General features: G+C 71.5%; 44 protein-coding genes (1 of these 44 running past the window's edge). 24 read left to right on the top strand and 20 right to left on the bottom strand.

Going from position 1 to position 57671, the window contains the following annotated elements:
- The 3 genes in view from ABZ860_RS37800 to ABZ860_RS37790 are tightly spaced (at most 1 nt apart) and all read left to right on the top strand, a layout consistent with a single transcriptional unit that may run on beyond the window.
- Nucleotides 1–310 carry the 3' portion of a sulfite oxidase-like oxidoreductase gene (locus tag ABZ860_RS37800; RefSeq protein WP_357229989.1) on the top strand. Its footprint begins 290 nt before the window's first position, so the window shows 310 of its 600 coding nt (coding positions 291–600); its start codon lies beyond the left edge, outside the window; it ends in the stop codon at nucleotides 308–310.
- Nucleotides 303–998 (top strand): ferredoxin reductase, encoded by a 696-nt coding sequence (locus ABZ860_RS37795; protein ID WP_357229987.1) that lies wholly within the window; start codon nucleotides 303–305, stop codon nucleotides 996–998. The genes ABZ860_RS37800 and ABZ860_RS37795 overlap by 8 nt, the downstream gene beginning before the upstream one ends.
- Nucleotide 999: 1 nt before the next feature.
- Nucleotides 1000–1320 carry a DUF6510 family protein gene (locus tag ABZ860_RS37790; protein WP_357229985.1) on the top strand — a complete coding sequence of 107 codons (321 nt, stop codon included), beginning with the start codon at nucleotides 1000–1002 and terminating at the stop codon, nucleotides 1318–1320.
- A gap of 48 nt (nucleotides 1321–1368) precedes the next feature.
- Here the strand turns inward: ABZ860_RS37790 and ABZ860_RS37785 are convergent, their stop codons facing one another.
- Genes ABZ860_RS37785 through ABZ860_RS37770 form a run of 4 tightly spaced genes read right to left on the bottom strand, consistent with a single transcriptional unit; the run spans nucleotide 1369 to nucleotide 6599 of the window.
- On the bottom strand, nucleotides 1369–3435 hold the full coding sequence (locus tag ABZ860_RS37785) for a sugar-binding domain-containing protein (RefSeq protein WP_357229983.1): 2067 nt from the start codon (nucleotides 3433–3435) through the stop codon (nucleotides 1369–1371).
- A gap of 28 nt (nucleotides 3436–3463) precedes the next feature.
- The gene (locus ABZ860_RS37780; RefSeq protein ID WP_357229981.1) at nucleotides 3464–4306 is read right to left on the bottom strand and encodes a carbohydrate ABC transporter permease; all 843 of its coding nucleotides are present in this window, start codon (nucleotides 4304–4306) and stop codon (nucleotides 3464–3466) included.
- Entirely contained in the window at nucleotides 4303–5229 is a 927-nt protein-coding gene (locus ABZ860_RS37775; protein ID WP_285786069.1) for a sugar ABC transporter permease, read from the bottom strand. The genes ABZ860_RS37780 and ABZ860_RS37775 overlap by 4 nt, the downstream gene beginning before the upstream one ends.
- Nucleotides 5229–6599, bottom strand: a complete 1371-nt coding sequence (locus ABZ860_RS37770) for an extracellular solute-binding protein (RefSeq protein WP_357229979.1) — start codon at nucleotides 6597–6599, stop codon at nucleotides 5229–5231. The genes ABZ860_RS37775 and ABZ860_RS37770 overlap by 1 nt, the downstream gene beginning before the upstream one ends.
- A 137-nt stretch (nucleotides 6600–6736) precedes the next feature.
- Here ABZ860_RS37770 and ABZ860_RS37765 point away from each other — a divergent pair, with 137 nt between their 5' ends.
- On the top strand, nucleotides 6737–7768 hold the full coding sequence (locus ABZ860_RS37765) for a LacI family DNA-binding transcriptional regulator (protein ID WP_357229977.1): 1032 nt from the start codon (nucleotides 6737–6739) through the stop codon (nucleotides 7766–7768).
- A 22-nt stretch (nucleotides 7769–7790) separates the two neighbouring features.
- Here ABZ860_RS37765 and ABZ860_RS37760 read toward each other — a convergent pair whose 3' ends face one another.
- Nucleotides 7791–9383 (bottom strand): protein kinase, encoded by a 1593-nt coding sequence (locus ABZ860_RS37760; RefSeq protein WP_357229974.1) that lies wholly within the window; start codon nucleotides 9381–9383, stop codon nucleotides 7791–7793.
- Between the two features lie 218 nt (nucleotides 9384–9601).
- Between ABZ860_RS37760 and ABZ860_RS37755 the strand changes: the two genes are divergently transcribed.
- On the top strand, nucleotides 9602–10816 hold the full coding sequence (locus ABZ860_RS37755; RefSeq protein WP_357229972.1) for an SRPBCC family protein: 1215 nt from the start codon (nucleotides 9602–9604) through the stop codon (nucleotides 10814–10816).
- Nucleotides 10817–10907: 91 nt separating this feature from the next.
- Here the strand turns inward: ABZ860_RS37755 and ABZ860_RS37750 are convergent, their stop codons facing one another.
- Together ABZ860_RS37750 and ABZ860_RS37745 are read right to left on the bottom strand one after the other, a co-directional pair.
- Nucleotides 10908–11330, bottom strand: coding sequence for a CBS domain-containing protein (locus ABZ860_RS37750; protein WP_357229970.1), 423 nt, complete (start codon nucleotides 11328–11330; stop codon nucleotides 10908–10910).
- Nucleotides 11331–11397: 67 nt separating this feature from the next.
- Nucleotides 11398–11709 (bottom strand): hypothetical protein, encoded by a 312-nt coding sequence (locus ABZ860_RS37745; RefSeq protein ID WP_357229968.1) that lies wholly within the window; start codon nucleotides 11707–11709, stop codon nucleotides 11398–11400.
- Between the two features lie 383 nt (nucleotides 11710–12092).
- On the opposite strand from ABZ860_RS37745, the gene ABZ860_RS37740 reads away from it, so the two are divergent.
- Nucleotides 12093–13625, top strand: a complete 1533-nt coding sequence (locus ABZ860_RS37740) for a ricin-type beta-trefoil lectin domain protein (protein WP_357229966.1) — start codon at nucleotides 12093–12095, stop codon at nucleotides 13623–13625.
- Nucleotides 13626–13630: 5 nt separating this feature from the next.
- A complete protein-coding gene (locus ABZ860_RS37735) occupies nucleotides 13631–16405 on the top strand; it encodes an AbfB domain-containing protein (protein ID WP_357229963.1) in 2775 nt (924 codons plus the stop codon).
- On the opposite strand, the gene ABZ860_RS37730 is transcribed toward ABZ860_RS37735, so the two are convergent.
- Nucleotides 16383–17216 (bottom strand): helix-turn-helix transcriptional regulator, encoded by an 834-nt coding sequence (locus tag ABZ860_RS37730; protein WP_357229961.1) that lies wholly within the window; start codon nucleotides 17214–17216, stop codon nucleotides 16383–16385. The two genes, ABZ860_RS37735 and ABZ860_RS37730, sit on opposite strands and share 23 nt — an antisense overlap.
- A gap of 84 nt (nucleotides 17217–17300) precedes the next feature.
- On the opposite strand from ABZ860_RS37730, the gene ilvD reads away from it, so the two are divergent.
- Entirely contained in the window at nucleotides 17301–19142 is a 1842-nt protein-coding gene (ilvD, locus tag ABZ860_RS37725) for a dihydroxy-acid dehydratase (RefSeq protein WP_357229960.1), read from the top strand.
- Nucleotides 19143–19239: 97 nt separating this feature from the next.
- Here the strand turns inward: ilvD and ABZ860_RS37720 are convergent, their stop codons facing one another.
- Both ABZ860_RS37720 and ABZ860_RS37715 read right to left on the bottom strand, forming a co-directional pair.
- Complete coding sequence (locus ABZ860_RS37720; protein ID WP_357229958.1) at nucleotides 19240–22269, bottom strand: NEW3 domain-containing protein; 3030 nt, start codon at nucleotides 22267–22269, stop codon at nucleotides 19240–19242.
- 163 nt (nucleotides 22270–22432) lie between these two features.
- On the bottom strand, nucleotides 22433–23161 hold the full coding sequence (locus ABZ860_RS37715; protein WP_357230003.1) for an ABC transporter permease: 729 nt from the start codon (nucleotides 23159–23161) through the stop codon (nucleotides 22433–22435).
- A 90-nt stretch (nucleotides 23162–23251) separates the two neighbouring features.
- Here ABZ860_RS37715 and ABZ860_RS37710 point away from each other — a divergent pair, with 90 nt between their 5' ends.
- Nucleotides 23252–23782, top strand: coding sequence for an XdhC family protein (locus tag ABZ860_RS37710; RefSeq protein WP_357229956.1), 531 nt, complete (start codon nucleotides 23252–23254; stop codon nucleotides 23780–23782).
- A 114-nt stretch (nucleotides 23783–23896) separates the two neighbouring features.
- On the opposite strand, the gene ABZ860_RS37705 is transcribed toward ABZ860_RS37710, so the two are convergent.
- A complete protein-coding gene (locus ABZ860_RS37705) occupies nucleotides 23897–26263 on the bottom strand; it encodes a PHB depolymerase family esterase (protein WP_357229954.1) in 2367 nt (788 codons plus the stop codon).
- A 376-nt stretch (nucleotides 26264–26639) separates the two neighbouring features.
- On the opposite strand from ABZ860_RS37705, the gene ABZ860_RS37700 reads away from it, so the two are divergent.
- The 3 genes from ABZ860_RS37700 to ABZ860_RS37690 all read left to right on the top strand — a co-directional run bounded on the left by ABZ860_RS37700 (nucleotide 26640) and on the right by ABZ860_RS37690 (nucleotide 31299).
- Nucleotides 26640–27347, top strand: coding sequence for a sulfotransferase family protein (locus ABZ860_RS37700; protein WP_357229952.1), 708 nt, complete (start codon nucleotides 26640–26642; stop codon nucleotides 27345–27347).
- Nucleotides 27348–28004: 657 nt separating this feature from the next.
- Nucleotides 28005–30134, top strand: coding sequence for a PQQ-dependent sugar dehydrogenase (locus tag ABZ860_RS37695; protein WP_357229950.1), 2130 nt, complete (start codon nucleotides 28005–28007; stop codon nucleotides 30132–30134).
- Nucleotides 30135–30267: 133 nt separating this feature from the next.
- Nucleotides 30268–31299, top strand: a complete 1032-nt coding sequence (locus ABZ860_RS37690) for a DUF1080 domain-containing protein (RefSeq protein ID WP_357229948.1) — start codon at nucleotides 30268–30270, stop codon at nucleotides 31297–31299.
- Between the two features lie 57 nt (nucleotides 31300–31356).
- On the opposite strand, the gene ABZ860_RS37685 is transcribed toward ABZ860_RS37690, so the two are convergent.
- Genes ABZ860_RS37685 through ABZ860_RS37675 form a run of 3 tightly spaced genes read right to left on the bottom strand, consistent with a single transcriptional unit; the run spans nucleotide 31357 to nucleotide 32874 of the window.
- The gene (locus tag ABZ860_RS37685) at nucleotides 31357–31728 is read right to left on the bottom strand and encodes a cupin domain-containing protein (RefSeq protein ID WP_357229946.1); all 372 of its coding nucleotides are present in this window, start codon (nucleotides 31726–31728) and stop codon (nucleotides 31357–31359) included.
- Nucleotides 31729–31783: 55 nt separating this feature from the next.
- The gene (locus ABZ860_RS37680; protein ID WP_357229944.1) at nucleotides 31784–32626 is read right to left on the bottom strand and encodes an alpha/beta hydrolase; all 843 of its coding nucleotides are present in this window, start codon (nucleotides 32624–32626) and stop codon (nucleotides 31784–31786) included.
- A 32-nt stretch (nucleotides 32627–32658) separates the two neighbouring features.
- Complete coding sequence (locus tag ABZ860_RS37675; RefSeq protein WP_357229942.1) at nucleotides 32659–32874, bottom strand: hypothetical protein; 216 nt, start codon at nucleotides 32872–32874, stop codon at nucleotides 32659–32661.
- Nucleotides 32875–32987: 113 nt separating this feature from the next.
- Between ABZ860_RS37675 and ABZ860_RS37670 the strand changes: the two genes are divergently transcribed.
- The 4 genes from ABZ860_RS37670 to ABZ860_RS37655 all read left to right on the top strand — a co-directional run bounded on the left by ABZ860_RS37670 (nucleotide 32988) and on the right by ABZ860_RS37655 (nucleotide 35663).
- On the top strand, nucleotides 32988–33635 hold the full coding sequence (locus tag ABZ860_RS37670) for a helix-turn-helix domain-containing protein (protein WP_357229940.1): 648 nt from the start codon (nucleotides 32988–32990) through the stop codon (nucleotides 33633–33635).
- A gap of 664 nt (nucleotides 33636–34299) precedes the next feature.
- Nucleotides 34300–34689, top strand: a complete 390-nt coding sequence (locus ABZ860_RS37665) for a metalloregulator ArsR/SmtB family transcription factor (RefSeq protein ID WP_357229938.1) — start codon at nucleotides 34300–34302, stop codon at nucleotides 34687–34689.
- Complete coding sequence (locus ABZ860_RS37660) at nucleotides 34622–35104, top strand: SRPBCC family protein (protein ID WP_357229937.1); 483 nt, start codon at nucleotides 34622–34624, stop codon at nucleotides 35102–35104. The genes ABZ860_RS37665 and ABZ860_RS37660 overlap by 68 nt, the downstream gene beginning before the upstream one ends.
- Nucleotides 35091–35663, top strand: a complete 573-nt coding sequence (locus ABZ860_RS37655) for a TIGR03086 family metal-binding protein (protein ID WP_357229935.1) — start codon at nucleotides 35091–35093, stop codon at nucleotides 35661–35663. The genes ABZ860_RS37660 and ABZ860_RS37655 overlap by 14 nt, the downstream gene beginning before the upstream one ends.
- A gap of 26 nt (nucleotides 35664–35689) precedes the next feature.
- Here ABZ860_RS37655 and ABZ860_RS37650 read toward each other — a convergent pair whose 3' ends face one another.
- Together ABZ860_RS37650 and ABZ860_RS37645 are read right to left on the bottom strand one after the other, a co-directional pair.
- On the bottom strand, nucleotides 35690–36874 hold the full coding sequence (locus ABZ860_RS37650) for an MFS transporter (RefSeq protein ID WP_357229933.1): 1185 nt from the start codon (nucleotides 36872–36874) through the stop codon (nucleotides 35690–35692).
- A 91-nt stretch (nucleotides 36875–36965) separates the two neighbouring features.
- Complete coding sequence (locus tag ABZ860_RS37645; RefSeq protein ID WP_357229931.1) at nucleotides 36966–37895, bottom strand: LysR family transcriptional regulator; 930 nt, start codon at nucleotides 37893–37895, stop codon at nucleotides 36966–36968.
- Nucleotides 37896–38001: 106 nt separating this feature from the next.
- On the opposite strand from ABZ860_RS37645, the gene ABZ860_RS37640 reads away from it, so the two are divergent.
- Genes ABZ860_RS37640 through ABZ860_RS37615 form a run of 6 tightly spaced genes read left to right on the top strand, consistent with a single transcriptional unit; the run spans nucleotide 38002 to nucleotide 43960 of the window.
- Nucleotides 38002–39003 carry a fumarylacetoacetate hydrolase family protein gene (locus ABZ860_RS37640; RefSeq protein ID WP_357229929.1) on the top strand — a complete coding sequence of 334 codons (1002 nt, stop codon included), beginning with the start codon at nucleotides 38002–38004 and terminating at the stop codon, nucleotides 39001–39003.
- Entirely contained in the window at nucleotides 39000–39944 is a 945-nt protein-coding gene (locus tag ABZ860_RS37635) for a cyclase family protein (protein ID WP_357229927.1), read from the top strand. Before ABZ860_RS37640 ends, ABZ860_RS37635 begins: the two co-directional genes overlap by 4 nt.
- Nucleotides 39945–39951: 7 nt before the next feature.
- Nucleotides 39952–41073: an FAD-dependent monooxygenase gene (locus ABZ860_RS37630; RefSeq protein WP_357229925.1), complete on the top strand. Its 1122-nt coding sequence runs from the start codon at nucleotides 39952–39954 to the stop codon at nucleotides 41071–41073.
- Complete coding sequence (locus ABZ860_RS37625; protein WP_357229923.1) at nucleotides 41070–42062, top strand: amidohydrolase family protein; 993 nt, start codon at nucleotides 41070–41072, stop codon at nucleotides 42060–42062. Before ABZ860_RS37630 ends, ABZ860_RS37625 begins: the two co-directional genes overlap by 4 nt.
- 1 nt (nucleotide 42063) lies before the next feature.
- Entirely contained in the window at nucleotides 42064–42999 is a 936-nt protein-coding gene (locus ABZ860_RS37620; protein ID WP_357229921.1) for a VOC family protein, read from the top strand.
- 13 nt (nucleotides 43000–43012) lie between these two features.
- Complete coding sequence (locus tag ABZ860_RS37615) at nucleotides 43013–43960, top strand: fumarylacetoacetate hydrolase family protein (protein WP_357229919.1); 948 nt, start codon at nucleotides 43013–43015, stop codon at nucleotides 43958–43960.
- 31 nt (nucleotides 43961–43991) lie between these two features.
- Here ABZ860_RS37615 and ABZ860_RS37610 read toward each other — a convergent pair whose 3' ends face one another.
- The 4 genes from ABZ860_RS37610 to ABZ860_RS37595 all read right to left on the bottom strand — a co-directional run bounded on the left by ABZ860_RS37610 (nucleotide 43992) and on the right by ABZ860_RS37595 (nucleotide 51513).
- Entirely contained in the window at nucleotides 43992–47558 is a 3567-nt protein-coding gene (locus ABZ860_RS37610; RefSeq protein WP_357229917.1) for a WD40 repeat domain-containing serine/threonine protein kinase, read from the bottom strand.
- 309 nt (nucleotides 47559–47867) lie between these two features.
- Nucleotides 47868–49952 carry a S8 family serine peptidase gene (locus ABZ860_RS37605; protein WP_357229915.1) on the bottom strand — a complete coding sequence of 695 codons (2085 nt, stop codon included), beginning with the start codon at nucleotides 49950–49952 and terminating at the stop codon, nucleotides 47868–47870.
- 386 nt (nucleotides 49953–50338) lie between these two features.
- On the bottom strand, nucleotides 50339–50584 hold the full coding sequence (locus ABZ860_RS37600; RefSeq protein ID WP_357229913.1) for a hypothetical protein: 246 nt from the start codon (nucleotides 50582–50584) through the stop codon (nucleotides 50339–50341).
- Nucleotides 50585–50706: 122 nt separating this feature from the next.
- The gene (locus tag ABZ860_RS37595; protein ID WP_357229911.1) at nucleotides 50707–51513 is read right to left on the bottom strand and encodes an SAM-dependent methyltransferase; all 807 of its coding nucleotides are present in this window, start codon (nucleotides 51511–51513) and stop codon (nucleotides 50707–50709) included.
- Nucleotides 51514–52175: 662 nt separating this feature from the next.
- Here ABZ860_RS37595 and ABZ860_RS37590 point away from each other — a divergent pair.
- Both ABZ860_RS37590 and ABZ860_RS37585 read left to right on the top strand, forming a co-directional pair.
- Nucleotides 52176–55109, top strand: coding sequence for a family 43 glycosylhydrolase (locus ABZ860_RS37590; protein WP_357229909.1), 2934 nt, complete (start codon nucleotides 52176–52178; stop codon nucleotides 55107–55109).
- 256 nt (nucleotides 55110–55365) lie between these two features.
- Nucleotides 55366–57671 (top strand): family 43 glycosylhydrolase (locus tag ABZ860_RS37585; protein ID WP_357229907.1); only part of this gene is annotated, 2306 nt, incomplete at its 3' end.

Below are 57671 nucleotides of genomic sequence, written 5' to 3'. Positions count from 1 at the left end.
CTTCGAGGACGTCGAGACGACGGCGGACTACGCGCTCGTCCACTCCTACGGCGGCTACACGACGAACCTGCCGCTCGACGACCTGCTGGACGGCAAGGCGTGGATCGCCTACCGCTACGAGGGCGAGGAGCTGGCGCCGAGCCACGGCGGGCCGGCCAGGCTGCTGGTGCCGCACCTGTACTTCTGGAAGTCGGCCAAGTGGGTGCGCGGCATCCGGCTGCTGACCGAGGACTGGCCGGGGTTCTGGGAGACCGCGGGCTACCACAACTACGGCGACCCGTGGCGCGAGCAGCGCTACGCCGATGACTAGGTGGCGCGCCGCGCGCCTGGTCAAGGTGCGCGACGAGAACCCGACCGCCCGCACGCTGGTCTTCGACGTGCCCGGCTGGCCGGGCCACCTGGCCGGCCAGCACGTCGACGTCAAGCTCACCGCCGATGACGGCTACTCCGCCCGCCGCAGCTACTCCCTCGCCGGGCCGGAGGGCGTGGAGCTGACCGTGCAGCGGGTGCCCGACGGCGAGGTCTCGCCGTACCTCACCCTGGACATGGAGCCCGGCGACGAGCTGGAGCTGCGCGGCCCGGTGGGCGGCTGGTTCGTCTGGCGCCCGGACGGCCCCGCGCCGGTGCTGCTGGTCGCGGGCGGCGCGGGCATCGTGCCGCTGATGGCCATGATCAGGGCCCGCCGCGCCGCCGGCGCGGACACGCCGTTCCGGCTGGTCTACGCCATGCGGTCGCCCGAGCGGCTCTGCTACGCCGACGAGCTGCTGCGCCCGGATCCGGGCGTGTCGGTCACGCTCGCCTACACGCGCCGGGCCCCCGAGGGGCACCCGCGGCCGCCCGGCCGCCTCACCGCCGCCGATCTCGGCCCGTACGGCGAGGCCGACTGCTACGTGTGCGGCCCGACCGGCTTCGTGGAGGCCGCGGCGGCGCTCCTGGTGGGGCTCGGCCACGACCCCGCCCGCATCAAGACCGAACGCTTCGGCCCCACGGGAGACTGACATGCAGGCCGACCACCTCGACGGGAACGCCCTGGCCGGTCCGCTGGCCGAGATCTTCACGGCCGACGTCTCGGCCGCCGTCGGCCGCTGCGCCGCGTGCGGCCTGACCGGGCCTGTGGCCGCACTACGCGTGTACGACCGGGCTCCCGGCCTCGTGGCCCGCTGCCCGGGATGCGAGGAGGTCGTGCTGCGCCTGGTCCGGAGCCCGGACGCGGCCTGGCTCGACCTGCGGGGCGCCGTCTCCCTGCGCATCCCCCTGGGCGGCACGAGCCCGGGCGCGGTCGCCGCGGACGAGGGCGGCGAGCCCGGCGCGGACCGATGACGATCGGGCCGGCAGCCGGAGTGGCCCGGCTGCCGGCGCACTCGCATGTCAGGGGCGGGCCTGCGCGTCGTCTCCGATGACGAGGTCGGTGTGGGTGTCCACGTCCAGGGCGGAGCGGGCGACGACGCCCCCGTCGCCGACCAGAGCGATGTGCAGCCGCCCGCTGGTCCAGCCGTCCGGAAGCACGGCGCGGACCTCGGTGGGCGCGCCGAGCAGGAAGGGCTTCGCCTCCGCGGCGGGGCCCGGCTCCCAGGAACCCATGAGCGCGGCGTCCTCGGGGGCGGGACCGAAGACCGGGGTCCAGGCGGTGTGCAGGCGGCCGGTCACGGGCTCGACGCCGTGGTGGGAGACCCGCACGCCGACGGCGACCTCGCGCGACGTGCTGAGCAGGTCGCGGCCGGGCGCGACCGGCACGACGTCGAGCACGAGCGTCGTGGTGGCGTTGACATGGGCCGGGTTCACGCCGGCCAGATCCTTGGGGCGGCGTTCGAAGTCGAGCAGTCCGGCCGACTCGTGCTCGATGTCGTACAGCTCCGTGTAGACATACCCGGCCAGCCGGTCGTGGCGGCGCAGCTCCTGGGTCTGCCAGCGCAGATGCCAGGCGCGTTCCACCGAGGTGAAGCCGCCGCCGTACTCGCTGTTCAGGTTGGGCAGGCCGCGTAGGGGCTGGGCCGGCGTGCCGGCGAGCTTCTTGCGCACCACGAAGTCGGGGCCGAGCCGCACGGGGAAGTCGTCCTGCTCGCCGTTGAGCAGCGCGGCCACGGTCCTGCCCCACGACGCAGCGGACTCGTCGTAGTAGTGCCAGTCGAGCAGGTCGGTCCTGACGTGGGTCCAGCCGGAGTTGTCCACGGCGGGCCGGGTCGCGTCGAGGCTCTTGAGCAGGTCGTATGCCCGGGCAGCCGCCTGCTGCTTGGCGGGGTCGCCTGGGATGTCCCAGTCCAGGCCCCACTCCTCGTTGTAGAGGCCCCAGATGACGATCGCCGGGGAGTTGCCGTCACGCTCGACCATGGGAGCGATCTGCTCCTCGAAGGCGGCCACGGACTCGGGTGAGAAGCGTCCGGTGGCGGCGGGTTCGGCCCAGACCAGCATGCCGAGGGTGTCGGCGTGGTGGACGAAGCGGGGATCCTCCAGCTTCAGATGCTTGCGCACCAGGTTGTACCCCGCGGCGGCGGCCAGTTCGATGTCGCGGCGCAGCGCGGCGTCGTCCGGGGCCGTGATGCCGGTGCGCGGCCAGTAGCCCTGGTCGAGCACGCCGCGTACGAACAGCCGGCGGCCGTTGAGGTACAGATCCTCCCCCACCACGTCGATCGTGCGCAGCCCGGTGTATCCGGCGACCCGGTCGACACCGGCGGGCGAGACGAGCTCGGCGTCCACGTGGTAGAGGTGCGGGTCGTCCGGCGACCACAGCCGCGGCTCCTCGATCGGCAGCTCCACCCGCACCGGCCCGTGGCCGACCGGTACCTCGATCGACGGGCCGCACCCGCGCACGGACAGGCGCAACCGGGTCTCCGCCACCGGGCCCTCGAGGTAGCCCTCGATGCGGGCCTCGGCCACGATGCCGGTCAGGCCCTCCGCGGGGCGCAGCTTCAGCGCGGCCAGGTACGTGGCCGGCCGCGCCTCCATCCAGACGCTCTGCCAGATGCCCGACGAGGCGGTGAAGCACACGCCGTCGAAGTCGTCGCGGGGAACGCTGCGCTGCTTGCCGTGCGCGATGTCCCGCTTGTCGAGCGGCGCGGCGACCCGCACCACGATCTCCTGTTCGCCCTCGCGCAGCGCCTCGGTGACGTCGGCCTCGAACGGCGTGTAACCGCCGCGGTGCGCGGCCACCTCGACGCCGTTGACCCACACGGTGGCCTCGTGGTGCACGGCGCCGAAGTGGAGCACGACCCGCTGCCCCGCCCAGGACGCGGGCACGGTGACGCGGCGGCGATACCAGGCCACGGGCAGCCAGTGGGCCTCGACGCCGGAGGCGGGTGTCTCCCAGGCGAAGGGCACGGTGATGGTCCGATTCCAGCCCTGCTCGGTGTCGGCCCGGAAGTCCCACTCGCCGTTGAGGCTTGACCAGGAGTGCGATCGGTCGAAGTGGGGCCGGGGGTATTCCGCGCGCGGGGTCATGGTGCTCCGTTTCATGAGAGATGCCTGGTCAGCCTTTGACGCTGCCGGCGAGGATGCCGTTGATGAAGTGGCGCTGGAGGAGGACGAAGATCACCAGGAGCGGCAGCATGGCGATGCTGCCCGCGGCGAGCAACTCGCCCCAGACGGTGGCGAAGTCCGCGCCGATCCGGTTGCCGGTGACGTTCTGCGCCAGCGTGGACAGCACCACCTGGAGCGTCTGGTGCGAGGTGTCGTTGACGGCGACGACCGGCCAGACGAAGTCGTTGTAGATGTTCATCGTGGTCAGCACGGCCAGCGCGGCCAGCCCGGGGCGGATCACCGGAAGCACGACCCTGGCGAAGACGCCGAACTCGCTCGCGCCGTCCACGCGCCCGGCGTCGATCAGCTCGTCGGGGATGGCGGCGATGGTCTGGCGCATCCAGAAGATGCTGAACGCGTCGATGCTGCCCGGCAGGATCAGCGCCTGGTAGGTGTTGACCCAGCCGAGGGCGCTCATCTCCAGCAGCAGCGGGATGATCAGCACCAGGGTCGGCAGCATGAGGGTGAGCAGCACGATCCCGAACAGCAGGTTCTTGCCGGGGAAGGCGTACTTGGCGAAGGCGTATCCGGCCAGCGGGCAGAAGAACATCGTCATCGCGCCCTTGACGGCCAGCACCAGCGCGGTATTCGCGAAGCCGGTGCCGATCGGCACGTCGGCGAACATCGCCCTGTAGTTGTCCAGCGTGACGGGCCCCGGCGAGAGGGGATCGGTGATGATCTCGGCGGCCGGCTTGAGCGAGGAGCTGACCGCCCACCAGATCGGGTAGAGGAACGCCGCGGCGAGCAGCGCCAGCAGGGCGTACTGCACCGGGCCCGGCCTGGTCTGGTTCATGACACCTCGTCTTTCGGGCGCAGCAGCCTGACCGCGCCGAGGGACAGCCCGAAGACCAGCAGCACCAGGAGGAACGAGTTCGCGGCGCCGGTGCCCAGGTCGGAGGCGGTGATGTGGTCGTAGAGGTAGAGCCCGGCGGTGGTGGTCGAGCCGTACGGGCCGCCTTCGGTGACCACGAAGGGCTCGGCGAACATCTGGAACACGGCGAGGGTCTGCACGACCACGAGGAAGGCCATGCTCCGGCGCACCAGCGGGACGGTCAGCGACCAGAACTGCCGCCGGCGAGAGGCCCCGTCGATGGCGGCGGCCTCGTACACGGCGGCCGGCACGGCCTGCAGCCCGGCCAGCAGGATGATGATCGCAAAGCCGGTCGTCTTCCACAGGAACAGCAGCGCCAGCGTCGGCTTGGACCACGCCGTCGAGGTCAGCCACCCCACGTCGGGCAGTCCCACGAGGTTGAGCAGGTGGTTGACCAGGCCGTAGTCCTGGTCGAACACGACGATCCAGACCTGTGCCATGGCCACCAGCGGGGTCACGAACGGCGCGAGGAAGGCCACTCTGAACAGCCCGCGCAACCGCAGCTTCGCGTTCGCCAGCAGCACCGCGCCGGCGAGCCCGGCCACGATCTGGATCGGCACGATGAGCAGCCACATCACCGCGCTGTTGCCGAGTGAGGCCCAGAACTCCGGGCTGGTCAGCAGGTAGGCGTAGTTGCCCAGGCCGACCCAGGTGGCCGCGCCGGCGCCGTGCCAGCGGGTGAAGCTGAGCTGCAGCGCGAAGACAAGCGGGTAGATCCCGAAGGCGGCGAAGACCAGGAAGAACGGGGCGACGAACAGGTACGGCGACAGCCGGGTGCCGCGACGCGACCTCGGCCGCGCGCCGGCGGCCCGCCCGGACCTCGCCATCGTGGTGAGAGCCGACATCAGGAGCGGTCGATCAGGTTGCGCTGGATCTTGTCTGCCGACTCGCCGATCACGTCGTCGGGCGACATGGCGCCGTCCATGAGGCGCTGCATGTTGTCGCCCAGGTAGTCCACCGACTTGGCCCACCACGCCGGGATCGGCGCCGCGGCCGGGATAGTGGCGGCGGCCTCGACGGCGACCTTCCACAGGTCCTGCCCGCCAAGGGCGTCGATCGGCTGGAACAGCGGCTTGGCGGGGTCGAGCGCGGGCGTGAAACCGGGGATCGAGGTCGACAGGCCTCCGGGGTACACGCTGCTCGGGCCGTACAGCGCGGTGTATCCGGGCTCCTTGAAGCACAGGAACTCGTACAGCAGCCAGGCCAGCTCCGGGTTCTTGGCCTTGGCCGGGATGACGAAGCTGCTGCCGCCCATGGCGCCGCTGCGCGGGCCGCCCGGCGTCCAGGCCGGGAGCGGAGCCGCCCGCCACTTACCCCTGGTGGCCTTGAGAAGCTGCTGCGGCGCGAAGGACCACCAGATCGCCCACGGCACGAACACCTGCTGGCCGCCGTCGAGTGTGTTGACGTCGGCGGGCTCCAGGTAGGGCGCCCGGGTGGCGAGCCCGTCCTTGACCGCGGTCTGGATCCAGCTGAAGATCCGCCGGTACTCCGCCGAGTCCAGCCGCAGCTTGCCCTGCGTGTCGGTGAGGCTCGTGCCCTGCTGGTTTGCCAGCATCTCGAGCCACAGCTGGCCGAGGAACGGGTTCTTGTCCAGGTGGATGGGCCTGGTCTTCGGGAACTTGTCCTGGACCGTCCTGGCCGCGGTCAGCAGGTCGTCGTAGGTCGCCAGCCCGGCGGGATCGACCCCGGCCTCCTGGAGGATGTCCTCCCGATACCACAGCAGCCCGGGGTCGAGATCCCAGGGCACTCCGTAGATCTTGCCCGCCACGTTGTTCACCGACAGCTTGTACGGCGCGATCCGGTCCCGGTAGGGCGCGATCAGGTCGGAGAGGTCATAGAGGTGCTCGGCCTGCCCGCCGATCTTGGCGTCGTCCCAGAAGCTGCCGTCGGGCACGTCCGTGCCGCTGATCAGCGTGTTGGCCAGCTTGGCGTCGATGTCCACGGCCATGTGGTTGACCTTGACGCCCGGGTACGCCTCGCGGAACCTGCCGATCGCCGCGTCGAACACCTTGAACAGGTCGCCGGAGCGGTTCCAGACGGTGATCTCGCCCTTGGCCGCCGCCGCGGAGGCGGAGGGCTTGGCCAGCCTGCTCGGCGCCGCCGCTCCGCCCGTGCCGGGAGCGCAGGCGGTCAGCGCGCCGCCCGCGGCGGCGAGGGCTCCGAGGCCGAGGGCTCCCTTGAGAAACCCGCGGCGATCCATGGGGGATGGGGTCATCTAAGTACTCCTCGCCGTCTGGGAAAAGACGCTGTGAGGGCTCTGCAACGATGCAGACATAGTGCATGCTTGTCTGCAACGATGCAAGCGCCGGTTAGGATCTTCTCAACCCCAGCAGCCGGAGGTATAGGAGACGCATGGCCGGTCCAACCCTGCGTGACGTCGCCAAGCGGGCGAACGTGTCCATCCGCACGGTGTCCAACGTGGTCAACGGGTACGCACCAGTGTCGGACGAGTTGCGCGCTCGCGTGCAGGCCGCGCTGGACGAGCTCGACTACCGTCCCAACCTCATCGCCCGCAACCTCAAGCAGGGCCGCAGCGGGATGATCGCCCTGGTCGTGCCCGAGCTGGACGTCCCCTACTTCGCGGAGCTCGCCCGCGAGGTGATCACCGCCGCGCGTGCCCGCGGCTACGTGGTGATGGTCGACCAGACCGACGGCGACGGCGAGCGCGAGCGCGAACTGCTGGGCCGGGACTCGCGCGCCACGATGTTCGACGGACTACTGCTGAGCCCGCTGAGCGTCTCGGCCGAGGAGTTGCGGGCCCGGGGCAACCGGGTCCCGATCGTGCTGCTGGGCGAGCACATCTTCAACGGCAGCTTCCATCACGTGGCCATCGACAACGTGGCCGCCGCCCGGGAGGCCACCGCGCATCTGCTGGGCCTCGGCCGGCGTCGCGTCGCCGCCATCGGCGACCAGCCGTATGCCACCGGCGAGACCGCGCAGCTTCGCACCAGCGGCTACCGGCAGGCGCACGTGCGGGAGGGACTGGAGGTGGACGAACGGCTCATCGTGCCGACTCCGCGTTTCCACCGCCGCCAGGGCGCCGCGGCCATGGAGCAGCTCCTCGCCCTGCCCGAGCCGCCCGACGCCGTGTTCTGCTACAACGACCTGCTCGCCCTCGGCGCGATGCGGGTGCTGACCCGTGCGGGGCTGCGCGTCCCCGACGACGTCGCCGTGGTCGGCATGGACGACATCGAGGAAGGTCAGTACAGCACGCCCAGCCTCACCACCATCGCCCCGGACAAGAAGGAGATCGCGCGCATGGCGGTGGACGTCCTCATGGAGTCGATCAGCGGGGCGGCCCGCCCGCCCGCCGAAATCGTGGTGCCGCATCGCCTGATCGTCCGGGAGAGCACGACCGGCCAGGTGCCCGCGATCCCGTCCTGACCGGGCCGGCGCCGGCGAAGGATCAGCGGTAGGCGTAGCAGTAGTTCGACTTGTCCTTGAACCGGTGGAAGGCCTTCGGGTCGTGGAAGCGCCAGCGGCAGCCGGCGTCGCGCCGGTTCTGGGTGAGATACATGGTGTCGCCCTTCCGCTTGACGCAGTACGCGCCGGGCGTGGGCGTCTCCCGGTATTCGACCCACTCCCAGCCGAGGCTCACGCAGTACTCGGTGAAGTGCCCGGGTCCCAGCTCCACGACCCGCTTGGCCGGGGTGGGCGAGGGCCGTGCCGGTTTCGCCGCCGGAGAATCGGCGGGGACCGGCCCGGTCGTCTTCGAGGGCCGGACGGTCGGCCGTGCGGTGACCGTCCTCGCCGGGGCCGGCCGAGTGGGGCCCGGCCTGGCCGTGGCCCGGCTCGCCCGCGGCCGGTGCGAGGAGGCGGGCGACGCGGACGGCGAGGCGGCGGGCGACGGGGTCCCGGACGGCGACGAGCCGCCGCCGGTGTCGGCCGAGGCAGCCGGGGCCGTGCCGGCCGCCGCCGCGCGCTGCGTCTCGGAGGCGCCGGTTGCGGTGGACGGCCGATGCAGTAGCGGCAGGTGCAGTGACGGCAGCAGCGCGACGGCGGCGGCCACCGTGGCCGCCACGGCCACGACGACGGCGGCGACGACGGCCCGGACCCGCCTGCGCCGGTCGCCTCCCGGCACGGTGACCGGCCCGGACGTCCCGGACGGCACACCGGGCACAGCGGGCGGGCCGGGCGGGCCGGGTGCGGCCGGCGCGGACGGCGAACCGGGCGCGGCCGGTGCGGCGTGCGGGTCGTGGCGCGGGCGCACGAGGCGGTCGAGGATCTCCCGCGCGGCCGGCCGCTGCCCCGGGTCCTTGGCGAGGCAGGCCGCGATCAGGTCGCGCAGCGGCGCCTCGACGCCGTCCAGGTCGGGCTCCTGGTTGAGGATCCTGTTGATGATGGCGGGGATGGCGTCGGCGCCGAACGGCGGACGGCCCGTGGCGGCGAACGCGATCGTGGACGCCCAGGCGAACACGTCGAGGGCGAAGCCGAGCTCGCCGGCCGCGAGCTGCTCGGGCGCCATGTAGGCGGGAGTTCCGACGACCCGGCTGGTCATCGTGCTGGAGGCGGCGAGGGCGCGGGCGATCCCGAAGTCGATGACGCGCGGCCCGTCCGGTCCGATCAGCACGTTCTGCGGCTTGAAGTCCCGGTGGACGACCCCGGCGTCGTGCAGGGCGACCAGAGCGGTGGCGGTGCCGATGGCGAGCCGTTCGAGCGCGCCGCCCGACAACGGCCCCCGCGCGGCCACCACCTGGTTCAGCGAAGGTCCCTCGACGTACTCGCTCACGATGTACGGCCGGCTGCCGTCCATGCCGGACTCCAGCACCTGGGCCGTGCAGAACCGGGCGACCCTCCGGGCGAGCTCCGCCTCGCGGGCGAAGTCGGCGCGGGCCGCGGCGTCCTGGTTGAGCCGGGCGTGGAAGAGCTTGACCGCGACGAGGTCGCCGGACTCGGCCTCGCCGAGGTAGACGACACCCTGGCCTCCCTCCCCGATCCTGCCGGTGATGCGGTAGGAGCCCAGGCGTGCGGGATCGCTCGGCTCCAGCGGCTGCGGCATGACTCTCCGGTGGGTCGGGGGCACGAACGGTGCTTCCAGTATCCCGCCGAAGATCGCCCACAGCTCCCGGTTCGACGAAGACCAGGCGAGCGGGCCGCCGGGGGCCTATACCGGAACGAGCCCGGTTTCCGCCTTCCGTCCAGACCGGGTGAGCTTCGCTGTCGACTGGGTAGGGCGATGGCGAACGACGGCGAACGGGCGAACAAGGGGGAGTCGCCATGGTCGTCAGCACTCGTCCAAGGCAGGACCGGTCCCAGAACGTCATCGTGGTCCTGCAGGCGCCATCGATATCCCGGACGATCTCCGTGGCAGGGCTCGGCGCCGTCGGAGGGATGGTCACCGAGTACCTGTTCGATCCCGAGCTCGGCCGGAGCCGCCGTGCTCGGGTCCGCGACAAGGGGGTCCACCTGACGCACGAATTCAGAAACGCCAGCAGAGCCGTCGTCTGCGACGTCGCCAACCGGAGCCGGGGGGTCGTCAAGAGCATCCGCTACCGCACCGGCGGACGGGACGTCGACGACGAGGTTCTCCACGAGCGTGTACGCGCCGAACTGGGCCGTTACGTCCGCCACCCGCACGCGGTGGAAGTCCGCGTCGAGAGCGGCCGGGTGACCCTCACCGGTGACCTGCTCGAGAAGGAGAGCCGGCGGGCGTGCCGGGCGGTGGCGTCCATACCCGGCGTCAAGACGGTGAACGCGAACTGGACCACCCACCGCGATGCCACGGGAGTGCCCCGGTTGCAGGGAGAAGGCGGGCCACGGGGACCGGTGCCCGAACTCCTCCAGCAGCGGTGGTCGCCGGCCTCCAGGTTCCTCACCGGCCTGGCCGCCGCACTCGTCTGGTCGCTGTCCGGACGGCTGCCCCGGCCGCTCGGCTACCTGCTGCGCGCCGGCAGTGCCGTACTGGCGCTCCGCGCCGCGACGAACCTGCCGTTCAGGCGTCTCACCGGGATCGGAGCAGGGCGTCGCGCGATCGACATCCAGGACGCGATTACGGTGAACGCGCCGCCCCAGGATGTCTGGCCGCTGCTGAGCGACTACAGCCTCTTCACCCGTTTGATGCCCGACGTGCTGGAGGTACGACGCTCCGCCGATGGCCTGCGATCCCACTGGTCGGTCGCGGGGCCCGCCGGGGTGCGCATCCGTTTCGAGGCCGTGGAGACGATGCGGGAAGAGGGCCGGAGGATCGCCTGGAAGACCGTCGAAGGGCAACTGATCGCCCATACCGGCACGCTCGACCTGACCCCGGAGAACACCGGCCGGAGCCGTATCCAGGTCCAGCTCACCTACAACCCGGTGTTCGGCGCGGTCGGTCACGCGATGGCGGTGCTCTTCGGCGCCGATCCCGCACACAAGCTGCAGGAGGACTTGCTGCGACTGAAGTCGGTCATCGAGGCGGGCAAATCACCGGTCGGCGCCGGCCCGCGCGCCTGAGCCCCGTGCCGACGGCCGCCGGTATCCCGTCACGTGGTCGATCATCTCGACAACCGCCGCACCGTTCGAGGACCTCATGGTCATGATGGGCTCAGATGTTGGGCGGTGCGGCGCTGATATCCGAGAGCGCCGAGGATGGATCTCCCTCCAGTGCCAGGTCACCGAGCGAGACGACGCCCACGGGTCGCCCCTCCTCGACCACTGGGATCCGGCGAATCGCCTTGTGGCGCATGAGGTTCAAAGCCTGGGTGGCGTCCTGGTCGGGGGTTAAGGTGGCCAGGTCGGAACTGCTGCAGCACGCGCCCACGGGCGTTTCGGTCAGGTCGCGGGACTCCGCGACCGCGCGGACCACGATGTCCCGGTCGGTCACCACACCGTAAAGCCGGTCATCTTCTGTGACCAGTACATCCCCGATGTTGTGCTCGCGCATGAGCATGGCCGCTTGCACGACGCTGGCGTCTCTGGGGACGGTGACCGGGGCAGGGGTCATCACTTCGCGTACCAGTTGTGACATCTTCCGCCCTCCTGCTCATCGCCTGCCTGCCACGTATCGGCCGGGCCTGACCGCCCGACCGGCCCCTTCAGCCCCCTGCACCGCCCGGCAACTCGGCCGTCCGGCGGTGCCCTGCCAGTGCCAGCACCTCGGCCCGCTGCCCGTACGACGAGGCCGCGAGCTTCTGCGCGGTGGCCCAGCCACAGTCGCGCAACTGCTGAGCGGCTGCGACCGCTGTGTGGTAGTCGGTGCTGCGGCGGAGCAGAACCGACAGACAGAGCAGCCGAAACAGGCTTCCGGGGTTGTTGGTCACCCCGAACCCGTGCGGTTCGGCGAAGCCGCGCCCCACCTCGCGCAGCAGTCCCCGGACCAGACGACGCTTCTCTTCGATGTCCATCATGGTGCCCACCGCCTCGCCGAGGCGTTGTTCGCCCTAACCGGCTCACAGATCGATCACGTCGTTCCAGTTCTGGGCCGGCAACGGGCCCAACGCTCTGTGCTACGCCTACCCCACACCCCCGCTTCGAACCCGTCACCCGGCCTGGCGGGGGCGACGTTCTTCCGCGGCACGTCGCCTTCGGCGACGTGGAAACGCTCTCCCGATCAGGCCCGCGGTCCGCTATCGGGTGGCGGTCGACCGCACGCGCTCTTTCACTCTCGTACAGCGAAGATCAAAGAAGGGATATGTTGGGAAATGTTGGGTCTTGACGGACGGTCATACCACTGTAAAGGTTCTTTTCAGAGAGCGCTCTCACGTCTCTTCCACCCCCCAGAAGGACTGCCGTGAGACTCACCGTGCTGACCGGCGCGGCGGTGTTCGCCGCCGTGCTCGCCTTCCCCTCCGCGTCCGCGCACGCCGCCCCCTCCCCCGTCCCCCCATCTGATCCCGGCGCCACCTCCGGCGGCACCGCGGCGACGATGCAGCAGGCGTTGCAGCGCGACCTGCGCCTGACCCCCGAGCAGGCGCGGGACCGCCAGACGCACGAAGCCGCGGCGGCGGCCGTCGAACGGCGGGTCCGCGCCGAACTCGGCGACCGCTTCGCCGGCGCCTGGTACGACCCCGCGCAGCAGCGCCTGGCCGCCGGCGTCCTGGACGCGGGCGATGCCGAGCGCGTGCGCCAGGCGGGCGCCGTGCCCGTCTCCGTGAAGCGCAGCGACAAGCAGCTGAACGCCGTCAAGGCCGCGCTCGACCGGGCCGCCGGCGCCGCGGGCACCGGCGTCTACGGCTGGTACGTCGACCCGGCCGCCAACGCGGTCGTCGTGTCGGCCGCCGACCAGGCCACGGCGGCGGGATTCGTGCAGGCCGCGTCCGCCGATGCCGCGGCGACGCGGATCTCCGTCGCCCAGGCCCCCCACCTCGTCTACGACATCCGGGGCGGCGACCAGTACGTCATCAACGGCAACGTGCTGTGCTCCGTCGGGTTCTCGGTGAACAACGGCGGCTTCGTCACCGCCGGGCACTGCGGGCGCGCCGGCAATCCGACGCTGGGATACAACAACGTCGCCCAGGGCACCTTCGCCGCCTCGTCGTTCCCCGACAACGACTACGCCTGGGTGCGCACCAACGGCGACTGGACGCCGCGCCCCTGGGTCAACAACTACGGCGGCGGCACCGTCTCGGTGGCCGGCTCCCAGGAGGCCCCCGTCGGCGCGTCGATCTGCCGCTCCGGGCGCACCACCGGCTGGCGCTGCGGGGTCGTCCAGGCCAAGAACGTGACCGTGAACTACTCCGGCTCGCTGGTCTACGGGCTCACCCAGACCAGCGCCTGCGCGGAGGGGGGCGACTCGGGCGGCGCCTACATGTCCGGCGACCAGGCGCAGGGCGTCACCTCCGGTGCCGCGGGGAACTGCTCCACCGGCGGCACCACCTTCTTCCAGCCGGTCAACGAGATCCTCGGCGCGTACGGCCTGAGCCTGACCACCACGGGCGGCGACACGAGCGCGCTGATCAGCAGCCTCAACAACAAGTGCATCGACGTGCCGGGCGCCAACTTCAGCGACGGCGTGCCGCTGCAGATGTACACCTGCAACGGCACCAACGCGCAACGGTGGACGTTCACCGGCGGCACCCTGCGCACGCAGAACAACCTGTGCATGGACGTGGCCTGGGGATCCAGGGACAACGGCGCCGTGATCCAGATCGCGACCTGCAGCGGCAATCCCGCTCAGCAGTTCGTGCTCAGCGCGGCCGGTGACCTGGTCAACCCGCAGTCCAACAAGTGCGTCGACATCGACGGCTGGAACCCGGACGACGGCGCCCGGCTGATCCAGTGGGAGTGCCACGGCGGCGCCAACCAGAAGTGGCGGCGGGGCTGATGCCGGTGATCCAGCTTCGCCGGATCCTCGCCGCCGCGACCGCCCTCCTGCTCACGGCGGCCTGCCTGATCCTCACCGCGTCGGCCGCGCCCGCCGCGTCCGCCGCCGTCTGGCAGCCGAAGACGCCGCCCCTGTCCACGCCCTGGACCGCCCAGGTGTCCCCCGCCAACGCCCTGCCCGACTATCCGCGTCCCCAGCTCGTCCGGCCCGAATGGCTCAACCTCAACGGCGTGTGGGAGTTCGCCGGCGCGTCCACTCTCGACTCGCCCCCGATCGGCCGGACGCTCGCGGAGGGCGTGCTCGTGCCGTACCCGATCGAGTCCGCCCTGTCGGGGATCAAGCGCCATGAGGACACCATGTTCTACCGGCGCGCCTTCACCGTCCCGTCCGGCTGGACCGGGCGCCGGGTGATGCTCAACTTCGGGGCGGTCACCTGGGAGACCCGGGTGTGGGTGAACGGCACCCAGGTCGGCCGGCACACCGGCGGCTACGACGCCTTCTCCTTCGACATCACCTCCGCCCTGCGATCGGGGGACAACGAGCTGATCGTCGGGGTGTCCTCGCCGATCGACGGCAGCACGTTCCCCATCGGCAAGCAGCGCCGTAACCCAAGCGGCATCTGGTACACCGCGTCGTCGGGCATCTGGCAGACGGTGTGGCTCGAACCGGTGAACGCCGCGCACGTCACCCGGCTCGACACCACCCCGGACGTGTCCGCGGGGGTCCTGGACCTCGTCGTGCAGGGCACCGGCGACCAGGCCAGGGCCGAGGTGCTGAGCGGCGGGACGGTCGTCGGCTCTGCCACCGGCGCGGTCGGCGCGCACATCCGCGTCCCCGTCCCGAACGCCCGCCTGTGGTCGCCGGACGACCCGTTCCTGTACGACCTGCGCGTCACGCTCGCGGGGAACGGCGGCGGCGACGTCGTGACCGGTTACTTCGGCATGCGGTCGATCGGCAAGGCGGTCGTGGGCGGCGTGCTGCGCCCGGTGCTGAACGGGAAGTCCGTGTTCCAGCTCGGCACCCTCGACCAGGGCTACTGGCCGGACGGGATCTACACCGCGCCGACCGACGAGGCGCTGCGCTTCGACCTGGAGCGGCAGAAGGCCCTGGGCTTCACGATGGTCCGCAAGCACATCAAGGTCGAACCCGCCCGCTGGTACTACTGGGCCGACAAGCTGGGCCTGATGGTCTGGCAGGACATGCCCTCGCTCGACGCGGTGGACGACACGCCGGAGCGCAGCCACGCCAACTACGAGTCGGAGCTGCGCAGGATCGTCGAGCAGCTCAAGGGCATCACGTCGATCGTGATGTGGATCCCGTTCAACGAGGGCTGGGGCGAATACGACAACCAGCGCATCGTCGACCTGGTCCGGTCCGTCGACTCGACCCGGCTGGTCGACCACGACTCCGGGTCGAACTGCTGCGTCTCCGACCCCGAGCCGACCAACGGCGACGTGATCGACGACCACTGGTATCAGGTCCCCGGCGAGACCGACACCCGGCTCCCCTCGGCCACCCGGATCGCCGTGCTCGGCGAGTTCGGCGGCCTCGGCAGGCGCGTCCAGGGCCACGAGTACCAGCCCGGCGCCGGGTTCGCCTACGGCGACCTGTACCCGGACGAAGGGTCGCTGACCAACCGCTACGTCGAGGTCTCCAGGCAGGTGGAACGCCTCGTGCACACCCGCGGGCTGTCCGCCTCGGTCTACACCGAGCCGTACGATGTGGAGAACGAGGTCAACGGGTTCTACACCTACGACCGCCGGGTGCTCAAGATGACCGAGTCGCGCGTACGGGAGGCCAACCGGCACCTGCTGGCGGTCGCGGCGGGCACCGACGTCCCCCGGGGCGAGCTGGTGTCGCTGCGGGTGACCACGCCCGGCTACACCGGCCGCTACCTGCGCCACCAGGACGGGCTCGCCCGCACCGACGTGATCGACGGAGCGAGCGCCGACCTGGCCAAGCAGGACGCGACGTTCTGGACGCGCCCGGGCCTGGCCGACTCCTCGTGCGTGTCGTTCGAGTCACGCAACTTCCCGGGCGAGTATCTGCGCCACTCGGACTACCGGCTGCGCAAGGACCGCCAGGACGGCACGGCCCTGTTCGCGGCCGACGCCACGTTCTGCCCGCGCGAGGGGCAGGGCGGGACCAGGCTGGAGTCCTACAACCTGCGTGGCTACTACGTCCGCCACTACAACGAGCTCGTCTACATCGCGAAACAGGGCGGCGCCAACCCCTGGGACGCCACCGCGAGCTTCGCCGCCGACACCACGTGGGCGGCGACCGTGCCCCTGTGGCGCAGCGGCGCCGACCTGCCGCTCGACCAGGCCCGATCGCTGCGGGTGACCACGCCGGGGTTTACCGACCGTTACCTGCGGCACCAGAACAGCCTGGCCCGCACCGACGTGGTCACCGCCGGGAGCGACGCCCTGCTGAAGTCCGACGCGACCTTCGTCGTACGGCGCGGCCTGGCCCAGCCGACCTGCTACTCGCTGGAGTCGCGCAACTATCCGGGCCGCTACCTGCGGCATTCCAACTTCCGGGTCCGCCTGGACGCCCCGGACGGCAGCGACCTGTTCCGCCGCGACGCCACCTTCTGCGCGCAGCCCGGCAGCACCGCGGGGAGCGTGCGCCTGGCGTCGCTCAACGAACTGGGCGCGAACGTCCGGCACTACGCCGAGGAGGTCTGGGTCGCCTCCAGCGGCGGCGCGCATCCCTACGACAACCCCGCCTCGTACGCCGAGGACGTGAGCTGGGCGGTCACCGTCGCCTGGGCTCCATGACCGGGGCGTCGCTCCCGGGAGCGGGGGTGTAGACGACCAGATGCAGGTCGGGGTGGTCGGCGGGGGCCAGCCGGTGGTGCTCGAAGCGCACCATGCCCGCGACCGGATGCCTGAAGACCCGTTCGCGGGAGGTGAAGCCCTCGATGTGATGGCTCCGCCAGGCGTCGCGGAACGGTTCGCTGATCCGCAGCAGGCGCTGGACGACCGGCGAGCGGGCCAGGTCGCCGAGGCGCGGCCCGGCCTCGGCCCGGAACTCGGCCAGGAACCGCCGGCTGGTGGTCTCCCAGTCGGGCAACAGGTCGCGGACGTAGGGATCGGTGAAGACCAGCCACAGCAGGTTGCGCTCGTCGGGCCCGGCCGTGGCCACGTTCGGATACAGCGCCGTGTACGCGGCGTTCCACCCGCAGATCGTCCAGTCCGGGGCGATGGCGTAGGCCGGGAAACCGGCGAGCGCGTCGAGGAGGCGCTGGACGTGAGCGGGCGCGGCGTGCGCGGCCGGCTGAGCGGTCCGGTTGGGCTGCGGGGTGTATCCGGCCAGGGAGAGGACATAGGTGTGCTCGGCGGCGGTCAGGCGCAGGGTGCGGGCGAGGGCGTCCAGGACCTGGCGGGAGGGCTGGATGTCGCGGCCCTGCTCCAGCCAGGTGTACCAGGTGGCGCTGACCCCGGAGAGCGTGGCGACCTCCTCGCGGCGCAGGCCGCCCCGGCGGCGGGGGCCGGCCGGGGGAAGGCCGACCGCGGTCGGGTCCAGACGCGCGCGCTTCGCGCGCAGGAAGCCGCCCAGTTCCGCCCGCCGCTGCGATGCCGTCTCCATGGGGATCAGAGTAAGTGCTGGTAGCAGGAGTACTAGCAGTGCGGCCGTCTTCGCCCCGCCCTCGCGCGCCGCGAGCATGGGGGCATGCCACAGCTGAGATCACGTACGGTCACGCACGGACGGAACATGGCCGGAGCGCGCGCCCTGATGCGCGCCTCCGGCGTGCCGGGCAAGGACATCGGTGTCAAACCGGTTGTCGCGGTGGCCAACAGCTTCACCGAGTTCGTCCCCGGCCACACGCACCTGCAGCCGGTGGGCCGCATCGTGTGCGAGGCCGTCGCCGGCGCGGGCGGCATCGCACGGGAGTTCAACACCATCGCGGTCGACGACGGCATCGCGATGGGGCACGCGGGGATGCTCTACTCGCTGCCGTCCCGGGAACTGATCGCCGACTCCGTCGAGTACATGGTGCAGGCCCACTGCGCCGACGCCCTGGTGTGCGTCTCGAACTGCGACAAGATCACGCCGGGCATGCTGATGGCCGCGCTGCGGCTGAACATCCCGACCGTGTTCGTCTCCGGCGGTCCCATGGAGGGCGGACGGACGGTGCTGGCCGACGGCACGGTGCGCACCCGCCTGGAGCTGGTCACCGCGATGTCCGAGGCGGTCGACCCGGCCGTGTCCGACGCGGACATCGCCCGCATCGAGGAAGCGGCGTGCCCCACCTGCGGCTCGTGTGCGGGCATGTTCACCGCCAACTCGATGAACTGCCTGGTGGAGGCGCTCGGCCTGGCCCTGCCCGGCAACGGCTCGACCCTGGCCACCCACACCGCCCGCCGGAGGCTGTACGAGCAGGCCGGCCGTACGGTCATGGAGCTGACCACACGCTACTACGGCAAGGACGACGCCTCCGTGCTGCCCCGGGCCATCGCCTCGCGGGCGGCCTTCGACAACGCCATGGCCCTGGACCTGGCCATGGGGGGCTCCACCAACACCGTCCTCCACCTGCTCGCCGCGGCCCGGGAGGCGGAGCTCGACTACACCCTGCGCGATGTCGAGGCCCGCTCGCGCACCGTGCCGTGCCTGTGCAAGGTCGCCCCCAACAGCCCCTATTTGATGGAGGACGTCCACCGGGCCGGCGGCGTCCCCGCGATCATGGGCGAGCTGCACCGCGCCGGGCTTCTCCACGAGAACGTGCACGCCGTCCACGCCGACTCGCTCACCGGATGGCTGGCCACTTGGGACGTCCGGGGCGCGGCGCCCGCGCCCGAGGCCCTCGGCCTCTTCCACGCCGCCCCCGGCGGCGTCCGCTCCGCCACCGCCTTCTCCCAGTCGGCGCGATGGGAGTCCCTGGACACGGACGCCGCGGGCGGCTGCATCCGCGACACCGCACACGCCTACTCGCCGGACGGCGGCCTGGCGGTCCTGCGCGGCAACCTCGCCCCCGACGGCGCCGTGGTCAAATCCGCCGGTGTCCCGGACGGAATGCGCCTCTTCACCGGCCGTGCGGTGGTGACCGAGTCGCAGGAGGAAGCCGCGGAAGCCGTCCTGTCCGGGCGGGTGACCCCGGGCAGCGTGCTGGTCATCCGCTACGAGGGCCCGCGCGGCGGTCCCGGCATGCAGGAGATGCTCTACCCCACCGCCTACCTCAAGGGACGCGGTCTCGCCGGCACGTGCGCCGTGGTGACCGACGGCCGCTTCTCCGGCGGCAGTTCCGGCCTGTCGGTCGGCCATGTCTCACCCGAGGCCGCGGCGGGCGGTCCTCTCGCGCTCGTCGAGGACGGGGACGTGATCACCGTCGACATCGCCGCGCGCGCCCTCCACGTCCGGGTGCCCGACGCGGACCTCGCCGCCCGCCGTGCCCGGCTGGAACGGGACACCGGCTATCGGCCCCGCGACCGTGAACGGCACGTCTCCACGGCCCTGCGCGCCTACGCGGCGCTGGCGCGGTCCGCCGACACCGGAGCGGTGCGGATGCCCGTGTGACGGGCCCGTTGTGACGAGGCCCATCGCAACGGCCCCCATCCCATCGGGACGGGGGCCGTCAGCCGGTGTCGGCGCGCGTCCTTCGCCGCGGCCCGCACTACGGGGAAGCGCGGCCCTCCAGGCCGGCGATCGTGATCGTGCCCGAGGTGCCGCGCAGGCCGAAGCCGTAGCGGAAGCCCTCGCGGGCCTGCGGGGTGGCGAGCGCGCCGCCGATGTCCGCCGTACGCAGCGGCCGCCACTGGCCGCCGGTGTAGGCGAAGGAGGTGATGGTGTCGCCCGACAGCGCCAGCGCGAACCGGTCACCCGGCTTCAGCGTCAGCGGGGCGTCGCCGGGCGTGTCGAGGAACCGGCCGCCGACCCGCACGTTGATGCCCGACTGCTTGCGGGTGTTGTTGTACCAGGCGGTCACGTAGGTCCCGGCGTCCTTCACCCAGCCGACGAACACGCTGTCCTCGGGGCTGCCGGTGCCGGCGAACTCCCCTGCCGTCACCACGCTGATCGCGTCGGCCGACGAGAGCCCCGCGGGTCCGGCGGCGAGGCCGAAGAACGGCTGCGTGCCGCTGCCCGCGAACCGGCCGCCGCCGGCCGTGATCGCCGGCAGGGCCTCGCCGCCCTCGGGCTTGTAGAGGGTGTAGCCCGCCGAGGTGTCGGCGCCGAAGTCGTCCTCGACCTCCGCCTTCCCGTAGGCGTCGGGGTCGAGCCCCACGGTCACCTGGGCGTAGGGACTCACGGCCCGCGCCGGCCCGTCGTACTCGGCGATCGCGCGCACCGGGTGGGCGCCGGGGCGCGGCGCGGTTCCGGGGGGCGGCGCGACCCGCCAGCGTACGGTGAACTCGCCGCCTGGCCGCACCACGGGGGTCCGCGGGCTGCCGACCGGCTCGGCCGACCAGCCGGGCGGCACGGCCAGCGACGCCGTCACCCGGGTGGCGGGTGTGCGCCCCCGGTTGGCGAAGGTGGTGCTCACCTCGGCGGGCACGCCGGGACGCGCCTGCCCGGCGACGGCGACGTCCACCGAGGTGTCGCCCGCGGCGGGCGACCACGCCTGCAGTTCGGTCACGCCGACATACGCGCCGGGCGGGTTGCCGAACACCAGCCGGATCCTGGTCGTGGTCAGGGCCGGGAACGTGACGCGGTTGAGCGCCGCGCCGACGGGCCGTTCTGGCGTGCGCGTCTGATCCGGCACCTCGCGCCACGCCGCGCCGTCCCAGAACTCCAGCCGGTACGACGCGGGGGCCTTCACCCCGCCGCCGTCGTCGTAGGCGTAGAACCGCACGTCGCTCACCCGGGTCGGCACGCCGAAGTCCACGCCGAGATGGTCCTCGGCGTTCGGGGAGCGGTAGTTGGTCCACCGGTTGTGCGGGATGTCGTCGTAGAAGATCCGCCCGTCCACGGCGTCCCACACGTTGTCGATGCCGTTGGTGTACGACGCGAACGGCTTGGGGTAGCCGGTGCCGTACGGGTTGGCGGCGTCGTCGACCGGCCGCGACGACCGGTCGGGTGCCACGGCGGCCGGCACCCGGGCGGTCAGCTCGCCGACCGTGGCCCGGCGGGCTGCGGGCCTGCCGTCCACGTAGACGCGCATGCCCGCCCCCTGGCCGTACCTGCTGCCGTCGCGGTCCCACAGGACCGTCACGTTGTGGCCGTGGTAGGGCACGTTCTCCAGCGCGAAGTAGTCCCACCCGGCCGGGACGAGCGGGTTCAGCACGACCGTGCCGTCCGGCTGCGGGCGCAGCCCGATCAGGCCGCTGATCACCAGGTCGTTGAAGGTCGAGTGGTTGTAGTGCTCGCTGTGCCCCCGGGAGTCGTAGATCCAGCGCGGCTCGTCCGGGTGGTGCGCCTCGGCGACGTACGGGTGCCCGTCCTTGTACTGGGTGAGCGCGTAGCCGCGCAGCACCGCGTAGTAGTCGGCGGCGGTGACCACGTCCTGGTCGTAGTCGTCGAGCAGGTTGGCCATCGCGGTGAGCGTCGTCGAGGTGGAGTAGGGCCAGCTCGGCCCGTCCCAGCGGCAGCAGCCGCTCAGCGCGTCGCGCATGAACAGCGGGCTGCGCCGCTCGGCGGTGGTCGGCCCGTACGGCGCGGCGAACCCCTGCGGGTCGAGCAGCTGCGCCCACGCCTTCTCCGTGCCGGGCTCGGCCATGTCGAACGCCCACGGGACGAACCCGATCTGCTCCCGCGTGGACACCAGCCGCTGCCGGGGGTCCAGGTCGGCGCGGGCCTTGTGGTAGAAGAAGGAGCGCTGCGGGTCCCACAGGTAACGGTGCAGCGCATCCCGCAGCGACGCCGCCCGCTCCTCGAACTTCCTGGCCAGGGCATTGTCGCCGCGCATGTCCGCGATGGCGGCGATCGCCTTGGCGTCGCCGTACTGGTAAGCGTTCAGCGTCGGCCGGTAACCCGCGCCGCCGTGGTAGGGATCGGCCGGGTCGGTCTCGTAGGAGGAGGCGGTGTACTCCATCGCGTCCCACACCGGCACCGACCAGTAGAGCCCCAGTGCCTTGTCGTACTGGCCGCCCCACTTGTCGTACTGCCGGACCAGGTCGGGCAGCAGCCCCTCGACGAAGGACGCGTCACCGGTGACCAGATAGCGCTGGTAGGCGGCGTCGGCCGCCCACCAGGAGTACTGGTGCGCCCAGTCGTCGGTGTCCTTGTTGACGTAGTCCTCCTTCGGCTTGGGACCGGCCCCGGGTCCCTGCAGCCAGTAGGTGAGGTAGTCGTCGATCGGGCGGGTGTCGCGCAGCCAGCGCCCCTCGTACACGTGGTGACCCGCGGCGGCGACGATGCCGCCGAGCGGGGCGGAGTATCCGGGCGGGTTGTGGAACTCGGTGACGATGTCGCCGGTCGCGGAGTCGGTGTAGCGGATGTGCCGCTTGTAGGTGCTCCAGCGGTAGTAGTAGACGTCCTGGATCTCCCGGTCCGGCACCTCCAGGAACGGGATGTTGGCCTTGTACCACTCCGGCTCGGCATAGCCCGACACGAGCGCGTCGTGGTCGAGGAAGGCGGTGCCCCTGCCGACCTCCGGGTACGCCGCGGGCGGCGCCTGGGCGTGGGCGGCCTCGGCCGGGGCGGGGATGAGGGCGGTCGGCGCGGCCAGCGCCGCGAGCGTCGCGAGCACCGCGACGGCGTGTCTCATGGTCACCTCGGGCGTTCTCGGGGGTCTCAGGGGGGGTGACGGCAGGCGAAATCGCTCAGCTTCGGTCGCCCGCCAGGGGACAGCGCGACCGAATCTGATCGAGTTCGCTCAGTCTTGACCACTTGTGGACGAAAGGCAATAGCGTCCGATCGGGCGGCGTCGTTCAGGGGGTGAAACGCCCGCGGGCGGCGAGCTCGATCGTGACCACGACGGCCGCCGACTCGGCGGCCAGCAGGGCGACGAGGACCGCGAGCTGCACGGCCCCCGCATGCACGGGGTCGGAGCCGGCCAGCATCATGCCGACGAACGCGCCGGGCAGCGTGACCAGGCCCACCGTGCGCGTCTGGTCCAACGCGGGCACGAGCGCCCGCGCGGCGGCCGGGCGGCAGATCTCCAGAGCCGCGTCCCGAGGGGACAACCCCAGCGCGAGCGCGGCCTCGACCTCCCCGCGCCGCTGCCGCAGCTCGTCGAGCGCGCGGCGGCCGGCCAGCGCCGTGGCGGTGAGGCAGCCGCCCAGCAGGATGCCGGTCACCGGGATCAGCGTGATCCCGCGCGCCGGCAGGACGCCCGTGACCAGCATCAGGACCACCACCGGCGCCGTGCCCGCCGCGATCGGCACGGCGGCCCACCAGCCGGCCCGCCCCCGCGTGATCCGCCGGCCGGCGGTGCCGCTCGCCACGCCGTACATGACGAGCAGGAACACCACCACGGCGGGCAGCAGCCCGATCGCCCACCCGATGACGAGGGACACCAGGGCGAGCTGGACGGCGGCCCGCCCCGCGGCCGTCAGGATGGCCGCCGCGTGCCCGGACCGGCCCAGGGCGGCGACGGCGGCCCCCGCCAGCGCGAGCAGCGTCATCACGACGCCGAGCATCGGGGTCACCGGAAGCATCGTGTTCACAGCCCGATCCTCCCCGCGCCTTCGCACCCCGGCGGGACCCGGGGGTCGTCCCCCGGGCCGCGTGGCTGAGAAACTGCGGACATGAGCCACAGCCATGACCAGGACCCCGCGTGCGCGGCCGCCCACGGCGAAGTGCGCTCGGAGGAGGCGAGCCGGACGCTGGTCGCGGTGTTCGCCTCTCCGGTGGCCGATCACCTGCTGCGGTTCGGCGCGGAGCTGGGCTTCCGGCCGATCCTGCTGGAGCCGGATCCGGAGCGCGGGCTCGGCGGCCTCCCGTCCGGCTCGGTCCCGGTGGTCAGGGAGGTGGGCGACCATCTGGACGGCACGGCCGACGTGGTCGTCACCGACCACCACCGCGCGGAGATCGGGCCGATCCTGCGTGACGTTCTCGGCGGCCCCGCGCGCTGGATCGGCGTGATGGGCAGTCCCCGTCACCCTGGCCCGCACGTGCGGGCGCTGACCGAGCTGGGTGTCCCGCCCGAGGAGATCGCCCGCGTACACCGCCCGATCGGGCTCAACATCGGTTCCCGTACGCCCGCGGAGATCGCGGTGGCCACGCTCGCCGGCCTGATCGCCGACAGGAACGGCAGGCCCGGCGGCTTCGCGCACTGACTCCCCGCCACGTCCGCATGGCCTCCCCGCCACACGCACGGGGCACCCCCGCGGGTGGCGGGGGTGCCCCTGGCGCTCCTCCTGGTCAGGAGCGCGTCATCGCGGTGTCACCGGTCAGGAGGCACTGCACGTCAGCGTCGGCGTGTCGGCGCTGCCGTTGGCGGTGAAACCGAAGGTGGTGGTGCCGTTGGCGGACAGCGTGCCGTTCCACGACTCGTTGCGCACCGAGACCGAGGCGCCGGAGCCGGACTTGACGCCGCCCCACAGCTGGGTGATGGACTGCGATCCGGACCAGCTCCAGTTCACCGTCCAGCCGTTGACCGCCGAGCCGCCGGCGCGGACCGTGACCTCGGACTGGAAGCCGCCGGGCCAGGAGTTGACCGTGCGCATCGTCGCGCCGCACCCGCCCGGCTGCGGCGAGTCCCCCGGCGAGGGGCTGACCGGCGGAGTCGGGCTCGGGCTGACCGGCGGTGTGGGGCTCGGGCTCACCGGCGGGGTCGGGCTGGGTGAGGTGCCGGGCACGGCGGCGTTGAGGGCGTTCAGCACCGAGGTGTAGGCGGGTTTCTTGTTGCCGTTGCCGTCGAACAGCAGGGGGGTGTCGCCGGAGCGCCAGGAGTCGCTGTCGCGGACGCCCCAGACGGTGATGCCGTTGCAGCGGGGGACGGCCAGGCAGTCGTTGACGACGTTGGCGTAGGTGGTCGCGGAGGCGCCCTGGATGTCCAGCTCGGTGATCTGCACGTCGACGCCGAGGGCGGCGAAGTTCTGCAGGGTCGTCCGGTAGTTGCTCGGGTAGGGGCTGCCGCTGTTGAAGTGGGACTGGAAGCCGACGCAGTCGATGGGCACGCCGCGGGCCTTGAAGTCCTTGACCATGTTGTAGACGCCCTGGGTCTTGGCCCAGGTCCAGTTGTCGGTGTTGTAGTCGTTGTAGCAGAGCTTGGCGTCGGGGTCGGCGGCGCGGGCGGTGCGGAAGGCGACCTCGATCCAGTCGTTGCCGGTCCGCTGGAGGTTGGAGTCGCGGCGGCCGCCGGTGTTGTCGTCGAAGGCCTCGTTGACCACGTCCCAGGCGTAGATCTTGCCCTTGTAGTGGGACATGACGCCGTTGATGTGGTTGATCATCGCCTGGCGCAGGGCGCTGCCCGACAGCGACTGCATCCAGCCCGGCTGCTGCTGGTGCCAGGCCAGCGTGTGGCCGCGCACCCGCTTGCCGTTCTGCACCGCCCAGTTGTAGATCCGGTCGGCGTTGGTGAAGGTGAACTGGTTCTGGTTGGGCTCGGTGGCGTCGATCTTCATTTCGTTCTCGGCCGTGATCATGTTGAACTCACGGTTCGCGATCGTCGTGTAGGCCGAGTCGCCCAGCTTGCTCGCGCTGATCGCCGTACCGAAATACCGGCCGCTGCGGGCGGCGGCCGCGCCGAGGGTCGTGGCCGGCGGACCGCCGCTCGGGCCGGACGACGGGCTCGCAGACGGGCTCGCAGACGGGCTCGGAGACGGGCTGTTCGGTGGCGTAGGGGACGGCGTGGGGGACGGCGTGGGCGAGGGAGAGCTCGGCGTGGTGCTGTTGAGTCCGAGGAAGTCGATCGCGTAGGCGATCATGCCGTTGAGGGGCAGCGAGTGCCCCTGACCGGAGACGCTGACGCCCTCGACCGGCGGCTGGGTGCCGCTGTTGCCGTATCGGGTGCGGGTCCACCCCGACGAGGGGCTGTCGGTGGACACGGGCGTCTGGCTGACGCCGTTGAGGTTGGTCCACTGCTTGATCTCTTCGCCGAAGTTGTTGTAGTTCAGCGTCGTGTCGGTGGTGCCGTGCCACAACTGCATGCGCGGGTACGAGCCGCCGTAGCCGGAGTACATCGAACGGGCCAGGTCCCCCCACTGCTGGGCGGTCTTGATGCTCTGCCCGCCGGAGCACTGGCTGTTCCAGGTGGAGCCGTCGGTGGTGGCGAAGCAGCCCGCCGGAACGCCCATGAACGCCGAGCCCGCCTTGAAGACGTCCGGATACTCGGCCGCCAGCACGTTGGTCATCATCGCGCCGGAGGAGACGCCGCTGACGTAGACGCGGCCGGGGTCCACGTTGTAGCGCGACTTGGCGTAGTCGACCATCGACATGATGCCGACCGGGTCGCTGCCGCCGCCCCGCTTCAGCGCCTGGGGCGAGTACACGTCGAAGCACTGCCCGCTGCGCGTGGCCTCGGGGAACACGATGATGAACCCGTACTGGTCGGCCGCGGTCACGTAGTCGCGGAAGTATCCGCTGAACAGCGCCGACGCGGTGCCCGTGCAGTAGTGGACGGCGACCAGCAGCGCGGGCCGGGCGGCCACCCGGTCCGGCACGTAGATGTACATGTTCAGGTTGCTCGGGTTGTTGCCGAAGCTGGTCACCCGGGTCAGCGAGGCCGCGGCGGCCGGTTGGGTGACCAGCAACGTGGTCGCCGCGACCACGGGCAGCAGCACTGCGGCCAGTAAGGCCGCGATGCGTCGTCTCACGTGAGCTGTCCTTCCTCCGGTTGCGCCGACCGGGACGTGTGGCCGTGGCGCCCGGGCTCCCCGCACTGCTCGCGGATCGCGGATGCCACGCCCTCACCGGATCCGGCGACGTGAATGTTTCCGCAGCGTGCCTAAAACTTTCTGACGGCTCAAGCGGCAGATCATCCCGTTTTCCGCGACGACGAAGAGGCGGACGTCAGAGGCGTTCCGCCTCAGCCGGAGGCCTGCGGCGCTTGGAAAGTTTCATGAAGACGCCGAATTATTTCAGAGCGTGGAGGCGGCATGCCGTGGGGAGCGTGGGCACGTCGTGAGAACGCCCGGCGGGCGGGCATGGTCTACGGCGTCAGCCGGCGGGGGCGACGACGGGAGCCTGGACATGCTGGAGGTCATCGGCGCGGGACTCCCGCGCACCGGTACGACGTCGACGAAGGCGGCCCTGGAACGGCTCGGCTTCGGGCCCTGCTACCACACCTTCGAGGTCCTGCTCCGCCCGGAGCTCGCCGAACGATGGCTGCCGATCTGCTCGGGCGGGGCGGCCGACTGGGAACGGATCTTCGAGGGCTTCCGGTCCTGTGTGGACTGGCCCGCCAGCTTCTTCTGGCGGGAGCTGGCACGGGCCTATCCGGACGCCAAGGTCGTCCTCACGGTCCGCGACCCCCACAGCTGGTATGGCAGTTTCCGCATGCTGGGCTCGCTCAGCCCGCGCGAGCCGATGCGGGAGGACGAGGCGCCCGAGGCCATCCGTCCCGTCGTCGCGGCGATGACGAGCCTCCGGCCGCTCTTCGAGCGGATCAGCGGGTCGGTCTTCGGCGAGGACTGGCGGCCCGGTCACCCCCCGGACGAGGAGCGGGCCGTCGCGGCCTACCACCGGCATGTCGCCGCGGTGCTGGCCGCCGTTCCCGCCGAGCGGCTCCTGGTCTTCGACGTGCGCGAGGGCTGGGGACCGCTGTGCGCCTTCCTCGGGGTCGCCGCTCCCCCGGACGCCCCGTTCCCGCATCTCAACGACGCCGCGTCGATCCGCAGGACGTTCGAGCTCATGCACACCGAGGGCCGCGTCCACGTCCCCTTCCCGCCCGGGGACTGACGGCGCGCCCGGAGGCGGCAGGAATGGGCGCGTCGCCCGGGTCCGCCGCCCGGGTGGCACTCGCCCGCTCGCCGTCTCGGCGCGACGGGAGCGGGCGACCGGGCGTACGCCCCCAGGCGACGCGCCAAGCCTTGACTACCTAACGTGGCGAGTCGATCAACCTCCGGTAGGACTTCTGTCGTATCGACCGCATGTTTTGCGACGCTAGATCGAACTTATCCCCAATGTCAACGAAAGTAGGTTTTTCAGTGCTCATAACGCCGGTCCGGTCGCCCGCCGGCACCTGACCGAGCGGTCAGCCGCGAAAGTCAAAGCGCGGTATTGACCGTGCCGTTGCACGGCCGTAACAATGTGGGCGTCTCGCGCTCGACGACGGTGGCACGCCGACCGAGCCAGGCAGCGTTCGATTCAGTGTTCGACTCAGTGTTCGATCACGACGCGTTCGGCGCACGCGTCCTCACGAAGGGGACGATGCGTGCGGCCGCCCTGGCGACCACTTCCGAGTGCGGCCTCCGTGGCCCTGCCCTCGCCGGCTTCGGCGTGGGCGCGTCTTCCCCTCAACGAGCGGCCGGACCGCCACGCTTCCCCGCCGTTGCCGCGGCACGGGTGGCGGCCCGGCCTCCCATCTGACGCCCTCCGGCCAAGGAGAAGCATCACGTGAACGGTACCTCCACGAGGACCAGGCTGATGGCGGCGGCAGCAGCCGCCGTCATGACGGGCCTCCTGACCACGCCGTCGATCGCGGCGGCGCAGGAGAGCCCGGCGCCCCCGGAATCCGCCTTCCAGAAGGTGACTCTCAACGACACCCCCGGCGAGCCCATGGACCTCGCCGTCCTGCCCGACGGCCGGGTTCTGCACACCACCCGCGCCGGAACGATCTGGATGCACGACCCGGCGACCGGCCTCAACACGAAGGCCGGCACCATCAACGTGTACCAGCACGACGAGGAGGGCCTGCAGAGCATCGCGCTCGACCCGAACTTCGGCAAGGGCAACAACTGGGTCTACCTCTACTACTCACCCCCGCTGAACACCCCCGTCGACGACCCGAAGACGCCCGACGTCAACGAGGGCGACGCCCCCAACCAGGGCACCGCGGCGGACTGGGAGCGCTTCAAGGGCCTGATCCGGCTCTCCCGCTTCGAGTTCACGAAGGGCCAGATCGACCTGGCGAGCGAGCAGAAAATCCTCGACGTCCCGGTCGACCGGGGCATCTGCTGCCACGTCGGCGGCGACATCGTCTTCGACGCCGAGGGCAACCTCTACCTGTCCACGGGCGACGACACCAACCCCTTCGCGTCCGACGGCTACACCCCCATCGACGAGCGGCCGGGCCGCAACCCGGCGTACGACGCGCAGCGCAGCGCCGGCAACACCAACGACCTGCGCGGCAAGATCCTGCGCGTCAAGCCCAAGGACGGCGGCGGCTACACGATCCCCGAGGGCAACCTGTTCAAGCCGGGCACCGCGAAGACCCGGCCCGAGATCTATGCGATGGGACTGCGCAACCCCTTCCGCATCGAGATCAACAAGGAGAACGGCGACCTCTACGTCGGCGACTACTCGCCTGACGCGAACCGCGCCAACCCGAGCCGCGGCCCGGCCGGCACCGGCAAGTGGACGGTCATCCGCAAGCCGTCCAACTACGGCTGGCCGTACTGCGCGACCGCCAAGCTCCCCTACGTCGACTACGACTTCGCCACCGGCAAGTCCGGCGCGCTCTTCGACTGCGCGGCCCCGGTGAACGACTCCCCGCACAACACCGGCCTGCGCGAGCTTCCCCCGGTCGCGCAGCCGGACGTGTGGTACACCTACGGGGCGTCCGCCGAGTTTCCCGAGCTCGGCACGGGCGGCATCTCCCCGATGGGCGGTCCCGTCTACCACTACGACAAGAAGGCGGCGCAGGGCCGCAGCCCGGTGGCCTGGCCGGAGTACTACGACGGAGTGCCGCTGCTCTACGAGTGGTCGCGTGACTGGGTGAAGGGCATGCGTCTGGCCGCGGACGGCAAGCTCGCGAAGATCGAGTCCGTCCTGCCGTCGTTCACCTTCGACAACGCCATGGACATGGAGTTCGGCCCGGACGGCGCGCTCTACGTCCTGGAGTACGGCGACGGCTACTTCTCGCAGAACCCGGACGCGCAACTGGCCCGCATCGACTACATCGGGGAGAACGGCAACCACTCGCCGACCCCGAAGGCGTCGGCGGACAAGACCAACGGCAAGGCGCCGCTCACCGTCGCGTTCTCCAGCGAGGGCACCGCGGACGCCGACGGCGACCGGCTCCAGTACGCCTGGGACTTCGACGCCGACGGCAAGGTGGACTCGCGCGAGGCCAACCCGACCTTCACCTACGAGGAGAACGGCGTCTACCGCGCGACGCTGAAGGTGACCGACGTGGGCGGCCCCCAGCGCGGGCGCTCGGCCACGGCCGAGGTCGAGGTCGTGGTCGGGAACCAGGCGCCGGTCGTCGAGTTCGTCAAGCCGGTCGAGGGGCAGCCGTTCCACTTCGGCGACGTCGTGCAGTTCGAGGTCAAGGTGACCGACGACCAGCCGGTGGACTGCTCCCGCGTTCAGGTGACCTACATCCTCGGGCACGACCAGCACGGGCACCCGCAGACGACCGCGAGCGGATGCACCGGCAGCATCACGACCACGGTGCCCTCCGGACACGACCCGGCGAACGACAATCTGTCCGGTGTCTTCGCCGCCACGTACACCGACCCGGGCGCCGACGGGCTGCCGGCGCTGTCCGGCAGTGACGAGGTGGTGCTGAAGCCGGCCGGGTGACAGCAGGCGGCCGGGGCGGGCCCGTCCCCGCTGGTGTGAGCGCCGGCGGGGCGGTCCGCCCCGGCTCCCGCCGAAGTCACGCGGGCCGCGACGGCCCGCGATCCGCCGTCCAGCCACAGGGAGGAACCCCGACATGCGTACACAGGGAAGAACGGCGGCGCTCGCCGGGAGCCTGCTCGCCACCGCGGCCGTCGCGACGAGTGTGGCGGCTCCGCCGGCGACCGCCGAGCAGGCGTCGTGCGCCGCTCCCGACTCCAGGCCCACGGTCCGGTTCCTGGACGCCGACAGCGGTGTCCCGAACAGGACCGCCGCGGGAGGCTGCACCGTCAACGACCTCGTCGACGACGAGAAGGCGTGGAGCGACCACGGCGCGTTCGTCACCCATGTCGGCGAGGTCACACGGGCTCTCACCGGCTCCGGGGTGCTCAGTGCCCAGGAGCGGGCGACGCTCATGAAGACCGCGGCCCGGTCCGGCATCGGGCGGCCGAACGGCCCGAGCCCATACCGGACGATCTTCGACGGGACGCGGGCGTCCTTCGAGAAATGGGGGTACGTCGGCGGCCGGGGCTTCGCCCTGCGCGACGACGGCTCCGTGGTGACCGTGAACTCGCCCGCCGGGGGCGGCCTCGGCATGCTCTGGTACACGGCGGAGCGGTTCGGCGACTTCTCGCTGCGCCTGAAGTTCCGGGACGAGCGGGCCGGGGACGCCCGCTCCAACAGCGGCGTGTTCGTCCGCTTCCCCGGCGTGGACCCCGCGGCCAACCCCGAGTGCAAGACGAGCGACCCGGCCTGGGTCGCGGTCAACTGCGGCCACGAGATCCAGATCAACGACACCCCGGAAGGCGGCGGTGACGACCCGCGCAAGACGGGATCGGTGTACGGGTTCGCCGACCTCGACCTCGCCCACGCCCGTCCGACCGCCAAGGGCGTGTGGAACGACCTGGAGATCCGGGTGGTCGGACAGCACTACACGGTGATCCGCAACGGCGAGGTGATCAACGAGTTCGACAACGTCCCCGGCATACCGTTCCCCGGGCGTCCGGCGGATCCCGGCACGAGCGGCCGGCAGTTCGAGCGCGGCTACGTCGGGCTACAGAACCACGACGGCGCCTCGGTCGTCGCGTTCCGCGACGTCCGCGTGCGCGACCTCACCGAGACTCGCTGACCGGCGCGCGGCGGCCCCGGGCACACGGCCGGGGCCGCCGCGAACCTGGTGAGGTGGTCAGGGCCGCACGGCGTACACCTTGCGGAGCGTCTCGTGCACCGTCCACACCGTGCGCGCGCCCCCGGGCATCAGGACGACGTCGCCCGGGCCGACGTCGAGCACCGGGCCGTTCTCGACCTCGATCGTCGCGCTGCCGCGAAGCACGACGAAGACCTCGTCCGCCTCGGTGTCGGTGCTCACTCCCGGCCCGTGCTGCCAGACGCCGACCGCCAGGTCCGCACCCGACGCCAGTTCCAGATGACGGACCTCAGGGGTTCCGGACACGACCTGCGCGGGGTCGAGCGGGTCCGGATCGAGGTCGGCGTCGGCCAGGGCCGCCGCCCGCACCACCCGCGGGGTGCCGGTGAACGATTTGTCGTGCCGGTTCATCGTCGATCAGGTCCCATCATCGAAATCGTACGGCCGGGCCCTGCGCCCGCCCTGGTCAGCGCGGCCGGGCGAGGGCCGCGTGGATGATATCGGCGCAGGCGGCGACGTCGAGCGCCAGGCCCTGGTGGTCGCCGGGAAAGACGAGCGGCTCGACGCCGAGCCGTTCGGCCAGCGCCCGGGCGGACAGAGCGGGCACGCCGTCGCCCGACTCCGCGCCGACGCCGACGGCGACCGGCACGGGACCGGAGCGCAGCGCGGCGAGGTCGGGCTCGAAGCGCAGCACGGGCAGCAGCACGTGGGCCAGGAAGTAGTCGAGGTTGCCCTGGATACGGCCCATCATCTCCAGGGCCTCGGGCGGCATCAGGGAAGGATCGGGCATCGCGGGAGGCGCGCTGTTCCTCCCGTCGACGGTGGCGACGAACTTGCCCATGGCCGCGCCCGCGCCCTGGTCTCGGTAGGTGTCGTACACGTCCTGGAACGCCGCCCGCCAGTGCTCGCGGCCGGGCAGCAGTTCGGGGATCGGCGGCTCGTGCACGACCAGGGCGCGCACCCGTTCGGGGTGGCGAACCGCCAGGTCCAGGGCGGTGAGCGCACCGCCGCTGCTGCCCAGCACGTAGGCCGGCTCGCCGCCCAAGGCGGCCAGCAGGCGGCAGGCGTCCGCACTGAAGACCCCGACGTCCTGTTCGGAGGGCGGGCCCGTCAGGGTGCTGCGGGACAGGCCGCGCTGGTCGTAGGTGACGACGGTGTAGCGGTCGGACAGGCTCGCGGCGAGCCCGGCCAGCGCCCCGGCGTCCGCGGGCGCGCCGGGGATCATCAGCAGCAGCGGTCCCGTTCCCCGCACCTCGTAGTGCAGGCGTGCGCCGGGAACGTGCAGCGTCCCGGTCTCGACGTCGTTCATCGGTGTCCTCCGTTCCTGTTCAGTGGGGTCGGTCAGGCGGGCCGGTAGGTCAGGTCGAGCACGCCGGTGGTGAAGGCAACGGACCGGGCGAGCTCCAGGGGCATCAGCAGGGTGTCGGCCTCGGCGTACGTCTGGCCGACCGCAACGCCCATCTCCTCGCTCAGGTAGGGGAAGTGCCAGGTCTCGGGCGCCTCCACGACACCGTCCAGCGACACGAACAGCCCGGCGACGACCTTCCGCGCAGTCATGCGTTCACTCCTCAAGTAACACCAGGGGAACCGGCCGAAGCGGCCGAATGAGCTGCAAGCTTGTCTTTTACAAGCATGCTTTGTCAACTGAAGTATGCGGTAGGATCTGCAGCATGGCGGCTCGTGAGTACGGACAGTTCTGCGGCCTGGCCCGCGCGTTGGAGATGGTCGGCGAACGCTGGACCCTGCTGATCGTCCGCGACCTGTTGTCGGGACCCCAGCGCTACACGGACCTGCACAAGGGTCTGCGGGCGATCCCGACCAACATCCTGTCGGCCCGGCTCAAACAGCTCGAAGAGGCGGGCCTGGTCCTGCGCCGCGCGCTGCCGCACCCCGAGCGCGCGGTCGTCTACGAGCTCACCGACTACGGCCGCGAGCTCGAACCGGCGCTGATCGCGCTGGGCCGCTGGGGCGCCAAAACGATGACCGAGCCCCGCGCCGGCGAGGTCGTCACCCCCGAATCGGTGGCCATGGCCTTCCGCACCACCTACCGCCCGGAAGCGGCCCGAGGGACCACCGTCGGCTACGAGGTCCGCATGGGCGACTTCACCCTCCGCCTGCAGATCACCGATGGGGCCCTGACGGTCGGCATCGGCCCGCATCCCGCCCCGGACCTCGTCGTCGAGAGAGTGGCCGACCAGGGGATCCACGCGCTGATGACCGGTGCCAGGACCCCCGGCGAAGCGCTCGCCGACGGCAGCGTGCGCGTGCACGGCGACCCCGCGCTTCTCCACCGCTTCGTGGAGGCGTTCCGCTTCTGACCCCGACGGCGTCAAGGCATCGCAGGAAGGGGTCGCGGTACCGGCAGCCCCTCACACGGTCGTGGATCGCGCGCAGCCACGGCTCGCGCACCTCCGGTACGTCCACACCGCCGCGGTCAGCGACACCGCTGCCCCCGCACCGCACGGCCACGTCTCGCCGGTCTGCGGATGCCGCGGAACCAGGGCGATGTCCGAGGTCGGGGTAGGCCCGGCCCCGCCAGTGACTGGCTCCTCATCGCCGGCCCAGGCGGAAGCAGGACGTCGAGCGCCGGACGGAACACGTCGGCGACGGGGCCGGCGGATACAGCGCCAGGGTGGTCCGGAAGGCTCCGGGTCCACGGCGTACGTCCCGGTTTCATGAGATCGGGAAGCAGGTCATGGCCGGACCGCTGGTGGGCATGGACGGGAAGCGCGACCCGCACTACGGGCGAGGTCAGCAGCGCTCCGCAACCCGCGCACGCGAACACCGGCACATGCCCTCCCGAACCGATGCGGACATCGCGCTCGATCGCATTGAACCGCGCGAGGCCCCTCGGCGACACCGGGCCGGTCGGCTGGCGCAGAGAGGCAGGAGCAGCGCTTTCAACCACATGGTTGTCGGACGGGTCTCCACGGTCTACGATCCTTTCAACCATTGGGTTGAAACCGAGGGAGGGCGGAAACCATGGACGCGCTGTCTCGAATCTTCGCCGCCCTCGCCGATCCGACCCGGCGCGACATGATCGCCCGGCTCGCGGAGGGCGACGCGACCGTGAGCCGGCTGGCCGAGCCGTACCGGATGACGCTGCAGGCCGTCTACAAGCACTTGCGGGTGCTCGAGGACGCCGGGCTCGTCAGCCGGCCGCGAGGGCCGCAGCCCCGGCCGGTGCGCCTGGAGGTCCGGGCCTTGGACCTGATGGACACCTGGATCGAGCGCCATCGGGACCGTGTCGAGCAGCGCTACCGCCGCCTCGACGCCGTCATCGCCGACATGAGAAGGGACGAGCATGAACAGGATCACGCAGACAGTCATCGAGGCCGATCCGGGGCTGCCGGTCATCCGGACGACTCGTGACTTCGCGGCGACGCCCGAGCAGCTCTTCCGCGCCCACACCGATCCCGCGCTGTTCGCCCGGTGGGCGGGTCCCGAGGCCACGGTCACCCGGATCGAGCACTGGGATGCCCGCACCGGCGGCAGCTGGCGGTACGTCTCCGCGCACGACGGCACGGAGTACGGGTTCCACGGCTGCTTCCACGAGGTACGGCCGGACCGTATCGTGCAGACCTTCACGTTCGAGGGCGACCCCGACGGGGTCGCGCTGGAGACGCTGTGGTTCGAGGACCTGGGCGACGGCCGTACGCGGCTGCGGACGCAGTCGCTGGTCGACAGCTTCGAAAGCCGCGATGCGTGGCTGCGCAGCGGCATGGAGGTCGGTGTCGACGAAGGTTACGCGAAGCTGGACGGGATGCTCGCCGATGGCGCTGTCTGACCGCCCGGCCGAGCGGCACCGTCAGGTCGCCGGACTGTTCACCGAACGGGTACGCGGCACCAGGTCCTGGGACGTGCCCTCCCCCGTCGAAGGCTGGGCCGCCCGCGACGTCGTCCGCCACCTGACCGAATGGCTCCCCGGGTTTCTCTCCTCCGGCGCCGGCGTCGAACTGCCCTGCGGACCGTCGGTGGACGAGGACCCGGTCGCCGCGTGGCAGGTTCACTGCGACGGTGTGCAGGCGGTGCTCGACGATCCGGAGACGGCGCACCGGGAACTCGCCAACCCCCACATCGGCCGCCTGCCGCTGGCGACCGCGATCGACCGGTTCTACACCGCCGATGTGTTCATGCACACCTGGGACCTGTCCAGGGCCACCGGCCAGGACGACCGGCTGGACGCCGGCTTCTGCGCTCGGCTCCTCGCCGAGATGGAGCAGATGGAGCAGGTCATCCGCTCCTCCGGCCAGTTCGGCGCCCGGGTCGAGGTGCCCGGCGATGCCGATGCCCAGGCCAGACTGCTGGGTTTCATCGGCCGGGACCCGTTCTGGCCCCAGCGGTGACCCGGACGCCCTGCGGCCTGCCGGCGCTACGGCGCGGCGGCGTCGAGTGGTGACGCCGAAACGGTCAGGACGGTGGCGACCAGAGCGGCCAGCGCCAGCGACGCGACGCCGATCACCGCGAGGGACGTGCCGAGCCCGCCGGTCACCGCGGTCAGGCCCCCGACGAGCAACGGGGACAGGAACTCGCCGAGGAACAACGCGGCGGTCCACAGCCCGGTGCCGCGGCCCCGCCGCGAGAACGGCAGCCCGCCGACCGCCCAGGTGAGCAGGGTCGGCAGCAGCAGCCCGGTGGCGAAGCCGGTGAGCACGGCACCCGCGACGATCATGGGCACGGAGCCGGTGGCGAAGACCAGCAGCAGGCCGAGCCCGGACAGCGCGAACTCGGCGACGAGCAGCGCCCGCGCGCCGCGGCCCGCCGCCCTGGCGAACAGGCCTGCCCCGGCCGCGGTCGCCAGGGACATCACCGCGGAGACGGTGCCGATGACGGCGGTGTCGGCGACCCCCGCCCCGTCCAGCACGTACGGCAGCTGCACGATCAGCGTGTAGAAGACGACGCCTCCGCCGACCGTCACCAGGGAGGGCACGGCGAGGGCCCGCCAGGGCCAGGGCTGCCGGTCCTCGTGGCGGGAGACAGCGGGCTGCCGCAGCAGGAACGCCATGGGGATCGCGATGAGCGCGGCGGCGGCGTACATCCAGAAGGGCGTACGCCAGCCGCCGGCGCCGAGCAGGCCGCCGAGCGCGAAGAAGACGGTCGCGGCGACGGTGGTGGCGAGGGTCTGCATGCCGAGGTAACGGGCGCGGCGCGGCCCGGACCAGTAGTCGGCGATCAGGGTGGTGCAGCAGGTCATGATGGCCGCCTCGCACACGCCGACGAGCACCCGGCTGACCAGGATGGCCTGGAGCGAGTCGAGGTAGAGCGGCGCGGTGCCGAAGGCCGAGTAGGCGACCATGGTGACGATCAGCAGCCGTTTGCGGTCGAACCGGTCGGCGACGGCGCCGGCGAAGGGCGCCCCCAGCGCCACGAACAGCGCGGGAACGGTCAGGACGACCGGGACCAGGACGGCGACGCCCGGGGTGGCGGCGAAGTGCTCGCTCATGCGGGGCAGGACCGGGGAGAGCAGGACGGCCCCGAGCACGGGCATGCAGCTCCCGGCGAGGAGCACGATGAGCTGGGGCAGACCCGCCCGCGCGGCGGAGACCGATGGGGACATACGGGGCCTCGCTGGATGTCGCGGGGATGTGGCAGGCATCACTGTCAGACATCCGGCGCGGTACGCGGAAGACGGAAAGTGCCGATGGTCGTCATCCACCCGGTGGATGGCCGGGCAGCGCGGGCAGGCCGGCGCCCACGCGGGCGGCGGTCTCGCGCAGCCAGATGTGGGCGGCGTCGTGCGTGTGGACGGGGTGCCACCACAGGGCCTCCTGCAGCGGCACGGCCGGGAACGGGCAGGGCAGCGTGCGGACCGGGGCGAGGCCCCGAAGCAGGCCGGCCAGGCGCCGCTGGATCAGCGCGATCCTGCGGGTGCCCGCCACCAGGCTCGGCAGGAGCTGGAAGCTGTGCACCGACACGTCCACGTGGGGTTCCAGCCCGAGCATGGACATCTGGCGGGCCACCGGGGCGTCGAACGGCCGCTGGTAGACCACCCACGGCAGATGGGCCAGGTCGTCCATCGTGAGCCGCTCCCCCACCTCGGGGTTGTCGGCGGAGACCAGGCAGACCCACTCGTCGCGGTACAGCTCCACCGCCGGGAAGTCGCTGATCACGCCGTGCGGCATCAGCATTCCGTCCACCCCGCCGAGTTCGGAGTCGGCGTTCTCCACGGTGCCGGGCGACGCCGGGAGGAAGTGCAGCCGCACCCCGGGCGCCTCGGCGTGCAGGACGCGGGCGAGTTCGGCGCCGAAGACGGCGATCGCGTAGTCGGACGACAGCAGGGTGAACTCGTGCCGCTCGGTCGCCGGGTGGAAGTCCGCGCGGCTGGTGAACAGCCGTTCCAGCATCGCGTAGGCGTTCGCGGCGGGAGCGCGCAGGGCGGTGCCGAGGGGCGTCAGCTCGTAGCGGTTGCCCTGCCTGACCAGCAGCGCGTCGCCGAAGTGGCGGCGGAGCCTGGCCAGGGCGGCGCTCGTCGCGGGCTGGCTCAGCCCGATCCGCGCGCCCGCCCGGGTCACGTTGCGCTCCTCCAGCAGGGCACACAGGGCGACCAGGAGGTTGAGGTCGAGCCTCTCGAGGTTCACGGCGCTCCCACTATCCACCACATGGATCGACGAGATCCGAAGAATCGATTTCCCAAATCATCCCGTCGGGTTCAAGGTTAAGGGCACCACACCGGGAGGAAACCACGTGGAAACATCCCCGCCCCTTGCCGGCCCGTTCGCGCTCGGCACGTTCTCCGCCGGCGCCCTTTCCGGCAGCGCGCGCTTCCCCGGCCTGGTCACCGGCGACCACGTCCTGGACCTGCGCACCGTCCCCGGGCTGCAGGCGTACGGCAGCACGCGGGCGCTGCTGGAGCGCTGGGACGACGTCCTGCCGCTGCTCCACGGCCATCACGCGCACGGGGCCGCCGGGACGGCCGGAGAGCGGCTGCCGCTGGCGGAGCTGCGGGTGCACGCCCCGGTCGAGCCCCGGCAGATCCTGCAGTCCGGCGCCAACTATCGCACCCATGTGATCGACCTGGCGGTGGCGCACGAGCCCGAGAACGGCCGGCCCGCCGACCAGGTGCGGGCGGAGGCCGCCGCGATGATGGACCGCCGCGCGGCCGAGGACCAGCCGTACGTGTTCATCGGCCTGCCCTCCTCGGTGACCGGCCCGTACGACGACGTGGTCATCCCGGCCTGGTGCGCCAAGCCGGACTGGGAGCTGGAGCTGGCGGCGGTGATCGGCCGCCCGGCCTTCCGGGTGCCCGCCGAGCACGCCCTGGAGCACGTCGCCGCGTACACGATCGCCAACGACGTCACCGCTCGCGAGATGGTGTTCCGCCGCGACATGCCGGAGATCGGCGCCGACTGGCTGCGGGCCAAGAACGCCCCGACGTTCACCCCGCTCGGGCCCTACCTGGTGCCTGCCGCCTTCGTCGGCGACCCCGGCAACCTGCGCGTGACGCTCCGGCTCAACGGGAAGGTCATGCAGGACGAGACCACCAAGGACATGATCTTCAACGTGGCGCGGCTCGTGTCGTACGCTTCGCAGACGGTCGAACTGCTGCCCGGCGACCTGGTGCTCACCGGCAGCCCGGCCGGCAACGGCATGCACTGGGGCCGGCTGCTGCGGCCGGGCGACGTGATGGAGGGCACGATCACCGGGCTGGGCGTCCAGCGCAACCGCTGCGTGAGCGAGGCCGGATGACACCGGAGGACGCGATCGCCGAGGCCGCGGCGAGATACTCCAACTGGGGCCGCTGGGGCGCCGACGACGTGCTGGGCACGGTCAACTTCGTCGACGAGGCCAAGCGCCGCCAGGGCGCGGCGTGCGCCCGCACGGGCGTGTCGTTCTCGCTGGCCCAGCGGTTCGACATGAACGGACCGCAGAAGGGCTGGCGGCGCCGCACCAACCCGGTGCACACGATGCTGGACACGGGACTGGACGCGGTCCACGGCGACCAGGGGTTCCCGCACGGGTTCGGCGGCGCGGACGACGTGATCGCGATGCCGCTGCAGTGCTCGACCCAGTGGGACGGCCTCGGCCACATCTTCGATCACGGCAGGGCCTGGAACGGCCGCCCCGCCGACCGGGTCGTCACCTCCGAGGGCGACCAGGTCACCGGCATCGAGCACATGGCCGCGCCGGTCGTCGGCCGCGGCGTGCTGCTCGACGTGGGGCGCGTGATCGGCGGCGGGGAACTGCCGGACGGATTCGCGATCACCGAGGAGCACCTGAACGCAACGGCCGAGGCGCACGGCGTCGCGGTCGGCCGCGGCGACATCGTCTGCGTGCGCACCGGTCAGCTGAGCCGCGTCAGGAGGGAGGGCTGGGGCGACTACGCCGGCGGTCCCGCCCCCGGCCTGTCGTTCTGGAGCGCCGGCTGGCTGCACCGCACGGAGGTCGCCGCCGTCGCCACCGACACGTGGGGCTTCGAGGTGCGCCCCAACGAGTTCGAGAACGCCTTCCAGCCGCTGCACCAGGTGGCCATCCCGCACATCGGCCTGCTGATCGGCGAGATGTGGGACCTGGACGCGCTCGCCGAGCACTGCGCCGCCGACGGCGTGTACGAGTTCTTCCTCGCCGCCGCCCCACTCCCCGTCACGGGCGCGGTCGGCTCCCCCGTCAACCCTCTCGCCATCAAGTGAGTCGCTCATGCCAGCAGTAGGCAACGTCCTCATCGTCGGCGGCGGCACCGCCGGATCGGCCCTGGCGATCCTGCTCGCCCGCGCCGGGGTCACCGTGGACATCGCGGAGATCCAGTCCGGGACCACCGCGCTCGGCTCGGGCATCACCCTGCAGGGCAACGCGCTGCGGGTGCTGCGCGACCTCGGGGTGTGGGACCGGGTCGCCGCCGCGGGCTTCGCGTTCGACTCGCTCGGGCTGCGCGCCCCCGACGGCACGCTGCTCGCGGAGATGCCCGGCGCCCGCACCGGCGGCCCCGGCCTGCCGGCCACCCTCGGCATCAACCGCCCCGAACTGGCCGCCGTCCTCGCCGACGCCGTAGGCGAGGCCGGTGCGCGGACCAGGTTCGGGGTGACCGCCGAGGCGCTGACCGACACCGGCGACCAGGTGGAGGTGCGGCTGTCCGACGGCACCACCGGCACGTACGACCTGGTGGTCGGCGCCGACGGCATCCGCTCGGCGGTTCGCGGGCTGATCGGGATCGACGTGGCCCCGAGCCCGACAGGCATGGGCATCTGGCGCGTCCACACCCGCCGCCCCGCCGGGGTCGAGCGCACCGACCTCGTCTACGGCGGCCCCTGCTTCATCGCCGGATACTGCCCGACCGGCCCGGACACCATGTACGCCTACCTCGTCGAGAAGGCACGCCCCCGTGAGGCGGTCGGAGACAAGGTCGCGCACATGCGGGCCCTCGCCGAGGGATACGGCGGTGCCTGGGACGAGATCCGGGAGGACATCACCGACCCGGACCGCATCAACTACACGTGGTTCGAGTCGCTGCTGGTCGACCGCCCCTGGAACCGCGGCCGCGTCGTGCTCGTCGGCGACGCCGCGCACGCCTGCCCGCCCACCATCGCGCAGGGCGCGGCACAGTGCCTGGAGGACGCCGCCGTCCTGGCCGAGCTGCTGCTCGCCGCCGACCGGCTCGACCGGTCGCTGTTCGACGCGTTCATGGACCGCCGTCACGAACGGGCCGCGGCCGTGGTCGAGGCGTCGGTACGGCTGGCCCGGTGGCAGATGGAGCCCGCCCCGGACGCCGACATGCCCGGCCTGATGAACCGGATCACCGCGCTCGTGACGGAGCGGCCGTGATCACGATCGACGCGCACGCGCACGTGCTGCTGCCGCAGATCGAGCAGGCCGTCGCCGGGCGGCCCGGCCACGCCGCGCACCGGGAGCTGGACGCGCGCCGCAACGGCCCCGACTCCCTGGAGGCCTCCGGCCGGATGATCTCCGAGCGTCTCGGACGGCTCACCCGGGTGCCGGCGCGGCTGGCCGACATGGACCGCGCGGGGGTGGACGTTCAGATCGTCAGCCCGTCCCCGTCGCACTACCACTACTGGGCGGACCCCGATCTGGCGCGTACGGTGTGGCGGCTGGCGAACGAGTTCACCGCCGCGCACTGCGCGCAGGCCCCCGGGCGGCTCCACGGCCTCGGCCTGGTCCCGCTCCAGCACCCCGCGCTGATGGTGGAGGCGCTGGACCACGCGCTCGGCCTCGGGCTGAAGGGTGTGGAGATCTCCTCCCACGCGCCCGGCCTCGAGCTGTCCGACCCGGCGTACGAGCCGTTCTGGGCGCACGCGGCGGCGACCGGCGCGGTCGTCTTCCTCCACCCGTTCGGGTGCACGTTCGACGAGCGGCTGGACCGCTGGTATCTGTCCAACATCGTCGGCCAGCCCGCGGAGAACGCCGTCGCGCTGTCCCACCTGATCTTCTCCGGCGTGCTCGACCGGCATCCGAGGCTGAAGGTGCTGGCCGCGCACGGCGGCGGCTACCTGCCCGCCTGCACCGGCAGGGCCGACCACGGCTGGCGCGTGCGGCCCGAGGCGCACGCGTGCGCCGAGCCGCCCAGCGCCTACCTGCGCCGGATCTGGTTCGACTCCCTCGTCTACGAGCCCGCGGCGCTGCGCGCCCTGGTCGAGGCCGCCGGGCCTGACCGGGTCGTGCTCGGCTCCGACCATCCCTTCGACATGGGCGTCGAGGACCCGCTCGACCGGCTGCGCGCCGCGCTGCCGGCCGGGGACGCCTTCAACGCCGTTCGCGGCGGCAACGCCCTCCATCTGTTCGATCTGAAGGACTGACATGTCACGTCTGATCACCCATCTGCGGCACGTGGACCTCGCCGTGCCCGACTACGACAGGCAGCGCGCGTTCTACTCCGGCGTCTGGGGGCTCACCGAGGTCGCCGGCGACACCGGCATCAGCTTCCTGGCCGCCGAGGGCTCACCCGAGCAGTACGTCATCCGGCTCCGCAAGTCCGCGGAGAAGCGGCTCGACCTGGTCTCCTTCGGCGCGGCCACCCCCGCCGACGTGGACGCTCTCGCCGCCCGGCTGGGCGCTGCGGGGGTCACGCTCGTCAGCGAGCCCGGCCCCCTCGCCACCCCCGGCGGCGGCTACGGCTTCCGCTTCTTCGACCTCGACGGCCGCACGATCGAGATCTCCGCCGACGTCGCCGTACGGGCCCACCGCAGGCTGGAGCCCAAGGAGTCGGTCCCCGTGCGGCTGTCGCACGTCGTGCTGAACTCCCCCGACATCGACGCGACCCGCGACTGGTACGAGACCCACCTGGGCTTCGCGCTGTCCGACACGCTGGCCCACCCCCGCATGGGGCAGGTCATGCACTTCATGCGGTGCAACCCGCAGCACCACAGCATGGCCATCGCCCGTGGCCCGCACGCCTCCCTGCACCACATCAGCTTCGAGATGCGCGGCCTGGACGAGTACATGTACGGCACCGGCCGCCTGCTGCGCGCCGGGGTCCGGATGATCTGGGGGCCCGGCCGGCACCTGGCGGGGGACAACACCTTCTCCTACTTCCTCGACCCGCACGGCAACACGGTCGAGTACACGACCGAGCTGGAGGAGCTGGACGAGGACGCCTGGCACCCGCACGTCTACGACTTCTCCCAGCCCGACGTCACCGACCAGTGGGGCACGGCCAACCCCATGAACGAGCTGGTTGCCAAGGAGTCCTTCAACGACGCCGACCGCGGCGTCTTCGTCGCGCCGCCGGTCTGACGGGGGCCCACTGATGCGGATCGCCACCTTCACCCACCGGGGGCGTCTTCTCTCGGGAGTCGCGGACGCCGGATCGGTCAGGCCGTTTCGCGACGGGAGCGGCCTGCTCGACCTTCTCGTGGACGGCCGCCTCCACGAGGCGGCCGACCTCGCCGGAGACCCGATCCCGCTGGACGACGTCCGGCTGCACGCGCCGTTCCAGCCGCCCACCGTGCGCGACTTCGTCGCGTTCGAGGAGCACGTCGAGGGCGTGCGCAGGAGCGTGGACGGGCACGGCGGCGTGCCCGAGGCGTGGTATGACGCCCCCGCGTTCTACTTCACCAACCCCTACGCCGTCGTCGGCCCGTATGACGACGTGCCGCTGCCCCCCGGCTGCCGGGCGTTCGACTTCGAGCTGGAGGTCGCCGCCGTGATCGGCCGGGCCGGTCGCGACCTGACCCCCGAGCGGGCCCGCGACCACATCGCCGGTTATCTGATCATGAACGACTGGTCGGCCCGCGACCTGCAGAGCCGCGAGATGCGGGTCAATCTGGGCCCGGCCAAGGGCAAGGACACCGCGACCACCCTCGGCCCGTGGCTGGTCTCCGCCGACGAGCTGGAGCCGTACCGGGACGGCGAGGGGTTCCTGCGCCTGGCGCTCAACGCGTCGGTGAACGGCGCCGAGGTCGGCCGCGACCTGCTGTCGAACATGAGCTGGCCGTTCGAGGACCTGGTCGCCTACGCCTCGCGCGGCACCTGGGTGCGCCCCGGCGACGTGCTCGGCTCCGGCACCTGCGGCAACGGCGGCTGCCTCGCCGAGGTGTGGGGTCTGCGGGGCCGCCAGGACCCTCCCCCGCTCCGGCCGGGCGACGTGGTCGAGCTGACCGTCGAGGGCATCGGCGCCGTGCGCAACACCGTCGTCGCCGGGGCCGAACCCCTGCCCATCCCCCCGGCCCGCGTTCGGCCCCGCGGCCGCCCCTGACCCGCGAGATGAAGTTCGGCCGATCGTCAGGTCAGGCGGAGCAGACGTCCTGGTACGGCGCGCCGGGGAGGTAGCGGGTCCACTCGGCCTCCGTCAGCGTGCGACCGGCACGGGAGCAGACGGTGGCGACCAGGTCGGCGGGATCGGCCGAGACCTCGCGCAGCGTCCCGGTTTCGTCCAGGACGCGCAGGACGCGGCCGCCGGAGGCGAAGGCCGCGGCGGCCACCAGGTCGGCGCCCGTGCCGGGCATCGACGTCCCGAGCTTGGCGGGCGTCGCGACGTCCCACAGCTGGACGGTCCCGTCCACGAGGACGGTGGCCGCCACATCGCCCCTCGGCGAGAACGGCATGCTGAAGATCCCCGCGGTGGAGGCGCTCTTGAAGACGGGGCCGCGTCTGCGGCCCGTGGACAGGTCCCAGAAGGTCAGGCGGCCGGAGGTGTCGCCGATCGCGAGGATCCGGCCGTCCGGGCTGAACCCGGACTGGGAGACGCGGACCGCGCGGATGCCGGTGCTCCCGGAGGTCGTCGCCGGCCCGGACGGGCGGCCGGTCGACAGGTCGATGAGGCGGTTGACCCTGGAGTCGACCGGGGCGACCATGGCGCTCCCGGGCCGGAATACGGCCTCCATCTCGGTGTTCAGGTCGATCGTCTTGATCCAGCGGTCCTGCCGCATGTCCCGGACGAGCAAGCGGTTGTGCTGCTCCTGCGTCCCGTCCTGTTCCGGGGTCGCGGCGGTCACGACGAGAAGGCTCCCGTCGGCGTTCATGGCCAGACCCCGCGCGTACCAGTCCCCGGCGAGCGTGATGCGGCCCGTCTGGACGTGCCGCTCGGTGTCCCACACGCGGACGACGTCGGCGCCCATGCCGTCCGCGAAGGCGAGGAGGCGCCCGTCGCCGCTGAACGCGAGCGACAGCATCGGCGCGTCCGCCTCCATCAGCCGGATCGGCGGGCCGGAGGGGCGCAGCCGTGCGCCGTCCCACAGCACCAGATCACGGGCGTCGGCCTCGTGCGTCACCAGGAGCCGGCCATCGGGGCTGTACAGCGCGGCATCGGGCGTGACCTCCGGCAGCCGCCTCCGGGCGAGGAGATCGGCGATGTCGAGTGTCACGACCGTGTCGTCCGCCAGGTAGCGCAGCGCGGCGCCGTCGAAGCCGAATCCCTCCGCGTCCACCCGGTAGGTCAGCACCGTGTTCCCCGTCGCGACCTCGACGAGCCGGAAGTCGTTCTCGTCCCGGGCCACGAGAAGCCGTCCGTCCGGGCTGAACAGGACCCGGCCGCCGTCGACACCCGGCTGAGCCGGGAGCAGCCGTCCGGTCCTGAGATCGATCAGGGAGATGTCCGACGTCGTGGCGCAGGCGAGGGTGTGGCCGTCCGGGCTGATCGCGACGGACCGGGCCGAGCCCGTGCAGGCGTCCTTCTCGTGCCATCGCGCCACCGGCCGGCCGCCCGGCAGGCGCCACAGGTGGAAGCCGCCGAGGAGGTCCGCGAACGCCACCAGGCCGCCCGCCGGGCTGAAGGAGGCGTCCATGACCCCGGATCGCGAGGCGTAGGTCGCGCCGGTGCGGATGTCCCACAGCGCGGTGCCGTCCCCCTGGTGGATCTGCAGGTAGCGGTCGTCCGCGCCGGCCTCCACGCCGTTGAACGGCACGGCGGGCTCCAGTCCGAACGTCTTGCCGGTCGGCCTGCCGGTCGTCGTGTCCCACGCGCGGACCTCGGCCGGCGGGCCGTCCGTCCGGCCGGACGCCACGGCGAGGATCCTGCCGCTCGCGCTGAGCGCCGCGTCCAGCAGCGTGTCCCCGTTCCGGAAACCGAGGCCGTCCCATCCGCCGGCCGGCTTCCCGTTCCTGAGGTCGTAGATCCGGACACCCCGGGGGGACACGCTGAAGAGCCTGCGCCCATCGGCAGTGATCATCCGTACGGAGTCGCCGACGGGCTGGGGATCGGTGAAGACCGCGCGCTCGCGCTGGGCCCAGGCGTTCTGCAGCGCGGACCGGGTCTGCGGCGTCCGGTCGAGCCGCCAGGAGGCGACGCCGAGCAGCATCGCCCGCACCGGGTCCGACGTCCGCATGCCGTCGGCCTCTGTCGCGGCCTGGCCGGCGAGAGCGTGGTCGCGTTGCTCGGCGACGACCCCGCTCTGCCGTACGGCCGTCGCACCGGCCGCGACCGAGACGGCGAGCAGGACGGCCAGGACGGTGGTGAGCAGCCGCCGGCGGCGCAGGCGGCGGCGGGTGGCGGCCTCGCACGCGTCGAGGAAGTCGCGTTCCAGCGGGCTCAGCGTGAGATGCCGGCGTCCGGCGGCGGCCCAGTGCATGGCGGACTCCAGCCGTCCGCCCTGCAGCACGTCGCCCTCGCGCCGTCCGTGGCCGTCCCACTGCCGGGCCGCCGTGCGGACCATCCCGTGTACGGCCAGGCCGCCGCGCTCGTCGTCCACCCACTCGCGCAGCCGGGGCCAGGCGCGGAGCAGGCCGGGCCGGGCGAGCACGATGTCGCCTCCCCGCCGGACGAGCAGGTAGGCGAAGACGTCGAGGATCCGGTCGAGGGCCGCCGTCTCAGCGGAGGACCTGCCGCCGAACAACTCGTCGCTCGGGAGCGGTCGTAACGAGAGCTCTCCGCCCTCGCTCGCGGCGACCATCCTGAGGAAGACGTCGGGCACCAGGGCACGCTCGGGCTCGCCGAGCAACCCGTAGGCGTCCTCGGCGAGCGTCCCGAGCCCGGGATCCGAGGCCGTGTCGAAAGACAGCCGCCCGGCCGCGGCGCTGCCCGCCCTGAGCAGATCGGCCGGGGGCCCGCCGGCGCCGGCGATCAGCCCCAGGAGCAGGTCCCGCGCCGTGGGCCGGTCGAGCGGCTCCTTGCTGAGAGCGGCCTCGACGAGCGAGCGCAGCGAGCCGGGCAGCACATCGAGATCGGGGTCGGTGGCCAGCACGCGATGCATGACCGCACCCAGGCTCTCCGCCTGGAAGGGGTCGTCGCCGATCGCGGCGTACAGGACGACGGCTCCCCAGGAGAAGACGTCGGCAGGGGCTCCGGCGCGCCTGCCCATGAAGACTTCCGGCGCCATGTAGGTGGGCGTGCCGGTCACGAGCCCGCTCGCGGTGAGGGACATCTCCAGCGTCCTGGCGATCCCGAAGTCGATGACCCGCGGGCCGTCGGGCCCGAGCAGGACGTTGTCGGGCTTGAGGTCGCGGTGGATGACGCCGGCGTCGTGGATGGCCGCCAGCGCCGTCGCCACGCCGGTCGCCAGCCGGTGCAGCTCGTCCCCGCGGAACCGGCGGCCGGACGCGATCGCCTGGCGCAGGCTCGGTCCCTCGACATACTCGCTGACGATGTACGGCTTGGGCCCGACGAGGTCGACCGCGAGAACCCGGGCCGTGCAGAAGGAGGCGACACGACGCGCCGCCATGGCCTCCTTGCCGAACCGCGACCGCAGGCCGGGATCGCTCGCCGTGTCGCCGTGGAGGACCTTGACGGCGACGCGGACGCCGTCGGGATCGTAGGCCTCGTACACGACTCCCTGCCCGCCCGCGCCGAGCCGCCCGGCGAGCCAGAAGTCCCCCAGGCGCGGCGGGTCGCCGGGGAGCAGGGCGGATGCCGCGGCCATGCGATCAGTCCCTCCGTCTCGTGACCGGTACGAGCGGTTGGACACCGGTCGAGGCGCAGAAGTTCTGCCCGCGGTTCTGTTCACGGACTCGGGCGCGGGCCCTCCGTCTGGGGTCCGCACCTCGTGACGCGTTCGCGACTGCACGTCACGGTGACGGCGGCATGAAGATCAGAATGCGCTACAGCAGCGGGGCCGCCGCGCACCGCGGCGCCGAGTCCTCGCCGGACGCGCCGGGCGAGCCGGGCCCGTGACGCGCGAGCGCCCTGCCGGCGACGGCCGGCAGGGCGCGATGCGGGTGTTCGGAAGCGGCTAGAAGCTGGGGTAGATGTCGTAGGTCTGCCCGCCGACACCGTAGTAGTTGGAGCCGGTGGACCAGAGGCTGTCGTTGACCAGGGGCTTGTAGAAGAACTGCTGCCCCACGGGGACGTTGACCCCGCACTCCCACAGGTCGGCCGCCTTGCCGACGCAGTACTGGCCGGCGGTCCAGCTCAGGGGCGCGTCACCGCGGAGGGCGATCCGGTTGCCCGCGCCCGGGTTGTAGTGGACGCGGACCGTGGTCGTGGTGGAGGCCGCCTCGACGCCCGCGCCGAGCGCGGTGCGCAGCGACGCGCCCCCGGTCGAGGTTGCGGTCAGCACTCCCCCGTACACGCTGGTGGTGCTGTTCACCTGGTGCAGGGTGACGGTGACCTGCGCGGTGCCGTTTGCGGGCACCGTCACCTGGTTGCCGCTCAGGGTGAACAGGCCGGCCGGGGCGGGCGTGCCGCCGGTGGAGTCGGTGGCCGACACGGCCAGGTTGAGCGTGACCGGGGTCGCGGAGTCGTTGGTGTAGGTCACGGTCTGCGTGGCCGTGGGCTGGGCGGCGGTGACCGTCAGGGCGGCGCTCGGCGGGTTCGCGGTGACCTGCTGGCTCACCGCGCGGGCCGCGTCGACCCGGCCGGTGCCGTACGTGTAGGGGGTCGACCCCGCGGCGGCCGCGGCGGTGCCCATCAGGGCGTCCTTCAGCCGCTGCGCGCCCCAGGCGGGGTGGCGCTGCTTGACGAGCGCGGCCGTCCCGGCGACGTGCGGGGTGGCCATCGAGCAGCCGCTCATCGTGCCGTAGCCGCCACCGGGCACGGCCGCGGTGATGTCCACGCCCGGCCCCGTCATGTCGGGCTTCAGCCCCTGGGTGCCGACGGGGCCGCGGCTGGAGAAGCCCGCCACGGTGTCGGTCAGGTCCACCGCGCCCACGGTCAGCGCCTTGGCGGCCACGCCGATGGAGCTGATGGTGGAGGTGCCGGGGCCGTAGTTGCCCGAGCAGACCACGAACAGCGCGTCGTACTGCGAGGTCAACGTGTTGATCGCGGTGGCGACGGGGTGGTCGGAGAAGCCCGGGTCGCTCTGGATGCTCATGCTGACGATCTTCGCGCCCTGCTCGCCGACCGCCCACTCCATCCCCGCGATGATCGCGGAGCTGGTGCCCCAGCTGTCGTCGCCGAGGACCTTGCCGACGACCAGGCTCGCGCCCGGGGCGACTCCCTTGTACAGCCCGCCCGAGGCGGCGCCGGATCCGGCGACGGTCGAGGCCACGTGGGTGCCGTGCGAGTTGCCGTCCTCGACGCCGTTCGCGTTGCCGGTGAAGTCGGCACTGGCGACGACCTTGCCCTGCAGGTCGGGGTGGTCGGTGTCATATCCGGTGTCCAGCACGGCCACCTTGACGCCGGTGCCGTCGTACCCGCTCGCCCACGCCGTCGGCGCGCCGATGTGCGGGACGCTCTGGTCGAGGCCGGCCGACACCTTGCCGTCCAGCCACAGCTTGGTGACACCGCCGCGCAGAGTGCTCGGCGCGGCCGAGCCGCCGGTCAGGCCGCGCCAGCCGTCGGGGGCCGACTTCTTGCCGATGGCGAACGCGCTGAGACCCAGACGGGGGAAGGCGTGCCGGCGCTTGGCCGCCGAACCGAGCGCGGCGTCGGCCCGCTCGGCGTTCTCGCTGGTGGCGCTCTTGGGATAGGTGGTCATGACCGGGATGGTCTGGCTGCGCTCGTCGTCGTAGCCGTCCGCGATCAGCGTGCCCACCTCGAAGAGCTGGGGGTCGAGCCGGTCGGCCCGGATGAGCGGGGCCGCGTCCGACGGCACCACCGACACCTGGTCGCCGCGGTCGGTGACCGCGAAGGTGATGCCCGTACGGCCCTCACCCGGCTCGACCGACAGGACGCGCAGGTCGTGGTTCTCCAGGCGCGCCTTCACCGTGTCGCCGGTGACGAGGGTGACCGTGTGGTCGCCCGCCGCGGCGGCTCCCGACGCCGCGGAAGGACCGGAAGGAGCCGAGGAGGCAGAGGGGTTCGAGGGGACGGTCTGCGCCGCGGCGGACACGGCGGGCAGACCGAGGAGGGCGGCCGTCGTGACGACGACGGCCACGGATGATCTCCGCAAGGGTTGTCTCCCGAGTGGTCGAGTTGATCACTACGGAAAACAGGCTAAGTTTTGCCGCGCAATTCTGAAATGTGCGGAATTCGTGTTGTTTCATCGAGACCATGATCACGGAATCGGCGCGCCGCGCACCGATGTAAACGGTTTCCGTGATAATCGGCCCCGCAGGCCGACGAGATCGTCAGGCATGCACGGGCATGTGGCTTCGATCACATCTGTCGATATTGTTTTCTGCGTTGTCCCTGGTGTAGAGGGCTACAGGGGGTCACCACAAGGAAGCGAAGCGCTTAACCGCCGCAAGACACGTTCAGTTTTCAACCCGCCGAACAATGCGTGAATGCGATGTAACAGAGTTTTATTTCATGAACCTTCTACTACTTCACGGGCGGGGCGGCGACGGCGGGTATTACGCGAACCCGAGGGCGGCTGCGGCATGCGTGACGCGAGAACGACGGAAAGTATCGGGCGGCCGTGCCGGCCGGAGCACGAGCTCGTCGGCGGAGGAAGGCGGCGATGATTCCGGCGTCGACGGGGATGTGCAGGCCGGCGCCGAGGGACAGGTCGCCGACGGCGAGGAACTGCTCGCCGGCCGTGAGGGCGAAGACGGCGGCGGCGATCACGACGCCCCGCCCTCGGCGGCCGGACGGCGGACGGTGACCGCGCCGATGCCCGAGCCGGCCACGAGACCGTGCCGAGGCGCGCCTGTCCGCTCTCCCGTGAGCCGGGGTGTCCCGCTCAGGCGTCAGCGGACGCGGCCCACGCCGCCGAGCGCGCCGGCCTTGCCCTCTCGCACCAGGGGGTAGTCGGCGTCGGGCCGCCACTCCTGCAGCGGCACCACCCCGGGCTCGACCAGCTCGAGGCCGTCGAAGAACGCGAGGATCTGGTCGTGCGATCGGGAGGTGGTGCCGGGGACGGAGGTCCGGCTGAACACCTTGCGGCCCTCCTCCTCCTGGTCCTCGCTCAGATCGCCGAGGGAGCCGTGCGACACGACCAGGTAGCCGCCCGGCGCGAGCGGGCCCCGGAGCGCTGCGACGATCTTCATGGCCTCGTCGTCGTCCGGGATGAAGTGCAGCACGCCGAGCAGGAGGACGGCGAGCGGCTGGGAGAAGTCGATGTGCTCCCGGACCTCCGGATGCCGCAGCAGCGCCTCGGGGTCGCGCATGTCCGCCTCGACCGCGCGCACCCGCTCGTTCTCGGCGAGGATGGCCCGGGCGTGGACGAGGACGATGGGGTCGTTGTCCACGTAGACGATCCGGGACTCCGGGGCCTGTTCCTGCGCCACCTGGTGGACGTTGCGCTGGGTCGGAAGCCCGGCTCCGATGTCGAGGAACTGGCGGATGCCCTGCCGCGTGAGGTAGGTGACCGCCCGGATCAGGAACTCGCGGTTCTCCCTGGCGATGTCGGGAAGGTTGGGCAGGATCTCGATGATCTTCTCGGCGGCCTCGCGATCCGCCGCGAAGTTGTCCTTGCCACCCAGGTAGTAGTCATACATCCGGGCGACGCTCGGCGTAAACGGGTCGACGCCCGCAGGCGCCTTACGCTCGTCCACAACACTCCCCTCGTCGTACACCAAGGATGGTACGGCCTTGATCGCGATCGGGAGGAGACGTCACCAATTCGTCATCGAATGCCAGAAATCGGTATGAAGATGCTGTCTGTAGGCGAATCTGTTACCTACCCCCGGGCCGCTCCCTGACGTGCCGCGACGGTAATTTTCGGGCTTACGGACAGTACGTTACTGCCCGCGATGCACGCCTCAGAGTCTTGACAGTGCAGCGCCGTCCCACCTACGGTCACGAAACATCGCCGTCATCTACTTGTAGTCGAAAATGTTAGCGCTAACAGCCCGAGGAGCCCCCTGATGAGAGCGGTCCCCCCGCCGCACCTCACCCCGCCCCTCCGCGGGAACGTTTCACGCCGTCCCGCCCGCACGGATACGACCCCCCTCATGCGCGACCGCCTCATGGCCGCCTTACCTGCGCGCCTGAGGTGAGCACCCCGCTCTCCACATCGCACAACCGGTAGGACATCGCCTCCACCGCGAGCCCGCGCGCTCCACCCCGTGCGGCGGGACCGCCACGCCGGCCGGACCCGGGACCGAATCCTCCTTCGCGGGCCGGCGGTTCGCCCGCACCCCAGTCGACCGCCCACTCAGATCCCCACCCACTCCTGTCAGGCATTGCCTGACATCGCTCATCCTAGGAGTTTCGCGTGCCCGAAAATCGCCGATCCACGGCGATCCCCCGACGGTTCCGGAGGATCTCGCTCGCGACGGCCGCCGCGCTCGTGTGCGGTGGTCTCGCGTCCCACGGTGGTGTGGCGAACGCCTCCGCCGGCTGGTCGCCGACGCCGTCGTACACCTCGACCGACCGCGGTGACGGCACCTACACCGTGCCGATCCTCAACTCCGACGTGCCGGACATCAGCGTGGAGCGCGTCCCGGCCGCGGAGAACAAGGAACACCGGGACGTCTACTACATGATCAGCACGACGATGCACCTGAGCCCGGGCGCGCCGATCATGAAGTCGTACGACCTGGTGAACTGGGAGATCGTCAACTACGTCTTCGACCGGGCCGACATCGGCGACGCGTTCTCCCTGCGCAACGGGCAGAACTCCTACGGACAGGGCCAGTGGGCGTCGTCCCTGCGGTATCACGACGGCAGGTTCTACGTCGTGTTCAACACCAACAACCTCGGCGGCGCGTACCTCTACAGCACCGACGACGTCGAGAACGGGAAGTGGAAGCGCACGCCCCTCGGCCGCGGCCTGCACGACCCGTCGCTGTTCTTCGACGACGACGGCACGCCGTACATCTTCTACGGCTCCGGCGGGACGAGCGCCGTGCGTCTCAAGTCCGACATGTCAGGCATCGACAAGGACTTTCCGAACATCTTCACGGCGAGCGATTACGCCGGCAAGCCGTTCATCGGCGGGCTGTTCGAGGGCGCCCAGGTCTTCCACATCAACGGCTACTACTACGTGGTCGTCATCACCTGGCCGTCGGGGCAGGGACGCCAGGTCGTCATGATGCGCTCCAAGGACCTGCTCGGGCGCTACACGTCGGCGGACGGCTCGAACACCTACGAGGCGCGCGGGGTGCTCAACTCCAACGGCTTCGCCCAGGGCAGCCTCGTGCCGATCTCCCGCAACGGCGGCACCGACTGGTACGGCATGTTCTTCCGGGACAACTTCCCGATCGGGCGCACCCCCGCGCTCATCCCCGCGACCTGGCAGGACGGCTGGCCGACGTTCGGCAACAACGGAGTCGTGCCGGTGAACGGCGCGTTCGACAAGCCGATCGAGCTGAGCCCGGAGGGGGAGAGGTTCGAGCAGCAGAAGAGCCTCGTCGCCTCCGACGACTTCGCCAACGACGCCCCCCACAAGGCGTACATGGACGAGGAGTGGACGATCCCTGACCCGCCCACGTACGACGGCTCGCTGATCGGCGTCGAGCTGCTGCAGAACGCCGGGTTCGAGTCCGACGCGGTCGCGCCGTGGGCCGGGCAGTACGGCGCCACACTCAGCCGGGACACGACCGACCCTGCCGCGGGCTCTGCGGCGCTCAAGGTGAGCACCCGCACGCTCAACGGGTCCGGCCCTAACCAGCTCCTGAACGGCAAGATGCAGCGCGGTGTGACCTACACCGTGTCGGCGAAGATCAAGTACACCTCGGGCCCGAGCAGCATCAGGTTCAACCTCGTCGCGGACTGGGGCGCGGGCGTCCAGACGATGGCGTCCGGGAACGTTCCCGCCGGGCAGTGGACGACCGTGACCGGCCAGTACACCGTCCCCGCGACGGCGAACGTGGACAACTTCAAGTTCGCGGTCGAGACCCCGTGGGGCAACCCGCAGCCGGCCTCGTCGAGCGTGGACTACCTGATCGACGACGTCTCGGTCGTCGGTCAGCCGGTGACGATCGAGAGCCCCTCCAAGGAGGAGATCGCCCCCAACGGGTCGCGGCTCGCCCCGGTGTGGGAGTGGAACCACGCCCCCGACAACCGCTACTGGTCGCTCACCGACCGGGACGGATGGCTGCGGCTGACGACCGGCAAGGTGGTCACCGGCAAGTACGTCTACACCAAGCTCTCCGGCCGCGACGAGCTGACCTGGTTCGAGGAGGCGCGGAACACGCTCTCGCAGCGTACGTTCGGGCCGCGGCAGTCCGTCGAGACCAGGATGGACATCTCCGGCATGAAGAACGGTGACGTCGCCGGTCTGGCCGCCTACAACCGCGGGTTCTCGTACGTCGCGGTCAAGCGCGTCGACGGCCAGAACACGCTGGGCGTCGTCAACCGGGTGCAGCCGTTCGCGGTCGACATCGACCAGTCGGCGATCGAGAACTTCGTGCCGGGCACGACGGTGCCGCTGGGAGACGCGACCCAGGTGTACGTGAAGGCGGACCTCGACTTCAGCTCGCCGGTCGGGCAGCTGTGGACGACGTTCTACTACAGCCTCGACGGGCTGGAGTGGACCCCGCTGGGCAGCCGCGTCGGCCCGCAGACGCTGGACGGCAGCCTCTCGCACTTCATGGGACACCGGATCGGCCTGTTCGACTACGCGACGAAGGAGAAGGGCGGGCACGTCGACTTCGACTACTACAAGCTCAGCGACACCCTGACCGCGCAGAACAAGCCGCTCGACACGAGCGCCCTCGACGCGGCCATCGCGTACGCGGGCACGCTCGACGAGCGCGACTACCCGGCGGACGCCTGGGCCGGCATGCAGGCCGCGCTCGACGACGCGAAGGCGGCGCGGGCCGGTGAGTTCGGCACCCAGAACCAGATCGACGCTCCGGAGCGGGCGCTCAGCTACCAGCTGGCCCGGCTCGGCACGCTCAAGTCCGCCACACCGCAGGTCAAGCTGGCCGTCACCGCCGCCTCCCGCTGCATCGGCACCTCGGCCTACCTGGCGGTCACGGCCGTCAACAACGGGGATGTGCCGGCGACGATCACGCTGACCACCCCGTATGGGTCCAAGACCGTGGCCGACGTGGCCCCGGGCAAGCAGGCCTACCAGTCCTTCAACACCCGCGCCGGGCACATCGACGCCGGCACCGCGACCGTGAAGGGCACCGCCACGATCGACGGCAAGCAGGTCACCACGTCCTACGACGCCGCCTACACCGCGGCCGGCTGCAGCTGAGCTGCTCACACCGCGGTCAGCTGCCGCTGACCGCACCGGCGATGACCACGGCCCACGTGCCGGGGACACCGCCGTAAGGAAGGCACCAGCACCACCGGGGCCGGCCGACCAGCCGGCCGGCCCCACCCCCTAACACGTCGCGCGCATCTGCGCGGTTCGCCAGGGCGGGCGGCCGCCCATCCCTGTCCGCAGTGAGCCGACCCTCCCCGGGGCGTCCGTGTCCCCGGAAGAAGTCTGAGGTCAAGGAGGATATTTCGTGTTGAAGCGTGTTCGAAGGACGGCCCGGCGACGGGTCGCCGCCATGGCGGTGGCCGGCGCCATGCTGGCCGCGGCGGTCGCCGCGACGGCGGGACCGGTCCAGGCCGCCGGCCCGAACATCATCGTGAACGGCGGGTTCGAGGACGGCCTCGGCAGCTGGTTCGTCAACAACGGGAACGCGACCGACGGCGCGACGCTGTCGCCCACGACGGACGCGTACGCGGGATCGAGCGCCGTGCTGGTCACCAACCGCAAGACGACCGGATCCGGTCCGATGCAGGACCTGTCCGGCAAGGTGCAGGCCGGCAAGACGTACGCGATCACGGCGCGGGTGAAGTACGAGAACCCGAACAGCCCGGCGACCAAGCAGTTCTTCGCCACCATGCACTACGGCGGCTCGACCTACACGAACGTCGGCACGGTGACGGTGGCGCGCGGACAGTGGGGGCTCATCCAGGGCACCTTCACGATTCCCGCCGGGCAGAGCGTCTCCACCGCGAGGCTGTTCTTCGAGACGCCGTGGACGTCGGACCCCGCGTCCGCTCCGGACACGCACCTCATGGACTTCAAGGTCGACGACGTGTCCGTCTCCGAGTTCGTGCCGTCGACGACCATCGAGGCGCTCGGCAAGAACCCCGGCGAGGGCAACCCGCTCATCTCGCACAAGTTCGGCGCGGACGGCAACGCCTTCGTCCACGACGGCCGCGTGTACATCTACATGACCAACGACACGCAGGAGTACAAGCCCGGTCCCACCGGAGTCTCCTCGACGAACACCTACGCCAGCATCAACACGATCACGGTCATCTCGTCCGACGACCTCATGAACTGGGTCGACCACGGCGAGATCCCGGTCGCGGGCCCGAGCGGCATCGCCCGCTACGCGAACAACTCGTGGGCCCCCGCCATGGAGAGCAAGGTCGTCGACGGCAAGGAGAAGTTCTTCCTCTACTTCGCCAACAACGGCGGCGGCTCGGGCGTCATCGTCGGCGACTCGCCGATCGGTCCGTGGCACGACGAGCGCGGCAACCTGCTCATCACCAGTGCCACTCCGGGCGCCTCCGACGGCAAGAACTGGCTCTTCGACCCCGGCGTGTTCATCGACGACGACGGCCAGGGTTACCTCGTCTTCGGTGGTGGCGGCGACGACGGGTCGCGCAGCGCCGAGAACACCAACCACCCGAAGTCCACGCGCGTGATCAGGCTCGGCGACGACATGATCAGCACGAAGGGCTCGGCGGAGGTCATCGACGCGCCGCTCGTGTTCGAGGCCGGCCACCTGTTCAAGCGCGACGGCAAGTACTACTACTCGTACTCGTCGAACTTCGGCTTCGGCGGCCCGATCGACCCCAACGGCCCGCCGACCGGGGCGATCGCCTACCTCATGGCCGACAGCCCGATGGGCCCCTGGACGCCGGAGACGTACAAGGGCATCATCTTCCGCAACCCCGGCACCTACTTCGGCGCCGGCGGCAACAACCACCAGTCGGTGTTCAAGCTGGGCGGGCAGTACTACTTCACCTACCACGCCCAGACGCTCAACAGCCGCATCACGGGCGGCGCCACGCAGGGCTTCCGCAGCCCGCACCTCGCCAAGCTCGACTTCAACCCGGGCGGCACGATCAAGGAGGTGAAGGGCGACTACAAGGGCGTCGAGCAGATCCGCAATCTCGACCCCTATCGGGTGATCGAGGCCGAGACGATCGCCTGGCAGCAGGGCATCGCGACCAAGAAGATCGACGGCGGGTCGGAGGAGTTCGGCGCGCAGGCCCCGAACCTCGTGGTGCACGACATCGACGACGGCGACTGGACGTCGCTCGCGAAGGTCGACTTCGGCACGGACGGCGCCGCGGGAGTCACCGCCAAGGTGCGCCCGCTCGCGGCCGGCGGGAAGATCGAGATTCGTCTCGACGGCCGGACCTCGCCCGTCGTGGCGACCATCCCCGTCGACGCGCCGCTCGGCGAGTGGACGAAGCTGACCGCCAAGCTCGACGGCGTCAAGGGCGTCCACGACGTGTACTTCACCTACGCCGGGCCCCAGGGAGCGGACCTCTTCGAGGTCGACTCCTGGTCCTTCGCCGCGGCGTCCTCGTCGCAGGTCAAGCTGGCCGTCACCGCCGCCTCCCGCTGCATCGGCACCTCGGCCTACCTGGCGGTCACGGCCGTCAACAACGGGGATGTGCCGGCGACGATCACGCTGACCACCCCATATGGGTCCAAGACCGTGGCCGACGTGGCCCCGGGCAAGCAGGCCTACCAGTCCTTCAACACCCGCGCCGGGCACATCGACGCCGGCACCGCGAC

This window comes from Microbispora sp. NPDC046973 (genome assembly GCF_040644495.1).
GTDB lineage: Bacteria > Actinomycetota > Actinomycetes > Streptosporangiales > Streptosporangiaceae > Microbispora.
The sequence above is the reverse complement of the archived record's forward strand: the minus strand, read 5'-3'. Positions and strand labels throughout refer to the sequence as shown.

Coding starts and splice junctions, on each gene's coding strand:
- ABZ860_RS37795 (WP_357229987.1), top strand. CDS start 303: ATGACTAGGTGGCGCGCCGCGCGCCTGGTCAAGGTGCGCGACGAGAAC.
- ABZ860_RS37790 (WP_357229985.1), top strand. CDS start 1,000: ATGCAGGCCGACCACCTCGACGGGAACGCCCTGGCCGGTCCGCTGGCC.
- ABZ860_RS37785 (WP_357229983.1), bottom strand. CDS start 3,435: ATGACCCCGCGCGCGGAATACCCCCGGCCCCACTTCGACCGATCGCAC.
- ABZ860_RS37780 (WP_357229981.1), bottom strand. CDS start 4,306: ATGAACCAGACCAGGCCGGGCCCGGTGCAGTACGCCCTGCTGGCGCTG.
- ABZ860_RS37775 (WP_285786069.1), bottom strand. CDS start 5,229: ATGTCGGCTCTCACCACGATGGCGAGGTCCGGGCGGGCCGCCGGCGCG.
- ABZ860_RS37770 (WP_357229979.1), bottom strand. CDS start 6,599: ATGACCCCATCCCCCATGGATCGCCGCGGGTTTCTCAAGGGAGCCCTC.
- ABZ860_RS37765 (WP_357229977.1), top strand. CDS start 6,737: ATGGCCGGTCCAACCCTGCGTGACGTCGCCAAGCGGGCGAACGTGTCC.
- ABZ860_RS37760 (WP_357229974.1), bottom strand. CDS start 9,383: ATGCCGCAGCCGCTGGAGCCGAGCGATCCCGCACGCCTGGGCTCCTAC.
- ABZ860_RS37755 (WP_357229972.1), top strand. CDS start 9,602: ATGGTCGTCAGCACTCGTCCAAGGCAGGACCGGTCCCAGAACGTCATC.
- ABZ860_RS37750 (WP_357229970.1), bottom strand. CDS start 11,330: ATGTCACAACTGGTACGCGAAGTGATGACCCCTGCCCCGGTCACCGTC.
- ABZ860_RS37745 (WP_357229968.1), bottom strand. CDS start 11,709: ATGATGGACATCGAAGAGAAGCGTCGTCTGGTCCGGGGACTGCTGCGC.
- ABZ860_RS37730 (WP_357229961.1), bottom strand. CDS start 17,216: ATGGAGACGGCATCGCAGCGGCGGGCGGAACTGGGCGGCTTCCTGCGC.
- ilvD (WP_357229960.1), top strand. CDS start 17,301: ATGCCACAGCTGAGATCACGTACGGTCACGCACGGACGGAACATGGCC.
- ABZ860_RS37720 (WP_357229958.1), bottom strand. CDS start 22,269: ATGAGACACGCCGTCGCGGTGCTCGCGACGCTCGCGGCGCTGGCCGCG.
- ABZ860_RS37715 (WP_357230003.1), bottom strand. CDS start 23,161: ATGCTTCCGGTGACCCCGATGCTCGGCGTCGTGATGACGCTGCTCGCG.
- ABZ860_RS37710 (WP_357229956.1), top strand. CDS start 23,252: ATGAGCCACAGCCATGACCAGGACCCCGCGTGCGCGGCCGCCCACGGC.
- ABZ860_RS37700 (WP_357229952.1), top strand. CDS start 26,640: ATGCTGGAGGTCATCGGCGCGGGACTCCCGCGCACCGGTACGACGTCG.
- ABZ860_RS37690 (WP_357229948.1), top strand. CDS start 30,268: ATGCGTACACAGGGAAGAACGGCGGCGCTCGCCGGGAGCCTGCTCGCC.
- ABZ860_RS37685 (WP_357229946.1), bottom strand. CDS start 31,728: ATGAACCGGCACGACAAATCGTTCACCGGCACCCCGCGGGTGGTGCGG.
- ABZ860_RS37680 (WP_357229944.1), bottom strand. CDS start 32,626: ATGAACGACGTCGAGACCGGGACGCTGCACGTTCCCGGCGCACGCCTG.
- ABZ860_RS37675 (WP_357229942.1), bottom strand. CDS start 32,874: ATGACTGCGCGGAAGGTCGTCGCCGGGCTGTTCGTGTCGCTGGACGGT.
- ABZ860_RS37670 (WP_357229940.1), top strand. CDS start 32,988: ATGGCGGCTCGTGAGTACGGACAGTTCTGCGGCCTGGCCCGCGCGTTG.
- ABZ860_RS37665 (WP_357229938.1), top strand. CDS start 34,300: ATGGACGCGCTGTCTCGAATCTTCGCCGCCCTCGCCGATCCGACCCGG.
- ABZ860_RS37660 (WP_357229937.1), top strand. CDS start 34,622: ATGAACAGGATCACGCAGACAGTCATCGAGGCCGATCCGGGGCTGCCG.
- ABZ860_RS37655 (WP_357229935.1), top strand. CDS start 35,091: ATGGCGCTGTCTGACCGCCCGGCCGAGCGGCACCGTCAGGTCGCCGGA.
- ABZ860_RS37650 (WP_357229933.1), bottom strand. CDS start 36,874: ATGTCCCCATCGGTCTCCGCCGCGCGGGCGGGTCTGCCCCAGCTCATC.
- ABZ860_RS37635 (WP_357229927.1), top strand. CDS start 39,000: ATGACACCGGAGGACGCGATCGCCGAGGCCGCGGCGAGATACTCCAAC.
- ABZ860_RS37630 (WP_357229925.1), top strand. CDS start 39,952: ATGCCAGCAGTAGGCAACGTCCTCATCGTCGGCGGCGGCACCGCCGGA.
- ABZ860_RS37620 (WP_357229921.1), top strand. CDS start 42,064: ATGTCACGTCTGATCACCCATCTGCGGCACGTGGACCTCGCCGTGCCC.
- ABZ860_RS37615 (WP_357229919.1), top strand. CDS start 43,013: ATGCGGATCGCCACCTTCACCCACCGGGGGCGTCTTCTCTCGGGAGTC.
- ABZ860_RS37610 (WP_357229917.1), bottom strand. CDS start 47,558: ATGGCCGCGGCATCCGCCCTGCTCCCCGGCGACCCGCCGCGCCTGGGG.